This is a genomic window from Streptococcus infantis (assembly GCF_019929665.1).
GTDB lineage: Bacteria > Bacillota > Bacilli > Lactobacillales > Streptococcaceae > Streptococcus > Streptococcus infantis_H.
In genome coordinates, this window is the sequence record NZ_JAHZPZ010000002.1 from 1 (window position 1) to 57,671 (window position 57,671).

The 57,671-nt window shown below is 38.3% G+C and carries 44 protein-coding genes and 1 tRNA gene (1 of these 45 running past the window's edge); 12 read left to right on the forward strand and 33 right to left on the reverse strand.

Going from position 1 to position 57,671, the window contains the following annotated elements; genetic code table 11:
• The 7 genes from K1I61_RS03410 to K1I61_RS03440 form a co-directional block, all read right to left on the reverse strand.
• Positions 1 to 4,727 (reverse strand): Spy0128 family protein (locus K1I61_RS03410; RefSeq protein ID WP_223335804.1); only part of this gene is annotated, 4,727 nt, incomplete at its 3' end.
• A 389-nt stretch (positions 4,728 to 5,116) separates the two neighbouring features.
• Positions 5,117 to 8,293 (reverse strand): carbamoyl-phosphate synthase large subunit, encoded by a 3,177-nt coding sequence (gene carB / locus K1I61_RS03415; RefSeq protein WP_223333191.1) that lies wholly within the window; start codon positions 8,291 to 8,293, stop codon positions 5,117 to 5,119.
• 337 nt (positions 8,294 to 8,630) lie between these two features.
• Positions 8,631 to 9,710, reverse strand: coding sequence for a carbamoyl phosphate synthase small subunit (locus tag K1I61_RS03420; protein WP_223333194.1), 1,080 nt, complete (start codon positions 9,708 to 9,710; stop codon positions 8,631 to 8,633).
• Positions 9,711 to 9,759: 49 nt separating this feature from the next.
• Complete coding sequence (locus K1I61_RS03425; protein ID WP_223333196.1) at positions 9,760 to 10,683, reverse strand: aspartate carbamoyltransferase catalytic subunit; 924 nt, start codon at positions 10,681 to 10,683, stop codon at positions 9,760 to 9,762.
• A 17-nt stretch (positions 10,684 to 10,700) separates the two neighbouring features.
• Positions 10,701 to 11,222 carry a bifunctional pyr operon transcriptional regulator/uracil phosphoribosyltransferase PyrR gene (gene pyrR, locus K1I61_RS03430; RefSeq protein ID WP_214262110.1) on the reverse strand — a complete coding sequence of 174 codons (522 nt, stop codon included), beginning with the start codon at positions 11,220 to 11,222 and terminating at the stop codon, positions 10,701 to 10,703.
• A gap of 209 nt (positions 11,223 to 11,431) precedes the next feature.
• Entirely contained in the window at positions 11,432 to 12,061 is a 630-nt protein-coding gene (gene nth / locus K1I61_RS03435; protein WP_223333199.1) for an endonuclease III, read from the reverse strand.
• Positions 12,061 to 12,603, reverse strand: a complete 543-nt coding sequence (locus K1I61_RS03440; protein ID WP_223333201.1) for a YceD family protein — start codon at positions 12,601 to 12,603, stop codon at positions 12,061 to 12,063. The genes nth and K1I61_RS03440 overlap by 1 nt, the downstream gene beginning before the upstream one ends.
• A gap of 168 nt (positions 12,604 to 12,771) precedes the next feature.
• Here K1I61_RS03440 and K1I61_RS03445 point away from each other — a divergent pair, with 168 nt between their 5' ends.
• Both K1I61_RS03445 and K1I61_RS03450 read left to right on the forward strand, forming a co-directional pair.
• On the forward strand, positions 12,772 to 13,101 hold the full coding sequence (locus K1I61_RS03445; protein WP_223333203.1) for a helicase BlpT: 330 nt from the start codon (positions 12,772 to 12,774) through the stop codon (positions 13,099 to 13,101).
• Between the two features lie 276 nt (positions 13,102 to 13,377).
• Complete coding sequence (locus tag K1I61_RS03450) at positions 13,378 to 14,904, forward strand: ATP-binding cassette domain-containing protein (RefSeq protein WP_223333205.1); 1,527 nt, start codon at positions 13,378 to 13,380, stop codon at positions 14,902 to 14,904.
• 43 nt (positions 14,905 to 14,947) lie between these two features.
• Here the strand turns inward: K1I61_RS03450 and htpX are convergent, their stop codons facing one another.
• Entirely contained in the window at positions 14,948 to 15,847 is a 900-nt protein-coding gene (gene htpX / locus K1I61_RS03455; RefSeq protein WP_223333207.1) for a zinc metalloprotease HtpX, read from the reverse strand.
• Between the two features lies 1 nt (position 15,848).
• A complete protein-coding gene (locus K1I61_RS03460; RefSeq protein WP_223333208.1) occupies positions 15,849 to 16,409 on the reverse strand; it encodes a LemA family protein in 561 nt (186 codons plus the stop codon).
• 94 nt (positions 16,410 to 16,503) lie between these two features.
• Here K1I61_RS03460 and rsmG point away from each other — a divergent pair, with 94 nt between their 5' ends.
• Both rsmG and K1I61_RS03470 read left to right on the forward strand, forming a co-directional pair.
• Positions 16,504 to 17,217: a 16S rRNA (guanine(527)-N(7))-methyltransferase RsmG gene (gene rsmG / locus K1I61_RS03465; protein ID WP_223333209.1), complete on the forward strand. Its 714-nt coding sequence runs from the start codon at positions 16,504 to 16,506 to the stop codon at positions 17,215 to 17,217.
• A gap of 361 nt (positions 17,218 to 17,578) precedes the next feature.
• Positions 17,579 to 18,862, forward strand: a complete 1,284-nt coding sequence (locus tag K1I61_RS03470; protein WP_195183643.1) for a uracil-xanthine permease family protein — start codon at positions 17,579 to 17,581, stop codon at positions 18,860 to 18,862.
• A gap of 43 nt (positions 18,863 to 18,905) precedes the next feature.
• Here K1I61_RS03470 and K1I61_RS03475 read toward each other — a convergent pair whose 3' ends face one another.
• The 6 genes from K1I61_RS03475 to K1I61_RS03500 all read right to left on the reverse strand — a co-directional run bounded on the left by K1I61_RS03475 (position 18,906) and on the right by K1I61_RS03500 (position 25,560).
• Positions 18,906 to 19,664 (reverse strand): CPBP family intramembrane glutamic endopeptidase, encoded by a 759-nt coding sequence (locus K1I61_RS03475; protein ID WP_223333210.1) that lies wholly within the window; start codon positions 19,662 to 19,664, stop codon positions 18,906 to 18,908.
• A 113-nt stretch (positions 19,665 to 19,777) separates the two neighbouring features.
• On the reverse strand, positions 19,778 to 20,689 hold the full coding sequence (locus K1I61_RS03480; protein WP_223333211.1) for a DMT family transporter: 912 nt from the start codon (positions 20,687 to 20,689) through the stop codon (positions 19,778 to 19,780).
• 9 nt (positions 20,690 to 20,698) lie between these two features.
• Positions 20,699 to 21,631 (reverse strand): serine hydrolase domain-containing protein, encoded by a 933-nt coding sequence (locus K1I61_RS03485; RefSeq protein ID WP_223333212.1) that lies wholly within the window; start codon positions 21,629 to 21,631, stop codon positions 20,699 to 20,701.
• Positions 21,628 to 22,353, reverse strand: coding sequence for a CppA family protein (locus K1I61_RS03490; protein ID WP_223333214.1), 726 nt, complete (start codon positions 22,351 to 22,353; stop codon positions 21,628 to 21,630). The genes K1I61_RS03485 and K1I61_RS03490 overlap by 4 nt, the downstream gene beginning before the upstream one ends.
• Before the next feature lie 148 nt (positions 22,354 to 22,501).
• A complete protein-coding gene (locus K1I61_RS03495; RefSeq protein WP_006152055.1) occupies positions 22,502 to 23,320 on the reverse strand; it encodes an endonuclease/exonuclease/phosphatase family protein in 819 nt (272 codons plus the stop codon).
• Positions 23,321 to 23,373: 53 nt separating this feature from the next.
• Positions 23,374 to 25,560: a PTS transporter subunit IIBC gene (locus tag K1I61_RS03500; protein ID WP_223333216.1), complete on the reverse strand. Its 2,187-nt coding sequence runs from the start codon at positions 25,558 to 25,560 to the stop codon at positions 23,374 to 23,376.
• A gap of 193 nt (positions 25,561 to 25,753) precedes the next feature.
• Between K1I61_RS03500 and mnmL the strand changes: the two genes are divergently transcribed.
• From mnmL to K1I61_RS03525, 5 genes are read left to right on the forward strand one after another with little or no spacing between them, the layout of a single operon-like run.
• On the forward strand, positions 25,754 to 26,701 hold the full coding sequence (gene mnmL / locus K1I61_RS03505; protein ID WP_263284872.1) for a tRNA modification radical SAM protein MnmL/YtqA: 948 nt from the start codon (positions 25,754 to 25,756) through the stop codon (positions 26,699 to 26,701).
• The gene (gene mnmM / locus K1I61_RS03510) at positions 26,685 to 27,242 is read left to right on the forward strand and encodes a tRNA 5-(aminomethyl)-2-thiouridylate-methyltransferase MnmM (protein WP_223333218.1); all 558 of its coding nucleotides are present in this window, start codon (positions 26,685 to 26,687) and stop codon (positions 27,240 to 27,242) included. The genes mnmL and mnmM overlap by 17 nt, the downstream gene beginning before the upstream one ends.
• Positions 27,235 to 27,489, forward strand: a complete 255-nt coding sequence (locus K1I61_RS03515) for a hypothetical protein (RefSeq protein ID WP_006148185.1) — start codon at positions 27,235 to 27,237, stop codon at positions 27,487 to 27,489. Before mnmM ends, K1I61_RS03515 begins: the two co-directional genes overlap by 8 nt.
• An 11-nt stretch (positions 27,490 to 27,500) precedes the next feature.
• Positions 27,501 to 29,555 (forward strand): cation:proton antiporter, encoded by a 2,055-nt coding sequence (locus K1I61_RS03520; RefSeq protein WP_223333222.1) that lies wholly within the window; start codon positions 27,501 to 27,503, stop codon positions 29,553 to 29,555.
• Positions 29,556 to 29,594: 39 nt separating this feature from the next.
• On the forward strand, positions 29,595 to 30,458 hold the full coding sequence (locus K1I61_RS03525; RefSeq protein ID WP_223333224.1) for a YihY/virulence factor BrkB family protein: 864 nt from the start codon (positions 29,595 to 29,597) through the stop codon (positions 30,456 to 30,458).
• Positions 30,459 to 30,525: 67 nt separating this feature from the next.
• On the opposite strand, the gene K1I61_RS03530 is transcribed toward K1I61_RS03525, so the two are convergent.
• Complete coding sequence (locus tag K1I61_RS03530) at positions 30,526 to 31,467, reverse strand: ATP-grasp domain-containing protein (protein WP_223333226.1); 942 nt, start codon at positions 31,465 to 31,467, stop codon at positions 30,526 to 30,528.
• Between the two features lie 13 nt (positions 31,468 to 31,480).
• Entirely contained in the window at positions 31,481 to 32,731 is a 1,251-nt protein-coding gene (locus K1I61_RS03535) for a dicarboxylate/amino acid:cation symporter (RefSeq protein WP_006151450.1), read from the reverse strand.
• 245 nt (positions 32,732 to 32,976) lie between these two features.
• Here K1I61_RS03535 and K1I61_RS03540 point away from each other — a divergent pair, with 245 nt between their 5' ends.
• Together K1I61_RS03540 and K1I61_RS03545 are read left to right on the forward strand one after the other, a co-directional pair.
• Entirely contained in the window at positions 32,977 to 33,336 is a 360-nt protein-coding gene (locus K1I61_RS03540) for a DUF3397 domain-containing protein (protein ID WP_025170335.1), read from the forward strand.
• 108 nt (positions 33,337 to 33,444) lie between these two features.
• Positions 33,445 to 35,142 carry an N-acetylmuramoyl-L-alanine amidase gene (locus K1I61_RS03545; protein WP_223335805.1) on the forward strand — a complete coding sequence of 566 codons (1,698 nt, stop codon included), beginning with the start codon at positions 33,445 to 33,447 and terminating at the stop codon, positions 35,140 to 35,142.
• Positions 35,143 to 35,178: 36 nt separating this feature from the next.
• On the opposite strand, the gene K1I61_RS03550 is transcribed toward K1I61_RS03545, so the two are convergent.
• From K1I61_RS03550 to cshA, 16 genes are all read right to left on the reverse strand, one after another.
• Positions 35,179 to 35,493 carry a hypothetical protein gene (locus K1I61_RS03550; protein ID WP_223333230.1) on the reverse strand — a complete coding sequence of 105 codons (315 nt, stop codon included), beginning with the start codon at positions 35,491 to 35,493 and terminating at the stop codon, positions 35,179 to 35,181.
• A gap of 440 nt (positions 35,494 to 35,933) precedes the next feature.
• Entirely contained in the window at positions 35,934 to 42,365 is a 6,432-nt protein-coding gene (locus K1I61_RS03555) for a S8 family serine peptidase (RefSeq protein WP_223333235.1), read from the reverse strand.
• A gap of 429 nt (positions 42,366 to 42,794) precedes the next feature.
• A complete protein-coding gene (locus K1I61_RS03560) occupies positions 42,795 to 43,580 on the reverse strand; it encodes an ABC transporter permease (protein WP_223333237.1) in 786 nt (261 codons plus the stop codon).
• A 1-nt stretch (position 43,581) separates the two neighbouring features.
• A complete protein-coding gene (locus tag K1I61_RS03565; protein ID WP_223333240.1) occupies positions 43,582 to 44,400 on the reverse strand; it encodes an ABC transporter permease in 819 nt (272 codons plus the stop codon).
• 1 nt (position 44,401) lies between these two features.
• Positions 44,402 to 45,394 carry an ABC transporter ATP-binding protein gene (locus K1I61_RS03570; RefSeq protein ID WP_223333243.1) on the reverse strand — a complete coding sequence of 331 codons (993 nt, stop codon included), beginning with the start codon at positions 45,392 to 45,394 and terminating at the stop codon, positions 44,402 to 44,404.
• A gap of 347 nt (positions 45,395 to 45,741) precedes the next feature.
• Positions 45,742 to 46,674 (reverse strand): alpha/beta fold hydrolase, encoded by a 933-nt coding sequence (locus K1I61_RS03575; protein ID WP_223333244.1) that lies wholly within the window; start codon positions 46,672 to 46,674, stop codon positions 45,742 to 45,744.
• 130 nt (positions 46,675 to 46,804) lie between these two features.
• A complete protein-coding gene (locus K1I61_RS03580) occupies positions 46,805 to 47,686 on the reverse strand; it encodes a class II fructose-bisphosphate aldolase (RefSeq protein ID WP_033688381.1) in 882 nt (293 codons plus the stop codon).
• A gap of 147 nt (positions 47,687 to 47,833) precedes the next feature.
• A complete protein-coding gene (gene vncS, locus K1I61_RS03585) occupies positions 47,834 to 49,153 on the reverse strand; it encodes a sensor histidine kinase VncS (protein ID WP_223333245.1) in 1,320 nt (439 codons plus the stop codon).
• Positions 49,150 to 49,806 carry a response regulator transcription factor VncR gene (gene vncR / locus K1I61_RS03590; RefSeq protein WP_223333246.1) on the reverse strand — a complete coding sequence of 219 codons (657 nt, stop codon included), beginning with the start codon at positions 49,804 to 49,806 and terminating at the stop codon, positions 49,150 to 49,152. The genes vncS and vncR overlap by 4 nt, the downstream gene beginning before the upstream one ends.
• A 70-nt stretch (positions 49,807 to 49,876) precedes the next feature.
• On the reverse strand, positions 49,877 to 51,256 hold the full coding sequence (vex3, locus tag K1I61_RS03595) for an ABC transporter permease subunit Vex3 (RefSeq protein WP_223333247.1): 1,380 nt from the start codon (positions 51,254 to 51,256) through the stop codon (positions 49,877 to 49,879).
• 47 nt (positions 51,257 to 51,303) lie between these two features.
• A complete protein-coding gene (vex2, locus tag K1I61_RS03600) occupies positions 51,304 to 51,951 on the reverse strand; it encodes an ABC transporter ATP-binding subunit Vex2 (RefSeq protein WP_223333250.1) in 648 nt (215 codons plus the stop codon).
• 13 nt (positions 51,952 to 51,964) lie between these two features.
• Positions 51,965 to 53,242: an ABC transporter permease gene (locus K1I61_RS03605; protein ID WP_223333252.1), complete on the reverse strand. Its 1,278-nt coding sequence runs from the start codon at positions 53,240 to 53,242 to the stop codon at positions 51,965 to 51,967.
• Positions 53,243 to 53,376: 134 nt separating this feature from the next.
• Positions 53,377 to 53,462, reverse strand: a tRNA-Leu gene (locus tag K1I61_RS03610).
• 77 nt (positions 53,463 to 53,539) lie between these two features.
• A complete protein-coding gene (locus K1I61_RS03615; RefSeq protein ID WP_223333254.1) occupies positions 53,540 to 54,115 on the reverse strand; it encodes a cysteine hydrolase family protein in 576 nt (191 codons plus the stop codon).
• Positions 54,115 to 54,903 carry a GTP-sensing pleiotropic transcriptional regulator CodY gene (gene codY / locus K1I61_RS03620; protein WP_016466100.1) on the reverse strand — a complete coding sequence of 263 codons (789 nt, stop codon included), beginning with the start codon at positions 54,901 to 54,903 and terminating at the stop codon, positions 54,115 to 54,117. Before codY ends, K1I61_RS03615 begins: the two co-directional genes overlap by 1 nt.
• 272 nt (positions 54,904 to 55,175) lie before the next feature.
• Positions 55,176 to 56,750, reverse strand: a complete 1,575-nt coding sequence (gene cshA, locus K1I61_RS03625) for a degradosome RNA helicase CshA (RefSeq protein WP_223333256.1) — start codon at positions 56,748 to 56,750, stop codon at positions 55,176 to 55,178.
• A 342-nt stretch (positions 56,751 to 57,092) separates the two neighbouring features.
• On the opposite strand from cshA, the gene K1I61_RS03630 reads away from it, so the two are divergent.
• A protein-coding gene (locus tag K1I61_RS03630) for an FAD-containing oxidoreductase (RefSeq protein WP_223333258.1) crosses the window boundary here: on the forward strand, positions 57,093 to 57,671 show its beginning. Its footprint extends 738 nt past the window's final position; 579 of the gene's 1,317 nt are visible here — the first part of the coding sequence; the start codon lies at positions 57,093 to 57,095; its stop codon lies off the right edge, out of view.

Genomic DNA, 57,671 nt, shown 5'->3' on the forward strand with positions numbered 1-57,671 from the left:
GCGCCACGTTTAACAGTCTTAGTATTCAAGTTTTCTGCTTCGTTGTTGTCAGTCTTATCTACGTATGGATCTTTATTGGTATCTCCGTACTTGTCTGTCAACTCTGCATCATCATCAAGAAGTTTGTTATCAGTAATTGAGAACTTAGCTGTATCCAATACATACTTCTCTGGTTGGAACTTAGGTTCAGTTGGTGGTGTTACCACGTTGTTAAACTCTTTATCAGCGATATCGCCAAGTTTAGCTACTAAAGCTTTAGCTGTTCCGTCGTGTTTAACTGTGATGGTTACAGTTGCTTTCATTGTGTCGTATGTCACAGTAGCATCTGTACCTGCAACCTCTTCAACAGTGTAGTTGTGTACGCCTTCTTGACCCTTCTTGAATGTAAGAGCTGAGAATTTCACATTACCATCTTTGTCGTTGGTTACAGTTTCAACTTCTTTACCATTTGAATCTTTCAATACAAAGCTAAATTCGTTCTCTTTCAATTCACGTCCTTCTAGACGTTTAGTGAAGTTGAATTCAATAGAGATTGGTACTGAGTTTACACGTTTTTCAGTTGGTTTGCTTGGTTTTTCAACTTTCTTCGTAGATGGGTTGTAGTAGTTCACTACTTGAGCCGCAGTATTTTCGATGTCTACTCCACCTGCAACGTCTGCTTTAACAGTTGCTGGGATATCAAATTTGTAGTAACGTTCAAATGCAAATTTTGTTGTGTCAATGATTTGAGTATTTTCTGCATCACCCAATGACTTCGTGAAGCCAGCTTTAAGAGTTGCAGTCATCACACCATTTTCAACCTTAATGTCGAACTTGTCTGTCACATCAGCGCCAGTTACTGAGTCGTAAGCTTTGATCTTAGTAGAATCTACATCAACCTTCGTTTCATCGAAGTCATCAGAAATACTTACTGATTGGATGTTATCCTTGTTGTTAGCGTCGAACTTAGTTGTATCAAGCCATACTTGGTAAACCAATTTAGCGCCACGTTTAACAGTCTTAGTATTCAAGTTTTCTGCTTCGTTGTTGTCAGTCTTATCTGCGTATGGATCTTTATTGGTATCTCCGTACTTGTCTGTCAACTCAGAATCATCATCGAGAAGCTTGTTATCAGTAATTGAGTATTTCTCTTCAGTTACAACGTATTTCTCTGGTTGGAACTTAGGCTCTTCTGGAGGAGTCACAGTGTTATTGAACTCTTTATCTGGAGCGTCAGTCACAGTTGCTACAATTGCCTTAGCAGTACCATCATGGGCTACCTTCACTGTAACTGTTGCAACCATATCGTCGTAAGTTACTGTTGTATCAGTACCTGCAACCTCTGAAACAGTATATGTGTAGGTCTTGCCAAGATCATCTTTACCAAACTTAAGTGTCTTAAAGGTAATCTTACCATCTTTATCATTCTTAACAGTTTCGACTGCAACATTGTCTTTCTTAAGAACAAAGCTAAATTCACCAGCTGCTAGAGTACGGCCTTCCAACTTCTTAGTGAACTTGAGATCAACTGTAATTGGTACAGAGTTCACACGTTTTTGAGTTGGTTTTTCAGGTGTTTCTACAGATTTGCTTACTGGGTTGTAGACATGAACGATTTGGTTGGCCTTATTTTCAATATCTACTCCACCTTTAACATCTGATTTAACAGTAGCTGGAATATCAAATTTATAGTAGCGACCAAATTCGAATTTAGTTGTGTCGATAACTTGAGTATTATCCGCATCACCTAAAGACTTGTTCATAGAAGCTTTAGAAGTTGCTGTAATAACACCATTTTCAACTTTAATGTCAAACTTAGCAGTTACATCTTGCCCAGTTACACTGTCATATGCCTTAATATCAGCAGCATTAACTGTTACTTTTTCAGCGTCATAAGTATCAGAGATACCAACAGATTGGATGTTATTCTTATCTGAGAAGTTTCTAGTATCTAACCATACTTGGTAAACTAATTTCTCACCACGTTCAACGGTCTTAGTATTGATGTTTTCCGCTTCATTGTTCGTAGTTTTATCAGCATACGGATCTGCATTGGTTTCTGTATACTCATTAGTCAACTCGTTGTCATCATCGACTAATTTTGTTCCAGTGATGTCATACTTTTCTTTGTTAAGTACAAATTTTTCTGGTTGGAATTCAGGTGTTGCTGGAGGAGTGATTTTGTTGTTGAATACTTTATCTTCCTTACCATCAGTTGATGTTCCGTTATCATCTACACCACCAGTTGATGATACGCTTGTTACTGTAGTAAGTGTATGACCGTTCTTAGCAACCTTAACTGTAATAGTTGCCTTCATCGTATCGTAAGTCATACCAACTTCTTTCGTTGTTGGAATAACTTCTTCTACAGTATAGGTATGTGTACCAATTTTCGTATTGTCAAATGACAATTCAGTAAATGTCACTGTACCATCTTTTTTGTTGGCAACAGTTTCAACTTCTTGACCTCTTGAATCTTTAAGAACAAAGTTGAATTCTCCGTCTTTAAGTTCACGTCCAGCCAATTTCTTCGTGAAGTCAAATTTAACTTTTACTGGTGCTACTACATAGTTGTTGAAAATCTTATCATCATCACTTGATTTGAAACCACCTTCAGCACTGTATTTAACAGTTGCTTGCAATTCACCTTTAGAATTTTCAGTTACAGTAACTGTCATGGTAACAGTCATTGCGTCGTAGTCAACGTCTGTATCAGAACCCTTTTGTTCAGTGATCTTGTATTTATAAGTACCAGCTTTGTTAAAAGTAAGCTTGCTGAATGTAGCTTTTCCATCCTTGTTGGTAACAGTTTCTTCGTGCTTATCAGGAGTACTTTTCTCTTCTGTTAATTTGAAAGTAAACTCGCCGTCTGTCAAGACACGTCCCTCTAATTGTTTTTCAACTTCTGGAATGACTTCAACTGGCTTTTGTTTGACATAGTAATAAATTGGTTGCTTGTATGGTGTCAATGAGTTGAGCAAGTCAACGTTTGTACCGATACCACCAACTCCTCGAATCAATTGTTCGTTTGGAGAAAGGTGACCAATGTTATCTCCCAGGAATGGAACGAATACAGTCTTCTTAGGCGTGTAACCAGCAGCTTTTTGGAAATCAAATGTGACTTCTTTACCGTTTGGATAATTTACACCTTTTGAATCAGTGAAAGAAATAGTATAAAGTGGTGATTTCTTAACTACCAAATCTTCGGTATTTACTTTTCCTGGTTTAATCGGTTTGGTTTCTGCAAGCAACATGTAACCGTCAGTACTTAGTGAACCATCTGAACGTTTGCTTTGTTGTTTTGGATCAAGAAGATAAACACGAACAACTACAGATCCGTCTTCCCCTACAATTTCTTTAATCCGTTTAATTCCTGCACGCTCAGCATCCATGAATTTCATACCAACTTTGTAAGGACGACTTACATAACCAGATGTTGAATCTGGGTCAGCTTTTTGATACAATTTGTAGCCATCAAATTGACGCTCACCAGATGCTGTGAAATTTTGCCCTTCCATAGCTTTAGTTGTATATTTAGCTAAATCAACTTCACTACCATTTGGCTCATAATCTTGCACTGTTGCATCAGATTTACTAGCATTGAAAGTAGGGTTGTTTTTATCAACTACTCTGTAGTAAGTTGTTTTCTCAACAAATCGTGGAATTTTACTGTTAGTATCAGTAATGGAACGACCGTTATAAGCTGGTTCTACAACGTTAATAATATCTGTTGATGTACGAGCAGCATAAACAGCATCGTATAATTTTTGTTCTTCAGTAGTGAGGTTATGTCCTGGAGCTACCAAAGCTTGAATACTTGCTCCAACTTCGTATCCATATTGTAAGAATGGTTGAGCAGGTTCAGCCTTACTAGCAGGTGTCCCTTTATCGTAATCAACTTGATACGTTAACTCTCCTCTAGATGCAGTAGCTGTCGTAGTGAATTTTTGAATTCCACTTGTCGCTGTAATTGTTCTAGCTTCTACTACATTACCAGTGTTTTTATCAATTAATTCAACAACTGTATCTGTAGAATCATCAAATCTCTTATACGCACGAGAGTAGTAATTTGTATTATAACGTTGGTTAAAGCGAGTAAGATCTACGATACTGTAAGTATACCAATCTCCCTCTTTAGCAGAGTAGCCAGCTGGTACAGTTTGAGAACGAACAGTTGCACCGTTAGGATCTTTAATTTCTGGAGTTACTTTTTCCCCATCTTTTAAGTAAGTGCTTACGGCTACAGGCTTAGAGTTGTGATCTCCAGAAACTGCATCTTCAGTTGTAGCACGACGATTACGAACTTTAGGTTTATCACCTTCTGAAACAGCTGGCTTAGTTTCTTCAGCTTTTTCAACCGGCTTAGCAGTTTCCTTATTAGCAACCTCAGTCTCAGTTGAAGCAGGCTTTACTTCTTCTGCTTTTCCTGAAGACACTGGTTCAGATTTAGCTTCTTCTGTTTTAACCTCAGAAGCTGGTTTTACTTCTTCAACCTTATTTGTCTCAGCAAGCACAGTTGTTGCAGCATTTTCTACAACATTCTGTTCCTTTTTAGAGGAATCCTCGCTGACACTATCCTTTTTCACCAACTCTGTTTTTTCTTCAGAACTTGGTTGCGTAGGAAGTTCAGAAGCTTTTACCGCACCACCATTTGCTAACATAAAGCTAAGGGTTGTTCCCAAAAATACGGATGCAACACCTACCTTATATTTCCGCAAAGAGAAGCGTTGTTGTTCTTTTCTTATCATTTGGATAAGTTCTCCTTTTTTATATTTTTACTATTAGTCAGAAACAATTTGATGTTTTAATATTTTTGGTTATTAAATACACATTTTTTCCAACTTGTTTAGCATCTTCATCTTATCATAAGAATTTAAATAGTTCAAAGAATTATGTGCTCAAGAAAACGTTTTCTTTATTGGTTTTTAGGTTTTTTTAAAAACAAAAATATTCATTATATATATTTATATGCATAGGGATTTAGTTCCCATTATTTATGGTTTTTTAGTCAACTCTCTCATTATTTATTATAATTTTATTACTTAGCATTTCATTTTGATTACATTTTAATGATTGTGAAAATATTATCATTTTCATAAAATAAAAAATGATTCCCTTACGAGAATCATTTTTTTATTTAGATAGCTTCTGTAACAAAACTTCTACTTTCTAATACTTTTAGCATGGCATCTGCTGTATCCAAAGCTGTAAAGAGAGGAACTCCATGTTCGATAGCTGAACGTCTGATTTGCTCTCCGTCCTCATCGGCTGTCCGTTTGGTACCAACAGTGTTGATGATAGCTTGAATTTTTCCTTTGCGGACGTAGCTTGGGATATCGTGTTCATCATCACCAATCTTACCAACGAGTTGGGCTTGCAATCCATGACTTGCAAAGAACTCCGCTGTTCCTGCAGTTGCAAGAATTCCGTAACCAATATTTTGGAAACGACGAGCCAAATCCAAAGCTTCCTCTTTTGCATCATCAGCAATGGTAAAGACAACATTCCCAAAGGTTGGCAAGTGGAGATATGAAGCTTCAAAAGCTTTATAGAGAGCTTTTTCAAGAGTCGTATCTGATCCCATAACTTCTCCTGTTGACTTCATTTCAGGACCAAGAAGGCTGTCTACCTTAGCTAGTTTGGTAAAGGAGAAGACTGGTGCCTTGATATGAACTCGTGTGCTTTCAGGGTAAAGTCCATCTTGGTAACCAAGTTCTTCGAGACTTTGACCAAGAATCAACTTAGTCGCTACCTGTGCCATAGGGATATTGGTTACTTTTGAAAGGAATGGTACGGTACGGCTAGCACGCGGATTTACTTCAATAACGAAGACTTTCTCATCCTTGATAACAAACTGGATGTTCATCATCCCAAGACAGTTGAGGCCAACTGCCAGACGCTTAGTGTAATCTGCAATCGTGTCTTGCACCTTTTGAGACAAGGTTTGTGGAGGGTAAACAGCCATGGAGTCACCTGAGTGGACACCAGCACGTTCGATATGCTCCATGATACCTGGAATGAGAACATTTTGTCCATCTGAGATGGCATCAACTTCACATTCTTGTCCAACGATATAAGAGTCAACAAGAACTGGATGGTCTGGACTTGCCTTAACCGCAGTACGCATGTAAGAACGAAGATCATCTTCATTTTCAACGATTTCCATAGCGCGTCCACCCAAAACATATGAAGGACGAACGAGAACTGGGAAACCAATCTTACGCGCTGCAAGCACCGCTTCTTCTTCATTAGTTGCAGTCTGGCCTGGTGGCTGTGGAATATCCAAGTCTTTGAGGGCTTGCTCAAAGAGGTCACGGTCTTCGGCACGGTCTAGGTCAGCAACTTGAGTACCAAGAATAGTCACACCTGCTTTTGCTAATGGCTCAGCAAGGTTGATAGCTGTTTGACCACCAAACTGAACGATAACACCTTTTGGTTGCTCTAAATCGATAACATTCATGACATCTTCAAATGTCAATGGTTCAAAGTAAAGTTTGTCTGATACAGAGAAGTCTGTTGAAACTGTCTCTGGGTTTGAGTTCATGATAATAGCTTCGTAGCCTGCAGCTTGGATTGCCTTAACTGAGTGAACAGTTGCGTAGTCAAACTCCACCCCTTGACCGATACGGATTGGACCAGAACCTAGGACTAGAACGGATTCCTTATCAGATTTGATAGATTCATTTTCCCAACCATAGGTTGAATAGAAGTACGGAGTTTCTGATTCAAACTCTGCTGCACAAGTATCCACCATCTTGTAAACTGGGACAATCTTGTTTTCCAAACGTAGTTGGCGCACTTGGTCAGCTGTAGTATTCCAGAGTTCAGCAATCTTACGATCTGAGAAACCATTGAGTTTTGCTGTTTTTAAGACGTCTACATCTTGTGGATGTGAACCTAATTCTTGCTCAATTTCAAAGATATGCAAGAGTTTATCAAGATAGAAGATATCAATCTTAGTCAAATCTGCAATCTCTTCTGGTGTATAACCACGACGAATAGCTTCTGATACATAGAAGAGACGGTCATCTTGTGCTTTGACAACTTTTTCAATCAAGGCATCATCTGAAACTTCTGCAAGTTCAGGCATTTCATTGTGGTGAACTCCAATTTCAAGCGAGCGACAAGCTTTAAGGAGAGATTCCTCAATGTTACGACCGATGGCCATGACTTCTCCAGTTGCCTTCATCTGGGTACCGAGACGACGTTCACCCTTTTCAAATTTATCAAATGGGAAACGTGGAATCTTGGCAACCACATAGTCAAGCGCTGGTTCAAACATAGCATAAGTTGAACCTGTAACTGGGTTAATGACCTCATCCAAAGTCAATCCTACAGCAATCTTAGCAGCCAATTTAGCGATTGGATAACCAGTCGCCTTAGAAGCAAGGGCTGATGAACGAGATACACGAGGGTTTACTTCGATGACATAATACTTAAAGCTATGAGGATCAAGGGCCAACTGAACGTTACATCCACCTTCAATCTTGAGAGCGCGGATAATGCTCAAGCTGGCGTCACGAAGCATTTGGTTTTCATAGTCTGACATGGTTTGTGCTGGTGCAAATACGATGGAGTCTCCTGTGTGAATCCCAACTGGGTCAAAGTTTTCCATATTACACACAACAAGGGCATTGTCAGCTGAGTCACGCATGACTTCGTACTCGATTTCCTTGAAACCGGCAATAGAACGTTCAATCAAACATTGGGTAACAGGTGACAACTTCAAACCATTTTCAGCAATTTCACGTAGTTCTTCCTCGTTAGCACACATACCACCACCAGTACCACCAAGTGTGAAGGCAGGACGGACGATAACTGGGTAACCAATAGTTGCAGCAAAGGCAACTGCTTCTTCAACCGTATTTACAATTTCAGATTCTGGAATCGGTTGTTTCAGCTCTTCCATCAATTGTTTAAAGAGATCACGGTCCTCAGCTTGGTCAATGGCAGACAATTTAGTACCGAGAAGTTCTACTCCAAGCTCATCTAAGATTCCGTTTTTAGACAATTCCATGGCCATATTAAGCCCTGTTTGCCCCCCAAGAGTTGGAAGCAAAGCATCTGGACGTTCCTTACGGAGAATACGAGTCACAAACTCAAGTGTGATTGGCTCGATGTAGACCTTGTCTGCAATTTCCTTATCAGTCATGATGGTTGCAGGGTTTGAGTTTACCAAGACAACCTCGTAACCTTCCTCTTTCAAAGACAAGCAAGCCTGGGTTCCAGCATAGTCAAACTCAGCAGCCTGACCAATAATAATCGGACCAGAACCAATCACCATAATTTTTTGAATATCAGTACGTTTAGGCATTTATAAGATATTAAGGGCGTCAAGCGGACAAAGCTAAAATAGGAGTTATGACGAAGAACTGTTAGTTCTAGGAATAACTATCTTTTTAGCACCGTCCGTAGCCCGTATTCAGTTCAGCAAATACGAACTACCCTTCTCCTTTCTATTCGGCAACTCTCTGATTGCCATTAAATAAATTCTCCGACGATTTTTTAGCGAAACGATCATTTTCGGTAAAAAATCTAGTGCAGGGAGTTTTTAGTTCGCCATATAGCGACTAAAAGAAACGACCTGCCTTTCTATTCGTCGCCTCACAGAGCGACATTAAATAAATTCTCCGACGATTTCTCACTCGTCTTTAGTTTGCTTGTTTGAAAGCTTCCATCATCTCGATGAATTCATCAAATAGATAACTTGCATCATGTGGTCCAGGAGCTGCGTCTGGGTGGAATTGTACAGAGAAACCTGGTTGGTATCTGTGACGTACACCTTCGACTGACTTATCATTGATTTCTTCATGGGTAATAATCAAGTGATCTGGTAAATCTTCACGACTAACGGCATAACCATGGTTTTGACTAGTAAAGTCCACTCGCCCTGTAGCAATTTCACGCACTGCGTGGTTAAAACCACGGTGGCCAAATTTCATCTTGTAAGTCTTAGCACCATTTGCCATAGCAAAGAGTTGGTGTCCCATACAAATACCAAAGATTGGAATCTTGCCAAGAATACCACGAATCATATCAAGTGCTTCTGGTACATCTTCTGGATTTCCCGGACCATTTGATAACATGACACCATCTGGGTTCAAATGTAGGATTTCTTCAGCCGTAGTTGTATATGGAACGACAGTTACGTTACAATCACGTTTTGAAAGTTCTCGTAAAATAGAATGTTTAAGGCCAAAGTCTACTAAAACAACGCTTAAACCAACTCCTGGAGCTGGATAAGAAGTCTTGGTAGAAACTTGTCTGATATTGTCAGTTGGTAAGACCGTTGCTTGAAGTTGATCCGTAATGTGGTCCATACTATCGCCAGCGTGTGTTAGAGTTGCTCGCATGGTTCCATGTTTACGGATAATCTTTGTGAGAGCACGCGTATCAATCCCTGAAATACCAGGAATTTTCTTAGCCTTCAAGAATTCATCCAGCGTCATTTGATTACGCCAGTTGCTAGCTTTACGTGTCTCTTCGAAAACCACAACTCCTTTACAAGTAGGACTGATAGACTCGTAGTCGTCACGGTTAACTCCATAATTCCCTACTAGTGGATATGTGAAGGTCAAGATTTGTCCATTATAAGATTGGTCTGTAATGGATTCTTGATATCCTGTCATCCCTGTGTTAAAGACTATTTCCCCTGTTACATCAATATCTGCACCGAAGGCCTTACCTTCAAAAACTGTGCCATCTTCTAAAACTAGAAGTCTTTTTGTCATATTTTCACCTCTCGTGGACGCTCACTGGCGTCTTTTAACGTTTTGTGTCTTATTTGGCTTTTCTACTTGCCAATACGGATTCTAAGATTGCCATTCGAACAAATACTCCATTGGTCATTTGTTGGACAATGCGTGATTTTGGTGCTTCAACAAGATGATCGGCAATTTCCACATCCCGATTCACAGGAGCCGGATGCATAATGATTGCTTCTTCTTTTAAGCGATTATAGCGTTCTTGGTTCAAGCCGTGTTGAGCATGATACTCTTCTTTTGAGAAGACTGCTCCACTTTCGTGGCGTTCATGTTGAACTCGAAGCAACATCAGAACATCTACCTGGTCAACAATCTCGTCAATAGTTACAAACTGACCATAATCTGCAAACTCTTGACTTCTCCATTCCTCAGGTCCTGCAAAGTAAAGTTCAGCACCTAAACGTTTCAAAATCTGCATATTGGACTTGGCAACACGTGAATGGTCCAAGTCACCAGCAATGGCAACCTTAAGTCCTTCAAAACGGCCAAATTCTTCGTAAATTGTCATCAAATCAAGCAGACTCTGACTAGGATGTTGCCCTGAGCCATCACCACCATTGATAATCGATGTCGTAATGGTTGGGCTCGCAATCAATTCCCTGTAGTAATCAACCTCTGGGTGCCGAATAACACAGATATCTACACCAAGCGCAGACAAGGTCAGGATTGTATCATAGAGTGTCTCACCCTTGTTTACCGAGCTTGTATTCACATCAAAGTCAAGTCGTTCCAGTCCCAGTTTAATCTCTGCAACTTCGAAGGATTTATGCGTTCTTGTCGAATTTTCAAAGAAAAGGTTGGAAACAATGGGATGGTCTTCGTAGGGCAACTGGGCTCCATTTTTAAACTCGATCCCTCGTTTAATCAATTTTATAACCTGATCTACAGTGAGATCTTCCATGGACACCACATGTTTGAGTGCTTGTTGATTTTCTGACATGGCTACTCCTTTAGCTTTTAAGCTTCTTCAGTAATCAAAACTCTATCTTGGCCATCAAGTTCTGTCATCTCAACGATGATTTCTTCAGAACGACTAGTTGGAATATTTTTCCCAACGTAATCTGGACGAATTGGCAATTCTCTATGTCCACGGTCAACTAGTACTGCTAAACTCACGCGCGCTGGACGACCATGTCCGACAATGTTATCAATAGCAGCACGGATTGTACGACCTGTGTAAAGAACATCATCCACCAAAATAACTTCACGATCTGTCACATCGACAGAAACTAATGAAGTATCCTCCCCACTTTTGACATCGTCACGGAAAGGTTTTGTATCTAGTTCAACAACAGGAACAGAGATATTTTCCAATTGTTCCAAGCGTTCTTGGATACGGTGAGCAATAAAGACACCACGTGTTTTAATTCCCGCTAAAATGATTTTATTTAAATCTTTGTTGCGTTCGATAATTTCATAAGTGATACGCGTAATTGCTCGCTTGACGGTTAATTCGTCTACAACTTCTTTTGTCTTCATGACAAACCTCCAAAAAGAAAAGTCTCCTTTTTCAAGGAGACTTGAGAATGTATAACTAAGCGAGCCTTACTGTAAACAGTATAGACTTACCCTTCTACTTTATCGAGCTCCTTGCCTGCCTCACGGGACAGGTTTAAAGGAATATTTTATTGTCCTTACTATATCACAAAGCCCAGTGCAAAGCAAGTAAAAACATTCAATGCTTTGCCTTATAATGAACTAAAATCGTACAATTGTGGATAGTGTTCGCATTCTGGATTTTTCGGATGACAAATAGCACGACCAAAGTAAATCATAGCCTGATGGGCTGCCAACCACTTTTCAGGAGGCAAAATATCCATTACTCGCTTTTCGACTTCAAGTGGTGTTGCTGATTTTTTTACAATATCATGGTGTTTACAGATACGCTCCACATGAGTATCCACTGCAAAAGCTGGAATTCCAAATCCCACGCTCAAAACTACGTTAGCTGTTTTACGACCAACTCCTGCTAAACTCTCTAATTCTTCTCTAGTCTGAGGGACTTGACCATCAAAATCATCCAGTAGTTGCTGGGCACATTTTTTGAGGAATTTTGCTTTGTTTCGATAAAGACCTAGACGAGAAATATGTTTAGAAATTTCACTCTCACTGGCATCTGCCATGGCTTGAGGCGTAGGGAAGGCTTCAAAAAGAGCTGGAGTCGCTTTGTTTACTGCCGCATCTGTCGTTTGAGCAGACAACATGACTGCACCTAGCAATTCAAAATGATTGCGAAAATCTAGACTTGGTTTCGCATCGGGAAAAAGAGCTATGATTTCTTCTAGCACCTTGCGTGCTCGTTTTTTGGACAAGACCATTATTCATCTCCGTCAAACAATCCTTGCAAGCCAGCAAAAGGACTACTTTCTTCTTTCTTAACCGCTTGTTGAGCTTGATATTCTTCCTCAGTCATGATTTGCCAGTCATTTCCAGACACAAAACCTTGACCAGCTTCTTCTTCTGCTGTTAAAACCTTAATTGGAATGTTTAGCAAGATATTATCCGAAACACTTTCAGCCAGGTCGATTTCCCCATTTTCAATAGGCAAGACTAAGTCATCATCTAAAACTTCTTGATCCAGTTGATTGGTAGCACCTTCCATAAAGACTTCTGTCACTGGATATGATTCTTGCAATTCTACCGGTTCCATACTACGGCTAGAAGCTAAAACGATTGTATAAGACAAGAGATAGTCTAGGAAAAACATACGGTCCTCGTACTGAACTTTTCCTACTGCGACAATATCTTTGACATCTAAAATTTCTTGATTGCGCTCACGTAAGTCAGTTGCCAAGTCCAGAGTTTGCTCAAAATGCAAACCTTCAGGTTGCTTACGGATTTCTTGAATATTTAATTTCATACTTCCTCCATTAAGGTTTACTCCCTTGATTATACCATGAAAGGAGGTCAAGTAAAGCCTCTAAACTTTTAAAACATCTTTCAGTATTTTTTGATATATTTATTATGACAAATTTATTTTTTGTGCTATACTATAGGCATCAATACATGAGCAAAGGAGGACGCTCATATGGAAGACAAAGCCCTTTTAACAGAAGCCTATCAACTCGTTACAGAATTAAACCAAACAATACAAAGCTGTAAACAGGGACTACCAGATGACCTACGCTTACAGCAAAATATAGACGAAATTCTCAGAGCACTTAAAAAAACTGAGAAACTAGATAACGCCATCTTAATTGAACTGGAATCTTTTTACCAACGTACTAGTCTTTTGATTGGACTTGGTTCACTGAAATTAAATGACCAAGCCCGCACTGCTTGGAGAAACTATGACAAGTTCCACTACGATCACGTTAAACATACGCTGACACTCTATGGACCTGTTTTTGGGTTTTAAAAATAGAGGATTTTCTGGCTTAATCTTGACAAATTTTCTCAAAAAGAGTATGATGATTGCAACAATACTCGGAGGTAAGGGAGACATGAACAACTAAGTCTATCAAATAAAGAACCTTTATTTAGTAGATCTTGTTTCTGTCTCTTTTTTGTGTACTCTTTTTCTGCTGGAGTTTCAGCCCTTTTAAAAGAGTTTTTTTGACATAGACGATTAGCTCTACTAGGTAAAGTAGAGCTTTTTGTTATGTAATATGAACATTCTAGAAAGGGCAATAATATGATAAAAATCAATCATCTGACCATTACACAAAACAAAGATTTAAGAGATCTTGTTTCCGATTTAAACATTACCATCCAAGACGGAGAAAAGGTCGCTATTATAGGCGAAGAAGGAAATGGCAAATCAACCTTACTTCGAACTTTAATGGGAGAAAAATTAGCTGATTTCTCTATCAGGGGAGAAATCCAGTGTGACCTTCAGTCCCTGGCCTACATTCCCCAACATCTCCCTGAAGAACTGAAGAAAAAATCTCTACAGGACTACTTCTTTTTGGATTCTGCTGATTTAGACTACAGTATTCTTTATCGTTTGGCGGAGGAGTTGCACTTTGATAGCGACCGTTTTGCTAGCGACCAAGAAATTGGCAGTCTATCAGGTGGCGAAGCTTTGAAAGTTCAACTCATCCATGAGTTAGCAAAACCTTTTGCGCTTCTATTTTTAGATGAACCTTCAAATGACCTGGATATAGAGATGGTTGATTGGCTAAAAAAACAGATTCAAAAGATGAGGCAAACCGTTATTTTCATTTCTCATGATGAAGATTTTCTCTCTCTAACGGCAGACACCATTATCCACTTGCGACTAATCAAGCACCGGAAAGAAGCGGAAACGCTAGTCGAGCATTTAGACTATGATCGCTATAGTGAGCAGAGAAAGGCTAATTTTGTCAGACAAAGTCAGCAAGCTGCTAACGACCAGAGAGCCTATGACAAAACCATGGAAAAGCATCGCCGAGTCAAGCAAAATGTAGAAACTGCACTTCGAGCTACCAAAGACAGTACTGCCGGTCGCCTATTAGCTAAAAAGATGAAAAATGTTCTTTCTCAAGAAAAACGCTACGAAAAAGCAGCTCAGTCCATGACCCAAAAGCCACTTGAAGTGGAACAAATTCAACTTTTCTTTTCAGATATAGAGCCATTAGCGGCTTCAAAAGTCTTAATTCGACTAGAAAATGAGACTTTATCCATTGGCCAACGAATTCTGTCTCAAGGGCTACAACTAACTATCCGTGGTCAAGATAAAATCGGCATTATCGGTCCCAATGGCGTTGGCAAATCCACTCTTTTAGCAAAGATACATCAACTACTAAGCGGCAAAAGAGAGATTTCGCTTGGATTTATGCCACAAGATTACCAAGAAACACTGCAATTGGATCTATCCCCAGTAGAATTTCTCAGCCAAACTGGACACAAGGAGGAAATACAGAAAATCCAATCTCACTTAGCCAGTCTTAATTTCAGCTATCCAGAGATGCACCACCAAATCCACTCCTTATCTGGAGGTCAACAAGGGAAACTCCTTCTTTTGAATTTAGTTCTACGAAAACCAAACTTTCTCCTTCTGGATGAGCCCACACGAAACTTTTCTCCAACATCTCAACCAGAAATTAGAAAACTCTTTGCCAATTATCCTGGTGGTCTCGTCACTGTTTCGCATGATCGACGTTTCTTAAAAGAAGTCTGTACGAGTATCTATAGTCTGACAGAGCATGGTTTAGAAGTAGTCGATTTACAAGATCTTTAACTTTTGGAAATAAAACATCCAGAGGTTTTCCTCTGGATATTTTTTACATATGTTTCAAACGCTCAATTCGTTCTGAAATAGGTGGATGCGTATAAAATAGTTTTTTCAAAAAACCTGGTTTTTGAGGATCATTGATATAAAGTGCACTACTAGCATCATCCACATGATGACTCATGGGTTGACTATTGTCTAATTTTTGTAAAGCATTGATCATCCCTTGCGGATTACGAGTTAATTCTACGCTCGAAGCATCTGCTAAAAATTCTCGTTGGCGAGAAATAGCTAATTGTACTAAAGTCGCTGCAAGAGGCGCCAGAACTATGGCTAAGAGAGAAATAACTAACATAATCACTTCAAGTCCTCCACTGTCACGGTCACTATTTCTTCTACTACGTGATGCTCCACCCCACCACATCATACGACCAGCCATACTCGATAAAAGGGTAATAGCACTGGCAAGAGCAACAGCAATCGTAGAGATTCGAATATCCAAGTTGCGTATGTGACTAACTTCATGCCCAATTACCGCTTCTAACTCCTCACGATTCATGATCTCTAGAAGTCCTGATGTCGCTGCAACAGCAGCATTTTGAGGATTCGAACCTGTGGCGAAAGCATTTAAACCTGGGTCATCAATGACATAAACACGTGGCATAGGAATTTGCGCCACCATAGCCATATCCTCAACAACATGATAGAGAACAGGTTCTTCATTCCTATCAACTTCACGCGCACCATTCATACTCATGACAATCTCTGTAGATTGAAAAATCATAGTCAAGGCATAAATGAAACCGATAATCATAGCTACGGTCACGCCCCAGATACCTGAGTTCATGAAAAAATATCCAACTGCATAACCTACAATAGCTAACAAAAGAAAGAAAACAATTAATAAAACCCAAGTTTTACGTTTATTACTTGCAATTTGTTGATACAGCATCTTAGTCACCTAAACCACTAAAATCAACTCTAGGAACAGCTTTTTCTTCTTCAGGTGTTTGAAGAAAGTCAGAAGCTTTAAACCCAAAAATCAGAGCAACCAAATTACTTGGGAAGGTTTCTAATTTAACATTGTAGTTGCTAACGACACTGTTATAAAGTTGGCGAGAATATGATATTTTGTTTTCTGTGTTAGTCAGTTCTTCTTGTAAGTGAGCAAAGTTGCCACTAGCCTTCAAGTCAGGATAGTTCTCTGCAACCGCAAAGATACCAGATATCTGACGAGTCAGTGCATCACTAGCTTTCATGGCTTCTGCAGGTGTAGTTGCTGCAGCTACTTGTCTACGGAGTTCAGTCACCTTTTCAAGAGTAGAACTTTCGTATTTAGCATAACCTTTAACTGTTTCAATCAAGTTTGGTAAGAGATCATTTCGACGCTTCAACTGAACATCAATCTGACTCCAAGCCTCCTTGGTCTGCATACGATTTTTCACCAAACCGTTATAGCTAACAATCACAAAAATAACAATCAGAGCCAAAACTCCAAGAATGATCCAAGTCATAATCTTATTCCTTTCTGCTTTTAGATTAGTACAAGTATATCAAATTTCCATGTTTTTGTGGTAAAATAAGATGATATACAAGAAGGATATAACTATGAAACCAGAAACTTTTTACTCACTACTTGACCAACAGAATATTAATCTTACTGACCAGCAAAAAACACAATTTGAGCGCTATTTCGAACTCTTAGTCGAGTGGAACCAAAAAATCAACCTGACTGCCATTACTGAAAAGGGAGAGGTTTACCTTAAACACTTTTATGATTCCATCGCTCCTATCCTACAAGGGTTGATTGCAAACCAAGAAATTAAGTTACTTGATATTGGCGCTGGTGCAGGATTCCCAAGTCTCCCTATGAAGATTCTATATCCTCAGCTAGATGTGACCATCATTGATTCTCTGAACAAGCGCATTAACTTCCTTCAGCTTCTGGCTGAGGAGCTTAATTTAGAAGGGGTTCATTTCTACCATGGACGTGCAGAAGACTTTGCCCAAGACAAGCATTTCCGTGCCCAATTCGACATTGTGACAGCTCGTGCAGTTGCACGCATGCAAGTTCTCTCAGAGTTAACCATTCCCTACCTTAAAGTTGGTGGAAAACTTTTAGCTCTTAAGGCCAGTAATGCTCCTGAGGAATTGACAGAAGCCAAAAATGCTCTCAACCTTCTCTTTAGCAAGGTTGAAGATAACATCAGCTACACACTTCCTAATGGAGACCCTCGCTACATCACCATTGTAGAAAAGAAAAAAGAAACTCCAAACAAATATCCACGTAAGGCCGGTATGCCAAATAAACGACCACTTTAAACATTTTTAAAAAGATACCTAAAAAATCAGCCTCACTTTTTTGTTTCTTTGCTCGGGAAAAAATGATTTACAAAATCATGCCTCGCTTTTTTGTTTCTTGGCTCGGGAAAAAATGATTTACAAAATCAAACCTCGCTCTCTTGTTTCAAGGCTCGGGAAAAAACGATTTACAAAATCATTTTTTTCTGCTATACTATCACAAGCAAAGGTTTTTAATGTCATCCTGTGAGGTGACGAAGACGCAGATATATATGAAATTCTTTAAATATTGGGATAACCATGTTTTAAAGATGTCTTACTCTGAGAGCCTATTGCTGTAAAATAATGGGCTCTTTTTTGATGCCCAAAAAGTGAGGTATTTATGAAACAAGAATCAACTGTTGATTTGTTACTAGACGTTGACCAACGTCCTTCTTTTGGTAAGGGAATTCTACTCAGCTTCCAGCACGTGTTTGCCATGTTTGGTGCTACCATCTTGGTGCCACTAATTTTGGGAATGCCTGTATCTGTTGCCCTTTTTGCATCAGGTGTCGGAACACTGATTTACATGGTATGTACTGGCTTTAAAGTTCCGGTCTATCTCGGTTCTTCTTTTGCCTTCATCACTGCAATGTCACTTGCTATGAAGGAAATGGGTGGCGATGTTTCTGCTGCTCAAACAGGGGTTATCTTAACTGGTTTAATCTACGTTCTTGTTTCAACTAGCATCCGCTTTGCTGGTACAAAATGGATTGACAAACTTTTACCACCAATCGTTATCGGACCTATGATTATCGTAATTGGTCTAGGTCTTGCAGGTTCAGCTGTAACAAATGCTGGTCTTGTTGCTGATGGCAACTGGAAAAATGCTCTTGTAGCTGTGGTTACCTTCCTCATCGCTGCCTTTATCAATACAAAAGGAAAAGGATTCCTTCGTATCATTCCTTTCTTGTTTGCCATTATCGGTGGATATATCTTTGCAGTCTTTCTTGGTCTAGTAGACTTCACACCTGTTCTTCAAGCTAACTGGTTCGAAATTCCAGGCTTCTACCTACCATTTAGCACAGGTGGTACCTTCAAAGAATACAACCTTTACTTCGGTCCAGAGACGATTGCAATCTTACCAATCGCGATCGTAACAATCTCAGAACACATTGGAGACCACACGGTCTTGAGCCAAATCTGTGGCCGTCAATTCTTGAAAGAACCAGGTCTTCACCGTACCCTTCTTGGTGACGGTATCGCAACATCTGTATCTGCCTTCCTTGGTGGTCCTGCTAATACTACCTACGGTGAAAATACAGGGGTGATCGGTATGACTCGTATCGCTTCTGTCTCAGTTATCCGTAACGCAGCCTTTATCGCAATTGCCCTAAGTTTCCTTGGAAAATTCACTGCTTTGATTTCTACAATCCCTAGCGCCGTACTTGGTGGTATGTCAATCCTTCTTTACGGGGTTATCGCCAGCAACGGTTTGAAAGTCTTGATCAAAGAGCGCGTTGACTTTGGACAAATGCGTAACCTTATCATTGCAAGTGCAATGTTGGTACTTGGACTTGGTGGAGCAATCCTTAAACTTGGTCCAGTTACACTTTCAGGTACTGCCCTATCAGCAATGACAGGTATCCTTTTGAACTTGATCTTGCCATACGAAAATAAAGACTAAAAGCATTAAGAAAAAAATCCACTCAAATGAGTGGATTTTTTTCTTAAGTTCTCCAAGTAATCAAGAGGTACAAGAGACTTGAACCAAACATATCTGCAAGAGCATGCATAAGAAAGAATGTCAGTAAATTCTTGACTACATACTTGTACAAGAAATAATAGAATAATCCGTAAACAAGCCCAATAACCAAGGCCCAGAGTAATCCTTGGTAGGTATGGAAAGAAATCCGTATGATTACCGAGTATACTAGAACCAGCCACTGATGCTTTTCTTTTACTGAAGTCAGTAATCCCAAGAAGAAAAATTCTTCGTAAAACCCATTTAAAAGCGCATAGCCAATAGCCATTGGCGTTAAGGCCATGAATTTTCTAATGATTTCCATAGGATCTATAAAAGGGAGCAGTTGAGGATTAAAATAATTGTACTCGCCACTGAGGGTTGTTACAATATCACCAAAAATACCAACAATAGCAAAGATAAGGGGAACCCAGATGAAAACAGACCAGGAAAAACGTATAGGAAGTTGTTTAAAATCATAATTTCGAATCAAGAGATAAAGGAAAGTAATCCCTAACATCATCAATTGAAAAGTAAAATTACTAGAATAAGCTGCCCCATCACTTGCTACATTTGTTGTAGTTTCCGCAACACTAGCAAGAGTTGAAGGTGATAGACTCTCCATAAATTGTTGAGTAGAACGGATGATAAACTCTCCAAACATTAAAACAGTGATGATGAAGATGTCGAACCATTTTAAGTATCTTAAAGGTTTAGCAGGATGAATACTTTGTATAAAATTCATATTTCCTCCGTTTAGCTTATTTTTGTACCTTTATTATAAACTTTCAATCTTAAAATTAATTAAATTGATACTAGAGCATAAAAAAACAACCTCTTTATAAGGTTGTTCTGTTCTTAAATGGACTTGTGTTTCTTTTCTAGCATTAAATCCTTTAAAGAAATAATAGTCACAGCCAATAAAATCATTGCCATGCCAAGAAAATCTACAGGATAAAAGATATCTCCCATAATCATGAAGGCAAAAAATACCGCAGAGATTGGTTCAATAGAGGCCAAGAGACTAGATTTGACTGGCCCAACCAGACTTGCCCCCTTAAGAAAAGCCGTGTAGGCAAAAACAGTCCCGATGAGAATAATTCCAGCAAATGCTAAGAAAATATCAAAAGACATAGGTAGACTAGCACCGATAATCCCTGTAAATGGCACTGCTACAAAACCTGAAATGGTCATACCGACACCAATAACCAGAATGCTCCCCCATTTTTGAATGAGTTTAATGGGTAAAATGATATAAAGTGCATAGGTTAAAGCAGAGAACAAGCCCCAAAAGAGACCTGCTGGTGTCATAGAGAGCTGATCCATTTGACCGTGAGTCGCAATTAAAAAGGTTCCACCTATTGCTAAAATCATAGAAAGTATTTCGGCTATAGTAGGTGCTACCTTATCCTTTATACATGTGTAAGCCAAGATTCCAACAGGACAGACATACTGAAGCACCGTCGCTGTACCTGCATTTGTCTCGTGAATAGCCGTTAAATAAGCCAATTGATTCAGAAAGAGACCAAATAATGAAAATAGTAAGAGAGAAAACAGACTTGATTTATCTTTTAGAAAAGCCAAAAATTGTTCCTTAGACTTTATATAGGACAAGAGAACTAAGAGCAAACCTGCAACAATTAAACGAATATTTGTTAGGACTAGAGCCGATATCCCATGAACCATTAGGTACTGACCGCTGGTCCCAGACAAGCCCCAAGCAATACCAGCAATCACTGTAAAAAGAGTTCCTTTAAGAGCTTTTGACATACTTCCTCCCTAGTCTGCTTCACGAATTAGGTCCATGACTTGATTACGGTCCAATATCCACTGGGCACGCTCGTCTTTTTCGTAGGTTCTATTGGACAAGAAAATCGCAGCTTCCTGCTTCTTACGATTCCACATGATAAAGGTTCCAGTATAGCCTGTATGGTCTAGCCAATCGCCTTCAAGATTCCAGGCCAAGGAGCGTTCCTTATCACTCAAATCTGAAAAATTCTGGCTTAATCCGTCAGCAAAATCATCCTGTAAATAATGCTCAAGGAAGATTTTTAAATCCTTCACAGTTGAAAACAAGCCTGCACTTCCAGCATGTTTACCTAGTAAACGTGCCTTAGGATCATGCACCACTCCTGCCTTCTGTCCTCGAACGGTTGGGACAGCACTGCTAACTGGTCCAAACTGAGTTTCCTTCATCTTCCATGGATCGAAAACTTGCTCTTGTAGAATCTGGTCTAAGTCTTTTTCAAAGTAGTTCTCTAGGAGAAAACCGAGTAAGAGAAAGTGCACATCCGAGTAGAGAAAGGCTCTCTTCTCTCGGCGATTCAAATGAAACATAGCTTCTTTTAATTCTTCTGCACTCAACTGGTCTCTATTGATAATAAACGGGTCCAAGTCCGTAGAATGTGTGAGGAGTTGACGAATGGTGATATCTGGATAATCCATCTCTGGAAGATAGGTCTTTATGGATTGATCGAGCTCAATCTTGCCTTGTTTCCACAAGAAGGTTAAGACAGTTCCAACTCCGACGACCTTGCTCACACTTGCCAAATCATAGACTAAACCTTGACAAGTCTGCTCTCCAATTTCTGGATTTGCTTCTCCGAGGTAGCAATCAGACCATTCACCATCCCGATAATACGCAAAAGAGGCACCAGGATAAATCCCTGCCTCAATTTGTTGCTCTATTTTTTGAATGATTTCTTGTTTCATACTTCCTCAAACCACAATTCGATATTGTTGGCATCCTTGGTTAGGAAAAACTTCTCAGACTTAGGAATAAAGTAACCTGCAGTTTCAAAACGTTGACGGAGACTAGCCAATTCAAGTTCTTTTACCTGGAATTTCAACATAGACAAATCCCAAGTTACATTATTTTCAACAAGCAAATCACTACCTTGAGCTTGTTTAAAAGTTATGCTAGTTTCGATTTCCTCTTTTTCAAGCAGGCTCGCCGTTTCAGCAGGCAAGTTAATTTCTGCTGAAATATCAAATGCTGTCAAATATTGCACTTTCTCATCTTTTGTGAAAGTAACAGTTTCATCAAACTTTCTCAAATCTTTGATGTCATCTTCCGCATGGATTAGGACAAGATCCCCTTCTGGTGAAAGGATTTCAAAAGCATATCCCTTATTTCCTTTATAGAGTTGAGGAAGTTTTTCCATTCTAGCTAGCAGTGCTTCAACCTCGGATGGATTCGCTACTTTTACAATCAATCTAGCTAATTTTTTGATCCCTTCAACCTTACGGCTTCTCATACTTGGTGATTCTTCTAAAACCAATTTTTCAATGCCTGACTGGTCTCCTAGCGATAAGAAAGCCGACTCTTCAAGCAAGGGTTTCATACCCAAGGTTTGGATATAAAACAATTCATTTAATCTTCTATTATTTATCTTTAGCGTCGGGATCATACGCACAATTTGATTTACATTCATAAATTCCTCCAACACATTTTATTTTAAAGGATTTTATTTCATTTTACAAGTTATTCAACTAAAAACTTTAACTATATTAACCCCTTGAATAAGGAACCCCCTTCGCATATCCGAAGGGGGACTCGTTTTATTTTAGTAAAATTCTTTGTTAGTTCTTCCAAGAAAGTTCTGCTTGAAGACCGTAGTGATCACTGACCTGCGGACTTGCTTGGCCATCAAAAACTACCTGTAACTTTTCTACCTGAAGATCTTTTGTCGTAAAGACGTAATCAATTCGAAGAGGTTCTGTATTTCCCTTCCAACCATCAATTTCTGGAGGAACAGTGTAGCTTCCACTTCTCTCTTTTGCAACTTCATAGGCATCCTGTAAGCCTAGCGGACTAGTTAGGATAGCTTGATATCCTTCCTGACCTGCAGGGTTGTTGAAATCTCCTGCTAGTAATAGAGGTTTATTCAACTCTTTTAGAACTGCTTCAAATCTTGCCCATTCCTCTTGGAATCCTTTATCCCACCAAGAGAGATGCACACTCGCAACTGCAAGCTCTTTACCTTCTACTACTGTTTCTACTAGTGCAACTCGACGAGTGTGATAATCAGTTGGATCATCTACATCTGAAACCAAAATCTCACGCGCCTCAATCGGTGTTTTAGATAGAATTGAAACTCCCTCATGATAACGGTCATATCCGATATGATTATAAGCCCATGTCCAATAATAGTCCAGTCCTTTTTCAGACAACTTCTCTACCAAAAGACGAACATAGTGGTCTTGGTGAATGGGTTCTGCTGAAGGTAACGGATTGTAAAGTGGTCCAGACTCTACTTGAGTTGATGTAATTTCTTGGTTGATTTCTTGAAAACAAATCAAATCATAACTGTTTTCAAGTATATCTTGAAACAAGAGCTGAAATTTTTCTTCAGGATTTTTTTCCATCCAACTATGAGTATTGAGTGTTAAAAACTTCATGTTTTTCTCCTATAAACAAGAGGTTGGAAAACAGCTTCCAACCCCTTAGTGTATTACAATTCTACTTTTGCAACTGCTGTTTTAGCTGCAAGAGAACCGGTTTTTTCTAATTTAACTGACTTGATGGCATCTCCATTTGTAAAGACTACTACAGTTGTAGTTTCACGCTCAGCAGCCTGAATAGCTCCGAGGTCAGCTTTGACCAAGAGATCACCAGCAGCTACTGTTTGACCTTCTGAAACCACCACTTCAAATGGTTTTCCTTCAAGACTTACAGTATCAAGACCAATGTGAACAAGAACTTCAAGACCTGCTTCAGTTACAAGACCAAGAGCATGTTTAGTTGGGAAGACGCTTGATACAGTACCAGAAACTGGAGATACAATGTTTCCGTTTGCTGGTTCTACTGCAAATCCATCACCCATCATTTTTTGTGAAAAGACTGGATCCTTAACTTGTTCCAATTCAATGACTTGACCGTCAGCAACTGAATAAACTTCTTCAGTTACACCTTTGTAGACAACAGTATCTTTTTGAGCTGCTGCCATTTGACTTGGAAGAGTTTCAGGAATCACTTCTCCAGAATCAAGAATATCTTGGATATCAGATTTCAATACGTCAGCTTTAGGTCCGTAGATAGCTTGGACACCTTGTCCTTTCATGACAAGTCCCATAGCTCCTTCAGATTTCCATTGTTCTTCTGTTCCAACTTTTTCTGCATCTTTTACAGTAACGCGAAGACGAGTCATACATGCGTCAACATCAACGATATTTGCACGTCCACCGAGAAGGTTGATGATGTTAACTGCTTGAGAAGCTTCTGCAACTTTAGTTTCGCCGGCAACTGAAGATTCAGAAGAACCATCTGCATTTTCGTAGTTACCGTTACGTCCTGGAGTTGCATAGTTGAATTTCTTAATCATGAAGTTAGCGATAAAGTACATGATAAATCCAAAGAGCACTGTCACCCAGATAAAGTTAACAATATCCATACCAATACCAGCGTTGATAGCTAGCGGAGTACGAGTCAAGAATTCGATTGAACCGAATGAGTGCACACGAAGGTTCACAATATCAGCCATTGCAAAGGCAGCACCTTGAACAAGAGCGTAAACAAGGTAAAGAGGTGTTGCGATGAACATGAACATGTACTCAATTGGTTCAGTTACCCCTGTCAAGAATGTTGCAAGAGCAGTTGCGATCATCATACCTTTGTATTGGTGTTTCTTATCTGGATCAACGTTACGGTAGATAGCCACAATTACACCCATCAAGATACCAAACGAACCAATCATTTGTCCAACTTTGAAACGAGCTGGATGTACTGTATCTAACAAGTGTTGGTATTGAGCTGCGTCAGTACCTTTAAGGTTTACAAGGTCAGTTACCCATGCAAGCCAAAGTGGATCTTGACCAAATACTTGAGTACCTTTTGCTGCACCAGTCATGACATCATAAGTACCACCAAGAGCTGTATAGTTCATTGGGATAGTCAACATGTGGTGGAGACCAAAAGGTAATAGCAAACGTTCCAAAGTACCATACAAGAATGGTGCTAGGACTGGAGCTGTTTCTTGAGAGTTAGCGATCCAGATACCAAAGCTATTAATACCTGTTTGAACAAGTGGCCAGAAAATTGAAAGCAAGATTGCCGCAATTACTGAACGAAGAATAACTACAAACGGTACAAAACGTTTTCCGTTAAAGAATGAAAGTGCATCAGGAAGCTTACGGAAATTGTAGTATTTGTTAAAGGCAGTCGCCCCAATAAAACCAGAAATAATCCCTACGAAGACACCCATGTTAAGCGCTGGAGCTTCAAACACACTGATGAAGTAATCAGAAACTTTGATAGAGTTACCAAAGATTGTTGAAACCATTGCATTAGGATCTTTCAACATATCACCACTAACACTAAAAATAGCACCAGTGATACGGTTGATCAAGATAAAGGCAAGTCCTGCTGCAAAGGCACCACCTGCACGTTCTTTAGCCCAGCTTCCTCCGATAGCTAGAGCAAATAAAATGTGAAGGTTAACGATAACTCCCCAACCGATTTGCTCAAGAATTCCACCTGTAATAACAAGTGGAGCAAAGTTAGGATTAATCATTGCAAGCGTCTTACCGATTGAAATCATCAAACCAGCAGCCGGCATAACAGCGATAACCACCATTAGAGCCTTACCGAATTTTTGCCAAAACTCGAAAGACAAAACATTTTTGAATGTATCTTTCATCATTCAAATCTCCTTAATTTATATTTTAATGCAAACGATTTACGAAAACGTTTGCACCATTAACACCTCTATTATACCACTTTAATTTTTTTTGTAAAGGATTTATATAAAATTTTTTGATTTTAAAAATTTCTTACTTCTCTTCAATTGTTTACTAACTTTGAGTTTACTGGGGTTTTCTGATATAATATTAGCTATGAAATCCTATAATACCTTGAATGATTATTATCGAAATTTATTCGGAGAAAAAACTTTCAAAGTTCCTATCGATGCCGGATTTGATTGTCCCAATCGTGATGGTACAGTAGCTCATGGAGGTTGTACTTTCTGTACGGTTTCTGGATCTGGTGATGCTATTGTTGCGCCTGATGCTCCTATTCGTGAGCAATTTTATAAAGAAATTGACTTTATGCACCGCAAATGGCCAGATGTAAAAAAATATCTAGTCTATTTCCAAAACTTTACTAATACTCATGAAAAGCTCGAAGTCATTCGCGAACGCTATGAACAAGCTATTAATGAACCCGGTGTTGTTGGAATCAATATTGGGACACGACCAGATTGCCTGCCCGATGAGACTATCGAATACTTGGCAGAACTGTCAGAACGAATGCATGTTACTGTAGAGTTAGGTTTACAAACAACCTATGAGGAAACTTCTGAATTGATTAACCGTGCCCACTCCTATGAACTCTACGTGGAAACGGTTAAGCGCTTGAGAAAATATCCAAAGATTGAGATTGTTGCCCATTTGATTAACGGCTTGCCAGGTGAAACTCATGAGATGATGGTGGAAAATGTTCGCCGTTGTGTGACTGACAATGATATTCAAGGGATTAAACTTCACCTACTTCACCTTATGACAAATACTCGAATGCAACGTGATTATCACGAGGGTAGACTGCAGCTTATGAGTCAAGATGACTATGTGAAAGTTATCTGTGACCAACTAGAAATTATTCCCAAACATATAGTCATCCATAGGATTACGGGTGATGCGCCTAGAGATATGCTAATAGGTCCTATGTGGAGTCTCAATAAATGGGAAGTTCTAAATAGCATTGAAGCTGAAATGAGACGTCGAGGTAGTGTTCAAGGATGCAAGGCTGTTAAACAGGAGTTTATGAATGAAAAGACCACTTGAAATGGCGCATGATTTTCTGGCCCAAGTCATCACAAAAGATGATGTTGTTGTAGATGCGACCATGGGAAATGGCTATGATACACTTTTTCTCGCTAGATTAGCTAAACAAGTCTATGCTTTTGACATACAGGAACAAGCTCTGGAAAAGACTAGTCAACGTCTACAAGAAGTCGGTTTGACCAATGTCGAGTTACTTCTACAAGGTCATGAAACAGTGGATCAGTTTGTAACAGAAGCTAAGGCAGGTATTTTTAATCTCGGTTATTTACCATCTGCTGATAAGTCTATCATTACTAAACCTCACACAACCATTGAGGCACTTGAAAAACTTTGTCAGTTACTTGTCAAGGGGGGACGAATAGCCATCATGATTTATTACGGGCATGAAGGTGGAGATATAGAACGAGATGCAGTCCTGGATTATGTCAGTCAGTTACCGCAACAAGAATATACTGCTACTATCTATCGCACCCTCAACCAAATTAACAATCCACCATTTTTAGTTATGATTGAAAAATTAGAAAGGTATCGCCATGGATAAACAATACCTAAAAGATAAAATCGAAGCTCTTCGTCACAACTTTGTCGAGTCAACCCAACATGAACGTGCAGTTGGTATTTTGGATGAAGCACATATGAGTAAAAAAATGCTGAAAATCAAGAAGAAAATGATTTCACTTGAAATGGAGCGTTGTCAGAAGAAAATCGAGCATAAGGACTGCTCAAAGATTGATCAAAAAATCCAAGAACAAAAGGAACTTTTTGAAAATTGTCGTAAACAAAAATAGGGAGGTGGAAAATGAATTTACTTTTTTATCTCTTGGTATTTTTACTAGTTCTTATTGTTTCTAGTACGACCAATAAGCTTCTGCCCTTTTTACCCATGCCTCTGATTCAAATTTTGTTAGGGATTGGAATTGGGCTTTGCTTACCCAACAACCAATATCATTTAGATACTGAGTTATTCCTAGCTTTAGTCATTGGACCGCTACTATTCCGAGAGGCTCAAGAAGCAGACATTACTTCTATCCTAAAACACTGGCGGATTGTCCTCTACTTGATTTTCCCAGTTATCTTTATATCAGCGCTGAGCATGGGAGGAGTCGCTCATGTCCTTTGGGCTAGCCTTCCATTGGCCACCTGCGTAGCAGTTGGTGCTGCTTTAGGGCCTACTGACCTAGTAGCCTTCGCATCCCTTTCTCAACGCTTTTCCTTCCCAAAGCGGGTCTCTAATATCCTAAAAGGGGAAGGTCTTCTGAATGATGCTTCTGGACTAGTAGCCTTTCGAATGGCTCTCATCGCTTGGACAACAGGAACATTCTCCCTTACCCAAGCCGGAAGTTCATTAGCCATTTCCATCGTTGGAGGTTTTGCAGTCGGCTTGATAACAGCCCTAATCAATCGCTTCCTTCATACCTTTCTACTCAGTGTCCGTGCAACAGATATCGCAAGCGAGCTCTTATTGGAACTTAGTTTACCTCTCTTGACTTTTTTCATAGCCGAAGAAATTCATGTTTCAGGCATCATCGCCGTTGTTGTTGCTGGTATTCTGAAAGCCAGTCGTTTCAAGAAAATAAATCTCCTTGAAGCGCAAGTTGATACAGTTACTGAGACTGTTTGGCAGACTGTAACCTTTATGCTCAATGGTTCAGTTTTTGTCATTCTTGGGATGGAACTGGAAATGATTGCAGAACCAATTCTTAAGAGTGCATTTTACAACAAAGTACTTCTCTTACTCAGTGTTTTTCTCTTGACCTTCCTGCTTTTTGCTATCCGCTTTGTCATGATCTATGGATTTTACGCATTTCGGATTAAGAAGCTTCATAAAAGTTTAGACAAATATGTCAAAGACATGCTCCTCCTTACCTTTTCTGGTGTTAAGGGAACTGTATCCATTGCCACTATCCTTTTGATACCGTCTAATCTGGAACAAGAATACCCTCTTCTTCTCTTCCTCGTAGCTGGTGTAACCCTGGTAAGTTTCCTGACGGGATTACTAGTACTTCCACACCTTTCTGAAGAGAAAGAACCATCTAAGGATCAGCTCATGCACATCGCTATCTTAAACGATGTCGCCATGGAATTAGAGAAAGATTTAGAGAACACAAAAAACAAGGTTCCACTCTATGCGGCTATTGACAATTATCATGGACGTATTGAAAATCTTATTCTTAGTCAAGAAAACAAAGAAATTCAAGAGGACTGGGAAGCTCTTAAACTCTTGATTCTCAGTGTTGAAAGCGATGGCTTGGAACAAGCCTATGAAGAAGGAAAGATTGGAGATCGTGCTTATCGTGTCTACCAACGCTACTTGAAAAGCATGGAGAAAAATATTAAGCGGAACTTTGCTTCTCGACTAACCTACTACTTCCTTGTCTCCATACGCATTCTTCGTTTTCTACTTCATGAATTGCTCACATTTGGGAAAACATTCCGTTCGTGGAAAGACAAGGAAAAACAGAGACTTCTTGCCATTGATTATGACCAGATTGCAGAACTCTACCTAGCCAACACTGAAATTATTATCGAGAGTTTGGAAAACCTCAAAGGGATTTATAAGAGTTCTTTAATCAGCTTTATGCAGGAATCTCGTCTTCGCGAAACCAGTCATATTACGAGTGGTGCCTTTGTGGAACGGGTTATCAATCGTATCAAACCCAATAACATTGATGAAATGCTTAGAGGATACTACCTTGAACGTAAGTGTATCTTTGAATACGAAGCTCAAAAACTCATCTCAGCTCAGTATGCTAAAAAGCTACGACAAAATGTCAATAATTTAGAAACCTATTCTTTGAAAGAATCTGCTAATACCTTACCTTATGATATGATGGAATTAGTTCGAAGAAATTAAAGTCTATAGAAAACAAGAGAAAAACTGGAGGATTGTAACATGAAAAAGTTGTGGAAACAGCTGACTGATAGACCCTTATTAAAAGCTTTTTTGCACTACTATCAAGCCTCCGATAGTGAGTTAACTAGCGTTGCTGTTGCCTACTATTGGTTGATTTCAATCTTCCCTTTACTCATGATAGTGGTCAATATCTTACCCTACTTTCAAATTCCCATCTCAAACTTTCTATTAACAATCAAGGAATTTTTACCAGATACAATCTATGAAGTTGTTGCAAAAATTGTCAGAGAAGTTCTGACTCAACCATCAACAGGTTTACTAAGTTTTGCTATCTTATCAGCTCTTTGGACTTTCTCCAAATCCATGGATTTTCTTCAGAAGGCCTTTAATAAAGCCTATGGAGTTGCAAAAAATAGAGGAATTATCTCACACCAGCTGATGAGTCTCTTGGTTAGCTTTGGCCTTCAAATTCTCTTTGCCCTTGCCTTATTCCTCAGTATGTTCGGCCATATGTTATTGGACCTGCTTAAAAACTACTGGAAATCCGAGAGTGCTCTGTTTTCTTATCTACAGGATTTTACAGGACCGCTGATCTATGCCTTTCTTTTTGCTACCGTGATTATGCTCTACTATTTCCTACCAAATGTTAAAGTAAGTCGGATTCGATACGTCATACCTGGAAGTCTCTTTGTACTAGTTACCACTATTGCATTATTAAACATCTTTGCAGCTTATTTCAACAATTATGTCAATTATCTCGTTGACGTCAGATTTTTCAGTTCTATCGTCGTTGTTGTGATGATGTTCTGGTTCATTATCATTGCCAAGATATTGATCATCGGTGCTGTCATCAATGCCAGTGTTCAAAGCCTAAAAGACCCCGACTTTAAAGCAGATCAATAAGATTTCATCGATTACACAAATCAATCCCCCAGTCATTTGATACTGGGGGATTTTTGAATTTCCTACTTTATTGTCCACTAGTGAGGGCTTGCAATTCTGTTTTTAGATACTGAGCCAAATGTTGGTGAGCAAAAATAGTGGCATTTTTTTCTGCGGTCGGATTGTAGTTGGTGTTGGTATTTACATCATAGACATAAATGTCTCCACTCTCTGATTGAACCCATTCAATCGCCGCAACTTCAATCTGAGCATTTTTCAAGAAAGTCTCATAAGCTTCTCTCCGGTCATCTGGTAGAGGTTCCGTAATCTGGAATTTTTCAGACGTTTCTAGTTGCTCCGGTCTCTTACCGATTTGGCAACCATCTGCTGGACACAGTTGGAATCCATCTGAAGAATCGATCGAAACAGTATAAAGGAATTTTTGATTGATAAACTCTGAACGACGGATACGTCCATCACTTGGTTTGATGTAAGCTTGTAACAAGGTAATCCCGTCCACTGATGGTTCAAAGAGAGGACTATTGACATAAGCTGCCAGTTCCTCTTCATTTTGGAAGAGTTGAACGCCTAATCCCTTACCTGCTCGATTGTGCTTGGTAATCAAAGGATAAATGTTTAATTTTCTTGCTGCTTCAATAATGTTCTCTTGACCTAAAACCGCAACTGTTGCAGGAGTCTCGATACCAGATTCGTTTAACTTCAAATATTGTTTGATTTTACTAATTTCAAGGTTGATAGCACCGGTACCATTCACAACTTTGCGTCCGTGTGCTTCTAACCAAGTAATCACTTGCTCTGTAAATTCTGGCGCATAACGATGTCCTCTTGTGTGTGAAGAGGCAGACATACGATTGTAAAAGATACCTTGCGGCGGTGGGCTTTGCAAATCTAAAATCCCACTAGACAAATCCCATAGTTCATAAGGGACTTCTAATTCTTCCAACCATTTCACTAAATGTTGAGTCCATTCTAGATTCTCATGAATCACATAAACTTTTGCTTCACTCATTATTTATATCTCCTTAAGAAAAGCTGACTGATAATTGGCTTTCCTTTTCTTCCTCTAAAATATATCCTTCTGTTTTTTCAATAACGCTGACTGTTAAGATTTGACCCAAAACATTGATCATGGTACGGCCTGCATTGACAAAGAAATCAACTGCAAAAATCAAGGCCACTCCTTCAACTGGCAAGCCCAATTGAGGTGCTGCAGCTAATAAAACTACGATAGCTCCTGATGGTACGGTTGCTGCAGTTTTTCCAATCAAGGTCAACAATAAAACAGTAAACAAGAGACTTGATAAAGAAAATTGAATACCATAGGCGTGGGCGATAAAAATTGTCGCTACTGAGAAATAAACTGCTGCTCCTTCTAAGTTAAAAGTATATCCTAAAGGAACAACTAAATCAATTGTATGCTCGTCATGCCCCTGTTTTTTCAAATCTTTAAGTAGTGATGGCAAGACCACACTAGAACTTCCAGTAACAAAAGCCAGAGTCAAGAGACTCCAATTTTCACGAAAGGCTGATAAATACGGCACTTTAAAGAAGAAAGCAATCAAAGGAAAAATAAGGAGAACCAAAACAGCATAAGCCAGATAAGTTCCAATGACAAACTGACCAAGACCAATCAACTTGTCAACACCAGTAGTTGCAACGTCTTTGGCGATAAATCCAAAAATACCAATCGGTGATAGTTTGATAATTACTGCAACAATCTTGTAAATGGCTTCAATCCAGATTTGGAAACCTTCGATAATCTTCTGAGATTTATCAGACTTAAGATTCCCAATTCCGTAACCAAGAAAGATTGCAAAAACGATAATTGGCAATAGAGCGCCATCTGAAAGAGATTTAACGATATTTGATGGAATGAAACCAAGCAAAAATTCGCTGAACTTGACATTGTTAGCAATCCCATCAAGGTTTCCACCAGTTTGACCGATATTCACTCCTTGACCAAATCCTAAATAGTAACTAGCAAATACAAACAAAAGAGTAATGGCAGTTGTTACGGCAAAAAAGTAAACCAAACTCTTGGTCAAGATTTTTCCGAAAGATTTTTTTCCGATAACTCCAGCTACTGCAACAACGATGGTTGGGAAGATTAGCGGAATGATAACCATATTGATCAATTTGATAAAGGCTTGACCTAAAAATTGATAAAAGCCTGCAAATTGTGGCCAGATAAGGGCAGCGATAACACCCAAGACCAAAGACACCAATAATTGAATGCCTAGTGAGAGTTTTGACCATAAAGTAACTAATTTCATAAGAAACTCCTTTGTTTTATTTGCTACTCATTCTACTACTATTCTTCTCTCCTGACTAATATATATTTTTTATTGTCACCATAAAAAAGATTTATAATGAAGGTTCAAACTACTTAAACTTTACAAAGTAAATCACATTGATGTTTGATATAGTATAAAAAATCAGTTTCTAAACAAAAATTTTTAGAAAAACACTGTTAAATCAAGGAATATGCTTTTCTTTTATTCAAATTTTATGATACAATATTGTTATGATTTTAATGAAACTCGCTTCCGTCTTGCTTTTAGTACTAACCTTGGCTTTGGCTATTATCTTTAGTAGATTTTTTAAGTTAAAGAAAAAGGGGATTAACTTTGCAGATTTGGCTTTTCCTTTTCTGATTTTTGAGTACTATTTAATCAGTGCAAAGGTTTTTACCCATAATCAACTTCCCATTTTGGGGGCAGCCCTATCTTTGTTGGCAATCATTTTAACTTTTTTCTTCCTGAGCAAAAAACGTAGCTTTTATTATCCAAAATTCCTTAAATTCTTTTGGAGAGCTGGATTTCTACTCACATTGCTCATCTACATCGTTATGATTGTTCAAATCTTCATGATGAAATAAAAATAAATTATGCCAGCACCTCAATAGTTGGCGACTAGTTCTTCCACATGAGGTGCTTTTCTAATGACATTTTAAAAGAGATTATTAAAAAAATAGGAGATCAAATAAGTGAAAAAAACGCTCTTGGCAAGTGCCATCACGCTTACTTTTCTAGGATTCGCAACAAATCCAGCTTTTGCTGAAGAAAAACACCTACAAACTACTACAGCAGAAACGACACAAGAAACTACAACTACAGAAAAAGAAAAAAAGAGCACACCTTCAACCAAGGAAACTCTTCCTTCAACAGAGGCAAGTTCAAGCCTGCCTACAACATCTACTACAACTACAACTACAACTCCAAGTACAAGTTCAGACAAAAAGGAAGAGACAAAAGCTCCAGAAGTCAAGAAAAATGGTTGGGTATTTGAAGAGAATATCTGGCGCTTCTATGAAGCAAACAAACCTGCTCTCAATTGGAAAAAAATTCACGGCAAATGGTACTATTTCGATAAAAATGGAACCATGCTTGATAATACTATTTTCGATGGATACATTCTAACTTCTAGCGGTGCTATGGTTGATAGCGGCTGGGGTAAAATCAAAGACAAATGGTATTATGCTAATCCATCTGGAAGAATTGTTAAAAAAGATTGGAAAAAGGTTAGTGGGGTTTGGTACTACTTTGATAAAGACGGTATCATGCTCAGCAACACTATTTTCAATGGCTATCTCTTTACCAATAGTGGTGCTATGGCTGAGAGCGCTTGGGTTAAACAAGATGGCAAATGGTACTATGCCCAAGCTTCTGGTAGCTTAATCAAAAACAAGTGGGATAAAATCGGTGGGGTTTGGTACTACTTTAACAAAGATGCCACAATGGCAAGCAACCAATGGCAAGGTAGCTACTACCTAAAAGCTAGCGGTGCCATGGCTGAAAGAGAATGGATTTTCGATAATAACTACAATAGTTGGTTCTATTTAAAATCAGGTGGTGTCTATGCTGCGCGTGAATGGATTGGCTCCTACTACCTCAAGTCCGGTGGTTACATGGCTAAGAGTGAATGGATTGATGACAGCTATTACAATGCCCGTTACTATGTGGATGAAAATGGTGTCTATGTAACAGGAACTCGTAAAATCAACGGAAAAACACAGCAATTCCAAAGTAATGGGAAATGGATTGGCGAAATTCCTGTAAGTCGTGGATTTGAAAAAGGAAAATACACGAAGACTGTTTTCTTAGATCCAGGACACGGTGGTAGAGATCCTGGTGCTGTTTACTATAACACGAATGAAAAAGACCTCACTATGCAAGTTTACAAGAAACTTCGCAAGGAACTCGAGGGGCTTGGTTATACCGTTCTTTCTTCGAGAGATAGTGATGTCTATGTCGACTTTATCACTGAACGTTCAAAAATGGTGAATAGTACAAACTCAGATATTTTCATTAGTATCCACTTTAATGCTAGTGGCAACCCTGCTTCTAATCGTTCTGGAATTCAGACCTATTCTTACGAAGACGCTCCGGGCTATCGCGCTAAGATTAATCCTTACTGGCATAACCATCCTGATCGCATCAGTGAAAGTAATCGCCTTGCTGCTGATAACCACTCTTCACTCCTAGCTGAAACAGGTGCTAAGGATGCTGGCCTCCTCCAAAGTAGCTTTGCTGTTCTTCGAGAAACAGATAAACCAGCAGTTCTCCTAGAGCTTGGTTATATGGACAATTTCAACGAAAACCAACAAATTCGTAGTGATGCTTACCAAAATAGATTGGTGGCAGGTATTGTCAAAGGTATTCAAAAATATTACGCAGGCAAATAAAGAAAAAGCCTCGAGGAATCTCGAGGCTTTTTTGTATTATGCTTCTTTCTTATTAGCGTCAGGAAATAGAAATCCAATCCCCACACAAGCCAGAACACCAGCACCGATTACCAACCCACTTGAAAGTGGCAAAATATCAAGAATAGCATTTGCAATAATAAAAGCAATAATCAAGCACATGAGACTAGCTTTATAATCTTTTTTCACTAGATTCTCAAGAGTAAAGAATAGAAATAGACCTACTGGAAAGAGTGCCCAGATGTTAACATCCAAACTTGGCCATCCAACTAAACCAAAATACAAAACTGCTGCTGCAACGACTAAAAATCCGATACCTACTACTTTTTTCATGATATAACCTCATTTTCTATTTTGTTAGGAAGTTTAATCCCCCCTTGACAATTACTACTATAACAGAAATAAAAAAAGCAAACAATAGGTTTTGCCTATCTGGTAGTCATGATAGACTATGTGGTCAGAATTTTATAAAAGAAAAAGGAATTAAGTAACCAAACGCTACTTAATTCCTTGAAATTGTCTCATCACCTCTATTAACCTTTAAATTTTGATAGACTCTATTTTCTAATCAATATGACCAATATTGTCAAGACTAACCCTTTCAATCAATTCATTACTTACCTAAACTAAGTCCATTCATAAATCCAAAAAGGGTATCAATATCAAAGCAAACTAACTAATTGAGTTAAAAATGACTATTTTCACAAAACTGTTTCATTATCACACTAGCTAATCTCAGTACATAAACCAATTTTTTATCTATAGCTTTTGTCCTAATCTTGATCTTTTTTCTTCAATCCAAGGAGTGATCCTACTATAAACAATATTCCAGCAATGAATGGTGTAAGAACTGCTCTAACTGTTCCAGTTTTTGGCAACCTATCAGAATTGTTAGTAGTTGATTTACTATCGATATCGGTATGTTTATTAGCTATGCTCTCTTGTTCATTAAGATAAACTTCCTTCTTATTTTCAAAGTTTTTATCATTTTTACCAGAAACAATACTGTTGACATCATTAGTTGAATCAGGTTGTGTTTTTTCTTTCTTTTTCGATACATCAAAAGTAGGTTTATTTTCCTCCTCCTTTTTCTCCTCTATTTTCTTGAATACAGGTTTTATAAGGGTATCTTTTGACACATTAATAACATAACCAGCATCTTTTTTACCTTCGAAACCAGAAATTTCCCAGCCATCAAATTGATATCCTTTTTCTAATTCACCCTCATAGACAGGTAAAATGAAATCTTCTTCCGACACTATCTTAGAACTCATTTCTTTTCCATTTTGAATGGTCACAGTCACCGTATGAGGTTTTAATTCGCTTACCTCTCCCGTATCCTTGTTTAAAATGAATTCTTTTACGGTCGTATTTCTTGCGAAATCTTTTACAACAATCTTAATGTTTAGTGTCTTATCTGTTAGTTGTTTAATATCATCAAATGATTTATATTCTTTTCCATTTACATAAATATGTTTGTCTTGAATCTCACCATCGAATCCATTATTTCTTTTATCATTGATGTTAAAGACAACAGATTTTCCGTCAGCATATTCAATACTAGTATTTCCCTTAGGATCAATGTTTACTTCTGGTTTAACATTATCATATAAAAATTGATAGTGTACTCCAACCGCTTTCGCATTCAAATCGCTATAGCCAGTTTTAAGATAAACATTTCCATCCATATCTGTTACCTTATCTGGAAATCCGTTTGCTTTATAGTCTTTCATTCCCCAGTCCATGATGTCACCGTCTTTAACATTAAGCTTAATGTTAAAATCTCTAGTGTTATCAATGTGTAAATCTCCGTAGATTAAATAATTATCTACAACCGATTCATTCACTCGCAACTCCCAGTTAAAACCACCCTTATCAGAAATCTTACCTCTTAAATAAAATTCTGGATTTCGTACATAAATTTTATTAGATTTAGATGGATTAAAGTAGTTCTTGTCCATTGAAAGATTTACTGGTTTTGCATCAATAAATAACGTAGAACCATCTTCTTTTATAGCTTCTACATTGGATTTATCCTCCCCAGTGTACTCTTTACCATCCTTACCAAATAATACAAGTTTAGAAGAATCTGTTACAAGATTTCCATCTTTATCGATTGCCTCCCCTTTATCGTTCATTTTAAAGGTAAACACTTGATATTTTACAATGTTAAAGCCGTCCAAAGCCGACATTAATACGGATTGAGTACTTCTTCCATCTTCAACATTTCTACTATCAGCATAAATTATTTTTTCTGAAAGGACTCTTAGATTAGGATTGGCCTTTTGTATTTTTGCTATATCTTCCTGGCTATAGACTCCATTTCCTTCTAACATATCCGTTTTTCCAGGATTATAGGTAGTCACTTTTAGTGCATAGCCTTTTCTTAGAATGATGTTATCCTTTAACAGATATTGTTGTTTTTCTGAATCAGAATAGATTTTACCAGATTCCATTTCAGTTAAATTGTTTGGTTTGTTTTTTGAAAGATCTCCTTCTCCTAATTCTATTACATTCCCATAACTTGATGCATAGGGATATTCTGTTTTAGTTTCCTTATTTTTTTCAGGCATTCTAATTTTAGTTTCAGCTTTTATCTGATCATCATCTTTAACAAAGAATCTCATATCTCCTGCAAAAGCTAATCCATCCACAATATCATTAATATTAGCGTATAAATCAAATGTCATCGTTTTTGAGTGGGAATCATACTTGGTCGTTTTGATTTCTATAGATTTATAATTATTTCCATAATATACCTTGGCATTTTTAGAAACATTACTGATCTTTCCAAGAATTTCAAAGTGTCCATCTTTAGACGGGCTTAGAACACCATAAATTTTTGATTTTATTTCGTCAAGTTTTTCAGTTTCATATTCTAAGGCACTACCATCGTCATAAGCAATGATATTTCCCTTATCATCGTATTTATAATCGTATTCCTCTGTTCTCTTACCAGTTTCACTTGTAAAGTCATCAACTTCTCTAAATTTCTTTTTAATGAGTTTCTTTAAGTCTTTACTTTCAAACTCTCTAATTGTTGAAATCGTTTTATGAATAGTCAAGCTAGATTTTTCTTCGATAGACTCTTCATTGTCTTGATGATTTTCTTCCTCAGTTGTATCTTTTTTAAGACTATCCTCTTTTCTATTTTCTAAATTTTTAAATTTAGATTCGGCAATCTCGCCAAGCTTTTGGTATTTAGATGAATCCTGATCAGGATCTACTAGATAATAGGAAATCATCCCCTTTTCATCAGCATGATCAGCAAATTTAATTCTATGAATCTTTGTGAAATTGCTAGAGCCATCTAGTGCAATGACTTCAATGATTTTTCCTCTTAAATCTCCCGCACCATTAATTTCATAAATGGTATTTCCATCTTTGTCAAGTTTTCTGTTTCTTCCTTGACCCTCACCTGCATAAGTTACTTCAAGATTTTTCTCAACCTCTCCGTCTTCATTAACCAGAGCGGCGCCAGCATACCAAACTTCGTTTGCAATCTCGTCAAATTTTTCAGGATGTTCTTTTTGATCTCTCGCAAATAGCGTTTCATTCTTATACTGATCTTTTACCTTGTGATAAGTATCCTTTGTAATCAGCTTAATTTTTTCAGGATTTGAAAAATCAATTGAAACAATCTTAGGAGCTGTGTTATCAATTTTTACAGGAATATAGGAAACCTGCCATGGATAATCTTTAGTTAATCTATATTTAAATTTATAGAAATATTGACCTTCCGCAATCGGTTCAAATTGACCTCTTATCCTAGTAGCAGGATCTTGGTTATCCTTACTTTCAGGTGCATTTTCTTCTCTACCTCTAGGGTTATAAATGAGTCCATCCCACTTCAAGTCACCCCAAACTTTTAGCTTAGAAGATTTGATTCCCTTTGCATCATTTCTCTTAGAGTTTAAAATTCCTTTAATAAAGTGTTCTCTCGAAATGACTTTTAAGTCGATTTGATTTTCTCCCTCTTTATTTGTATTTACTATTGAAATCAATCCTTCTTCTGCACTTCTTAATACAAGTGGAGAAGGTGTTAATCCTCTCTCAAGTTGAGCATCTTGAGGATTTCCATTTGAATCTAAAGGATAAATTTTAGCAATATTAGAACCACTTGATGATGGTGCGTTGATCCCTTCGTTATTGAAAGCAAATAATTCTGGATTTTGATCTAGGGATGTTGTATTTTTATCTTTTCTATTTTGTATAACTCCTGCTGGATTAAATTTATCTATACCATGTTCTCCACCAATTCCCTTATTTAAGGTTCCTGGAATTTTTGGTTTACCATCATCATCATAACCTTCCATTGTTTTTGATTTTGATCCTTCTTCCCAAGCCCATTTATCAAGGATTGGTTCGTGGTTCCAATTCCCAGCAAATCCCATTAGAGGCATCGATAAAGAAGGTTGGAAATTTGTTTTCTTCCCGTTGGAGTTTAGAGCTTCTATTTCTTCCACTGACTCAAAATGAATAAATGATTCTACAAATTTATTTTTGTTTTTAGCCTCTCCAACATTTATAACCGCATTTAAATCAAAGCTAGAATTTGCTCCTATGGTAATAGTGTCATGCTCAAATGTAATATTTGCTCCTTTGATTTTTTCTGGATGGATTTCTGGAACAATTTGCTTCCCATCTGGAGATTTTTCGTCTTTATATGTTTCATCGAGTTTTAGTCTGTCAGTTAGAGCATCTGTAGTTATAGCAGATGCTGAAACTTTAAAGGTCAAAGGTCTGTTTGATGTATTGTGAAGCTTAATTGTAAAGTATTTTTTATCTCCTTTTATTTCTTTAAGAGAAATAGAACCATAAGAGTTTACCAAACCTTTAGAATCCGTGTTTTTGAAAGTCGCTACAACCTCATTTCTCAAAGCATTGGCAACATTAATTAGACCTGCTCCCTGTTGTCTAGGTGATGCAAAGTATTGACTTTTTTCTTTCCAAGAAGTCGCATCCATCATAGGCCGTGCAGTATTTTGTAGGGCTATTTTTGTAAGACTTGTAAGGTCTATTTTGTCATCTCCCTTAAGATTTTTCAATACAGGTCTTTCAAGCATTTCCTTTAACTTTGGTCTAATCAAAACAGTAGAAGCTGCCACGATTGGAGTTGCCATACTAGTCCCTGACATATAACCATAAGTTGATTTCCCATTAATGACATTGAGAGTGGATTTAATATTTTTACCTGGTGCTGAGACATCAGGTTTTAAAAGCAAATCTGTTCTCGGTCCCCAAGATGTGGATCCTGCTGGAACTATAACATCTTCTTTATACAATTCTTTGTCTGTGTCAGGTGCAAACTTAAAGTCAATTTCTTTTTCGTCACCTACATTCGGTTTATTAGAATTATAGCCGGCCATATCAATTGGATAGTATTGATCCAATTTATCTTTGAAATCTTCCTTACTATTTCGTTTAACCTCAGTTTTTTTATCAGGATTAATCATGTTCCATAGCTTTACACCATCATCTCCTGAAATTGAAAATACTTGACTTTTAGTCCCTTCATCCGCTTCATATCCCATGGCTGGAAGCTCTGTCCAATTATCTCTATTGTAGTAATTGACAGTATTTACAACCATAATGGCGCGTGCGCCCTTATCCGTTGCTCTTTTAAAAGCATCTTTTAAATCCTTGGTATAAATTCGATCCATTACTGCAATTTTGCCCTTAAGATCCAATCCTATCAAATCTTGGTCTTGACCTTTACCTATATATACAAATTTCAATTTACTAGGAGCTTTTGAACCGTCTTCATTTGTTGTGATTTTATTCTTATCGAAAAAGGCCCCTATATTTCTGTATTTAAAATTTTCTCCACCTATGTTGACTTTATCAAACTCAACTGTCTGATTTTTAGCAGAAGCGACCGCTATCGCATCTTCATGTGCTGCAGTTCGTGTTACATTTCCAGTGTCGGTCATTTTCAGATTATTATTTGCCACCAAATCCCATGAAGAACTTGAAGCAGAAGTTGCATAGTTACCCGTAGCTACAACCATTGGAATGCCTGCTTTTCTTAACGCCCTAATAGCTTGCCAATATTTCTCACCTACAAGGCCCGTTCCTGTAAAGCCAGATGATACTGAAACAACATCGACATTGTGTTTGATTGAATCTTCAATAGCATGAAACATTGTTTCATCCCCTGCGAACCCAGATCCTGCGTCAGAGTACATTTTATAAGAGAAGATCTGTGCATTAGGAGCAATTCCATCTATTCCGTTAAAGTTTTTAATATCTTTTTCAGTATCATTTCCCGCAAGAATCCCTGCAATATGCATCCCATGTGGATCAAAATAATCGCTTCCATCATCAGCTTTTTCTACAGTGATTTTACCACCATTATAATAATTGAAAGCATGAGGGATTTTATCACTCAACCAGAAATTTTTATCAGTACCTTTTAAGTCTTCTTTTTTGAATCTCATTGAGCCTTTAGCATCATCATCAATTCTCATGGCCTTATGCCTATAATCTGTCCCGGTATCGATATTTGAAATGACCATACCTCTACCATCAAAATTTTTACCAAATGGAGCATTGATAGACTTTAGGTAATCAATTGCCTCTTCAACTCCAATTTCCTTTCTAGCATGATTCATCATTGGCTGGACTTTTTGTGATCGTTCAACCGATGAGATACCTTCTATTAGTTTAATTTTGTCCAGATTATCTGGGGTTGTTTCAATAGCACTACCGTTAAAAATCCTATCATAAGTATATAAAACTTTTGTATCCTTAAGATTGGATAATTCCTTGATTGCTTTTTCTCCAGATGCTTTATCTTTAAATTCAGCAATATAGACAAGTTTATCCTCTTTTTTGGGACTTTCTGGGTCTTTACTTGCAGACGAGTCCGCTTTATCTCCTTGAGATTGATTGGAATCTTCTTTGATTGTTGCTTCTTCATTGCTAGTTTTATTATCTATCTCAGGATTTTTACTAACAACTTCTTTTTCCTCAATAATTGTTGTTTTCTTCTCTTCAGTATCCTTTGAAGTTTCTATAGCATTAGGAATATTTTCATGTTTTTCTTTATTTTCTGTTTCCTTCTCTACTACTACTTTTTCTTTATCAGAGATATTTAAAGCATCTTCAGAGTTAGATGTATCTGCTAAGACTACCTCATTAGGGACATATGCTGCTAAAATAACTGCAGCTGCAGTTAGTGACAATACTGTACTTTTTTTCATTTTAATTCCTTACATATTTATTTAACTTCCAATAGATAGAAAACTTTAACTTTGCTAGCCTTTGTTATAAAAAGTTTTACTAAGTATTATCTAGGAAATAGAGTAGTACATTTATATATAATTGTTAGCTCTCTGAAAAATAGTATATCAATTAAAAAAATTTAAGTCAAGAGAAATTAACGCGGGTTAATTTTTTTTTTAATCCATGTTAACAAATGATCTAATCGATAAATATTATAGTTAACTGGGTACAATATAGACTCATTCCTACCATCAAAAATATTATCAATCAACTGGAATAACTACCAAAATCGCAAAAAGTGGTATGGATAGAATTTATGTCTTCATAAACATGCAAAAACAACCGCAATAATTTTCAACGGTTGTTTGTAACATACTTAATTTTTAAATCTCATCCTATATTATCTCTTACGATCCCGCACTTTCGTAGGCATCTAAGCCCTTGTCCCATAGTTTCAAAGAAATGACAAAGAAGACAAGGGAAATCAGAATCAAACCACCAATATTAAAGAGTCCATCCTTGTCCTGCAAGAAATAGCTGGCAGGATAGTAGGCTGTAAAGGCGAAAGGTACAATAAAGCTAATTAACCAACGAAGGAGCGAATTGTAAATAGAAATCGGGTACTTGGCAAAATCATTAAACATATAGAAAATGTAAATCATGGCACCTGACTGCTTGGTCCAAAAAGCGATGCTGGCTGTCGCGATTTTTAAGGAAGTATAGATCAAGGTCGCAAAAGGAATACAAACTAGAAAAATCAGGAATTTTGGAAGAGTCCAAGCAATGCTAGTCGCCGTTGTCGCTAGTAAAATTCCACCGACCAAAAGTTCACCCAAGGCATCAATCTGAAAGGTCTCAACGAGGATGTGAAAGAGAGGATTGATAGGACGCGTCAGGTACTTGTCAAACTCTCCTTTTCGCACCAAACGTTGTCCCAGAGCCCAGAGATTGTCAAAAAAGAGATGGTCCAGTCCCTTGGGAATCAAGGAAAATCCATAGATAAAGGCGATTTCTTGAAAAGTCCAGCCTTCTAGCGAGGGGATGTGTTGAAAGAGCACATTGAGAAACAAGAGGTTCAGGCCTTGAGTCAGAAAAACTCCCAGCACACCAACCACAAAATCTACCTTGTATTCCATGATTTGTTTGATGTATTGTCTGATAAAAATGAGATGCATGCGTTGATATTTTTTCATCCTAACCTCCCTGAATGGTGATAAATGACTGGACTCGTTTCCAAATCAACTGAGACAAGCCCACCATCACTATAAGCCAGAAAAACTGAAGCAAAAGTGCTTGAAGAATCTGACTGGCATCGTATTTCCCAACAATAATCATGACCGGAGTGTAAATTAAGGATGAGAAAGGCAATAAGGACAGAATATCTGAAACGATTTTCGGAAAGAAAGCCAAGGGAATTAAACTTCCAGACATAAAGGCCACTATTGAAGTCTTGAGTAGGTTGGAACCCCATAGATTTTTAAACACAAAAGCTGAAAATCCAAAGCAGATATTAAAGAAAAAGTTAATCAGATAAGCCAGAGTTAAGCTAAAGAGATAAAGGACAGTTAATCCCAGCACTTCTACAATACCTTGCCCAGATAAGATTTTCATCAAAACAATGACACTTAAAAATGGCAGTCCAACAGAGATAAAAATCAACCACTTGGAGCCAAGTTCGGTAAAGAGGTAAGAGGCCGCAAAATGCACTGGTCGCAACAAACGCATGATAATGGAACCATCCTTGACCTCCTCCCCAATCATAAAGGAGCTATCCGACCTGGTCAACAGATTGGTCACAAAACTCATGATGATGTAGAAAGTGATATCTGCCATACTGAAGCCCTGAATCAAGGACTCTTGCGAAGAATCAAAGACAGCCTTCCAGAGATAAAAGGCCACAAAAACCCCCATGACATCACCAATCCGATAGAGAATAAAGTTGACTCGATAGGTAATCAATTCCTGAATCCCCGCATTGATAAAGGGTTTATAACGTCTCCACAATTTGACCATCCTAGAGCTCCTTTCGATAGAAGCGACGGATAATATCTTCAATATCCGTATCTACCATCTTCAAATCACGGACTTCAAAATCAGATAGGATTTGCTTGATAATATCAGCTGACTGGTAGCGGGAACTATTGAATTCAATAGTCAGGTTGTTTCCTTGTCTATCAATGGATATATCAGGCAAGCCCTCATAATGAGAGATGGGATGACTTTGACCTGGCGTCAGCTCAAAGGAAAGAGTCTTCATCTTGCCAAAGGTCTCCTTGAGCTGGCTCACCGTTCCATCAAAAATCTCTTGCCCCTTGTCAATCATAAAAATCCGATCACAGAGTTGCTCAATGTCACTCAGATCGTGAGTGGTCAAGAGAATAGTTGTTTCTTCCTCTTGATTGATTTGAGTAATAGCCCGGCGAATGTTATCCTTGACCGACACATCCAAACCAATGGTCGGCTCATCTAAAAAGAGAACTTTGGGATTGTGAAGCAAGGAAGCTGCAATATCCGCCCGCATCCGTTGTCCCAGTGAAAGAGTCCGCACAGGATCCTTGATAAATTCCTTCAAATCCAAAACTTCATTCAAAAAGTCCATGCGCTTATGGAAAAGCGAGTCTGGCACATCGTAAATCTCCTTCAAGACCGTGTAGGTCTCTTGCAGTGCCAAATCCCACCATAGCTGGGTACGTTGTCCGAAAACGACTCCAATATCCTTGACATAATCTTGGCGATTATCCTGGGGAATCTTGCCGTTAATCCGACAATAGCCAGATGTCGGCTTTAAAATCCCTGTCAGCATTTTGATGGTTGTCGACTTCCCAGCACCATTTGCTCCGATAAAGCCTAAAATTTGGCCTTTTGGAACTTCAAAGGTCAAATCCTTGACCGCTTCAAAGGTCTGCTTTTCAGGATGAATAAAGGAGCGCAAAGCCCCCTTCAAGCCTGGTTCCTTTACTGTCTTCACAAAATTTTTCTGAAGATGTTCCACTTCTATCATTGCCATAAATCTCTCCCTATAGCAAGGAATAGCAACATTGTATTTTTAACTACAAATATCTAAATCCTTACTTTCTACGCCTTCTCAATATTATTACAGAAGGCTTTATACCAACCTATTATAGTCCAATAAAAACTAGAATGCAAGCGTTTGCCTATGGATTGTAAAATTAGAGATTTTTCTCTTAAAATAATACTTTTAAACAAAAATTCTGGTTTCATCGTTTCCTTAGGACATACAAAAAAACCGCCCAATGGGCAGGTTTTTGTTAAGAAAAAATTTACTATTCTACTGTTAATCCTTCATTATTTAATTAACGTCATAAGTCTAAAATTTAAAAAATCTCTAAACCATCAATTACTCTTTAAAAAATCTTCAATCTGCGAAACTATTTCATGACTTTGATAATGATAGAGGTCGTGAGGCGCATCCATATAGACGACTTGAATATTAGACTGGTCACTAGAAAATTTCTCTGCATAATGCTGCCATTCTGATTGGCTAAAGGTCGTGCCTTCACCGTTAGAAACTAGTAATAAGGTGGGAATTTTCGGATTGATGCTAGAGGGAACTTTCTTAGCATTTTCCTTTACCAAACGGGATTCATGAAGCATGGCTTGTGACATCAACTGCTTATATGCTAGTAATTTATATTGTTGTCGTTCAGTTTCAGTCAGAGTTGGATTTTTTATATAAAAGGACTCAGGGAAATAGCGTAATAAACCAATCTTACTGCTCCAATAAGCCACAGTAAGCAAGGCCTGATTATCCTTTAAATCCTCATAACTTGCTGGTAACGCCCAATCCAGACCAACCAAGGCTTTCACCTCATCAGGATACTTTTCCTGCCAAGCCAGACTTTCAAGACTAGCCATTGAATGAGACAGAATGATAAAAGGTCCTGATATATTTGCTTGTGATAGAGCTTGACGTGTCTCAGACAAAACTTCCATCACGTCTCTGGATTGATTACTATCCTCGCTATAACCATAGCCAGCCCGCTCCACGATGACTACCTTATATTTTTTTGATAAGGAATCCGACACATTCTTAAAGTCCAAGATTGGGGAAGCAATTCCAGCACCTGATAGAACTACTATTGTCTCTGGACCATCCCCCTCAACGTAAACATTGATTTTGTGGCCATTAACGAGAACAGTTTTACCCATAGGAGTTAGAGAGGCTTGTTCCTTTTCTAAGCTGATACGATGAAAGATAAATGTCCCTACTAAAAACAAGATAAGGAAACTAAGAAGGACAAGGGCTGATTTTTTCAGTATTTTCATAGCATTATTGTACAAAAATTAGACTCTTTTAGCAACTTAAGTTAAAGAACTTTCCAGTATAATCTGTATATATCCAGAAACAAAAAACCCACCTTCACAGGCGGGTTTCGTTTTGTATTGTTCAGCTAGATTAAGCTTTACCTTCTGAACCGAATACGTCGATACGTTCTTCAACTGATGCTTGGATAGCTTTTACACCGTCAGCCAAGAATTTACGTGGGTCGAAGAGTTTCTTCTTGTCATATTCTGCTTCGTTTGCTTCGTAGTCACGAGCAAATTTACGAGTTGCGTTAGCGAATGCGATTTGGCATTCAGTGTTAACGTTAACTTTAGCAACACCAAGTTTGATAGCTGCTTGGATTTGCTCATCAGGAATACCTGATCCACCGTGCAATACGATTGGGAAGCCTGGAAGAGCTTCTGTCAATTTTTGCAAGTGGTCAAGGTCAAGACCTTCCCAGTTTGCAGGGTAAGGACCGTGGATGTTACCAATACCAGCTGCCAAGAAGTCAATACCAGTTGCAACCATTGCTTTAGCGTCTTCGATTGGAGCCAATTCACCTTTACCGATGATTCCGTCTTCTTCACCACCGATAGTACCAACTTCAGCTTCTACTGAGATACCTTTAGCGTGTGCTTTTTCAACTACGTCTTTAGCCAATTTAAGGTTTTCTTCAACTGGAAGGTGTGAACCGTCAAACATGATTGAAGTGTAACCAACTTCGATACACTCAAGTGCATCTTCGTAGTGACCGTGGTCAAGGTGGATAGCTACTGGTACAGTGATACCCATTGATTCTACAAGGTTAGCGATCAAGTTGCGAGCAACTTTGTAACCACCCATGTATTTAGCAGCACCCATTGAAGTTTGGATCAAAACTGGAGCTTTTTTAGCTTCTGCTGCGCGCAAGATAGCTTGAGTCCACTCAAGGTTGTTTGTGTTAAATCCACCAACTGCATAACCGTTGTCACGAGCTGCTTGGACAAATTTTTCTGCTGAAACGATTGCCATTTTATCAGGCCTCCTGTATATTTTTATGGGATATCCCATTTACATTGTTCATTTTATCACTTTTTGACAAAAAAATCTAGTTTTTCCTGTAGTTTAGATTTAATTTCTTCTATCTAAAAATATGGAACTCTCCTCAAAGTCCTAATCTTACAGGTCTTTAGGTAGGTTCATATAAAAGGCTAAGTGGTCTTCATAGCGTTCAAATCGATAGTCAATTTCTTCGTTTTCCAATAAACTTTTGACTACGAAGAGTCCCAAACCAGCTCCCTTACTTTGTCGACTAGAAACCGTAAAGGATTGTTCAAACTTATCTTGCTCCTCAGGAGTACAGGCGTTCTCAATGAAAACCCAGCCATCTTCTGTCCCAATTTTTAGATAACCACCTTGAACAGAGTGTTTCACAGCATTACTGATAAGATTGGAAAGAATCAGCTTTAGTACCGAAGGATTTAGATAAGTTTGTTGGTCAGTCAGTTGATTCACAACTGAGATTTCCCTCTCTTTGGCTAATAAATCATAATCCTTTAAGAGAAAATCTGTCATTTCAAGAAGGTTGATTTGTTCTTTCTTATCTCGCAATTCTTGCACTGAAGAAAGGGATAAGATTTGCTGGACATGGTGAGTCAAATCATCCACAATACCCAAAGAAACTCCCAGATAATGGTCCCGATCTTTATAGCGCCCAATATTGGCTTTCATATTCTCCAGAAGAATCTTTAGACTAGCTAGAGGCGTTTTCAGTTCGTGGGAAGCTCCTCGTAAAAACTCAACCTTCATCTTTTCCAGCTGGAGAATGGCCTCGTTTTTCTCATGCAAATCTGCAATCACAGTCAAGAGATGCTGATAAAGGCTGTTGATTTGTTCTTTAAGATCGCCAATTTCATCCTTAGAATCCACGCGCAACCTCACTTCTGCATCCAAATCCATCATCCGTCGAGTCACTCGTTTGATTTCCAAAATAGGAGCAACAATGGTTCTAGCATAGATAAAGGCGATGAGGAGCGAAATGATAAAAGACGCTAATAGCGTATAAGGCAGAAATTGAAGACTGATGTTTTCTGCTTCTTTCTGCAAATCCATAGAAGCTAAAAACTGTAAGGTCATCGTCTGACCATCCTTGGTTTGAACTTCTCTTTCCTCAATAACTAAAGAAGCCGTTTGTCGTTGTTTATCAACGGGAAGATTATCATTGACTTCCAACTTATCCTGAGTCATCTCTCCCTTAACAGCTCCCTTAATATCACTACTTTTAGAATAAAGTTCAAGGACTTCCTGAATAGCTTGACTGTCCTTTCCTTGGAGGGACTGGGAAATTTCTGTAGCCTTTTGCCCGATGCTCTCCTGACGGTGACTGAGATAGGTCGGAGGAAAGAGGAAGTAGATGGCCAAATGCAAACAAATGACCAAGGTAGAAAATACCGAGAAGGTATAGATAAAAATTTTTTTAAATAAACCTGAACGTCTCATTTTCTCTCCAATTTATAACCAACATTGCGCACGGTAAGAATACAGTCTAAATCCAATTTTTTCCGTAATTCCTTGATATAGACATCGATCACTCTGTCAAAAGGAACCTCATCTGTCATCTTCCATACAGCATCGATAATCTGCGACCGTGTTAAGGCTCGACCTTCATTTTTAACCAGATAGTCTAAAATTTCCAGTTCTTTTGCATTCACTGCAACTTCTTGACCAGCCACTTTGGCGCTATAGCTGTCAAAGTCTACCTCGGTGTCTCTATACGTAAAAATACGACCGGTATCATAATAACGTTTAAAGATGGCATCCACTCGTACTTTTAACAAAGATAGAGAAAAAGGCTTTTCCAAATAACCATCTGCTAATGCAGCAAAGGCACTCATCTTATATTCCTCGTCCTGAAAGGCTGTCAACATCAAGACCGGAACTTGGCTGCTTTTACGGATTTCTGACAAAACCTCTAAACCATTGAGTTTCGGCATTTGGATATCTAAGAGAACCAAGGCAACTTGGTGATTGGAAAATTTTTCTAAGGCCTCAAGGCCATCTGCTGCCTGAATGGTTTCATAGCCACAATCCGTCAAATAATCACTAATTCCCTCGCGAATCATGTCTTCATCTTCTACAATTAGAATTTTCATATAAATCCTTTTCTATCAAAAATGCTACCTATATTATATCTCATTTGACTGAGAATAGGTAGCAGGTTTTTTATTCACTATCTATCAAAAGTTCTTTTGGTTGTTTAAAGAGGAGATTGCTTGAAGCAAGTGCCATAACTAATACCACAAGAACCAATCCAAGTACAAAGATGATAGCAAAGTCAGAAGGTTGAATGGAAATATCCAAACTTGAAAGTGTCTTGCTAAAGCCGTCGACTTCTGCACCACCACCAAGATTAGAGGCTTGGGCTGCCTTACTAGCCTGCTTAGCCACATCTGATGTGACATTTGCAAGAACAGTATTTCCAATAGTACGAGCAGTATAGTTGGCTAGGAAATAAGCTGAAATTAGTGCTGGAATTGCAATCATAACTGCTTCTGTGATAAATTGTCCTAGAATACTTGCTTGTTTTAGACCAATTGAAAGGAGAATTCCAACCTCTTTACGACGGGCGTTAATCCATAGTGTCAGTAAGAGAGCAAGTAGAAGAACAGAGAAGCTCAAGCTACCCCAGAAGAGAAGATTAGCCATCTTGTACATGCCTGAGATAGATTGTTCAAGGGCAGGATAGTTAGATGAACTCTTAATCAAGCTATACATCTTCCAGTTGATGCCGTTGATAGACCCTAATTCTTGCATGACAGTATCTAGGTTCTTATCTCCAGCTACAAAGAAGGTAGCATCTCCATAAATAGCTGTATCTTCTGTATAACCATAGAGTTGGGCAGCTGTGTGAATATCTGTGATAGCTGTATTCTCATAAAGTTCTTGTGAATAGGTCACAGCAGATTTGTTATGTCCATCAAAAAGTCCTTTAATCGTTACTTCTACTGTTTCCTTGGCTCCTTTTTCATTATCTGCATCGTAGATATTGGAGTTCAGTTTGACCTTGTCTCCAACCTTCCAGCCGTGTTTAGCAGCCAAGTCTTTGTGCATGAGAATCTGGTATTTGTCGTCATTGGTTAAATGCTCACCTTCGACTAGTTTGTAAGAGCCTGACACAAATTTGTCTTCTTTAGAAGAGTCATTGACCCCTGTTATCATCAAGCTACTTCCAAAACGTTGAGCTCGATCTGCAGTTAGATTTTTCTTGGTTTCAGGCGTTTCAATCAGTTCATAGCCTGTCAAATCACCGATAGCATTAATCCGTTTGATGTAGGATTCAATGGCCTTATTCTCGGTAATTTTTTTGATATCTTCACCCTTGATATTCCCAGCACCACGTGGAGTTCCTTGATTGACCCTACGATTGATTTGCATGGAGAAACTATTGGTGATATTTTTAAAGGTTTCTTGAGAAGCCTTGGCTGTTGCTCCCTTGATAGACAAGCCGACCAAACTCAAACTAGCCATCAAGAGAATGATAAGAAAGATCACAATAGACTTGAAAAATTTTCTTGTGACGTAGGCAAATGCGTTGTGTAACATAAGATTCCTTTCTAGATTTACTTCCGTTTTTAATATGTTTAAAAGTTTTAGTTACTATTTTTCCTTGTTTCAGTCAATTTCTTATTCTTCAATTCAAGTGTAATATCTGACGCCTGTGCTACTTCCTTGCTGTGGGTCACAACGATCACACACTTGCCTGTTTTCTCAGCGAGAGATTTGAGCAGGTCAATAATATCTCCAGCAGTCTTAGGATCCAAGTTTCCTGTTGGTTCATCTGCTAAAATCACTGGTGCTTCCGATACAAGGCTACGAGCAATGGCAACACGTTGTTGCTGCCCTCCTGATAATTGGAGAACATTCCGCTTGATTTGACTTTCATCTAAACCAAGTTCAAGAAGGGTATCCTTGCTAGCTTTTTTATTAACCAAGCGGATATTTTCCAGTGGAGAAAGATAATCAATCAAATTATAGTTTTGGAAAACTAGAGAGATATGGTGCATACGATGATAAGAATAACCTTGTTCACGAATATCCTTGCCTTCGAATAAGATAGCTCCTTCGACTGGGCTATCAAGTCCTGCTAATAGAGATAAGAGTGTTGACTTCCCAGCTCCTGATTCTCCGATAATACTATAAAACTTGCCAGGTTCAAAATCGTAATTGATTTTATATAATACTGCTTCTGCAGTGTTCTTGTAACGATAAGTAAGATCTTGTAATTGTAGTAAAGTCATGATTTCTCCTTCATTAACTAATAGATGATAAAATTTCTTTCGGTGATTTTCTAAATAAAAATAGGAAACAAAGTGCAACTGACAAGCAGCTAATTATAAGTAGGAAAATATAAGATTCTCCAAATGATAGAAGACTTGTTGTAAGATTCGTTGTCTTTGTCAGAGTATCTTGTAGTGCAGCTTGGTCACCGCTTGCTAGTACAGTCTTCAAGAGATAGGAAGTAATGGCATTTCCAGCTACAAATGCTGGCAGAATAGATGCCAATGAAACTAGGATGACTTCCAGGCAAAATTGGCTAAAGATTGCTATTTTCCCTTTACCTAGTGCCAATAAAATACCAACCTCGTAGACTCGCTCTCGTAACCAAAGTGACAAGACCAAGATCAGCGCTCCTACACCAGCAATCATAATGCCATAGAGGAAAATCTGTAGGAAGGTTTGGAAGGTCGAAACCGAATCCTTGATTTGTTCAAAGGCCTTGTTTTCCTTTTCAACTTGGAACCCTTGGTTTTCCAGAGATAACTTTTCAATCTCTTGAATGATACTATCCATATCTTTTGGATTTTCTAGATAGAAACGAGCAGCAGTTACTTGAACTTCCTTATTTCCAAGAAGAGTTTGGCTACTTTCGAAGTCTGTATAGACCGTGTTTTCACTAAAATCTGAGCTAAGACCAGTGAATTTTTCTTGCTTCTGACCTGAGAAAATACCTACGATTTCATAGTCTAGCTTTTGTCCACTATTTCCTTCAACTTGTCCAGGATTTAAACTAATCTTATCCCCAAGTTTTAAGTTATTCTTCTTAGCTAATTCTTCATGGACTAGGATTTTCTGACTATCTCCTTTTTCTAGGTGTCTTCCTTCTTTAAGGGTAAAGGCGGAACTTGTAAAAGAAACATCCTTGGAAGAGTCTTCTAATGCAATCAAACTGATAAGATTTTTTTCAGCCTCTGTCAAATCATCCCTTTGGATACTTTGTTCTCCAGTAACGACTTCTTTGTCAGTTAACTTAGCTATTGTTTCTAGCTCAGGAGAAATCTTTTCAAGCCCCTTTATATTTTTAAGGTCATCTAGTTGAGACAGTTGAAAGGTCTGATCTGCTTCTATTCTTTTAATAGAAAAAGATGTATTCAGAGAGCGATAAAGATTATTTTCTACTGTTTTGTTAGACTTCATGAGCGTCAAACAAGCCGATATTCCAGCCAATAAGACAAATAGAATCAGGAATAATATGAGACTTCTCAGTCGTTTTCTGCTGACGTAAGCCCAAGCTCTTTGAGTGGGATTCATATAGCACCTCCATATTTGTAAAACCATTATAATATTCAAATATGAAATGTTTATGAAATACCAAAAAAAGAGCAAAAATATTTTTGCTCTTTTTGATGAAAAATAAAAAGCTAGCCAAAGCTAGCTCACTACTATGCGGAGAGAGGGACTTGAACCCTCACGACCTAAAGCGGTCACAGGATCCTTAGTCCTGCGCGTCTGCCAATTCCGCCATCCCCGCGTCGATTACTTTACTAGTATATCAACTTTGAAAAAAATTGTCAAGACTTTTTTCAGATTTTTTCATCTTGAAATGTATTATTCTGTAATTTCAAGCAAATTTTCATCAACCAATTTCGCACCAAGTGTATTCTTGAAATGTCCAAGTGCAAAGGCATGATTTTCAGGCCAAATGGAAGCTACTGCCGGTTTGACAACTTCTATCTGGTAACCAAGATTATAAGCATCAATGGCCGTATGCAAGACACAGATATCTGTAAGAACTCCCGTCAAAATGACAGTATCCACTTTACGCTCTCTGAGACGGATATCCAAATCAGTCCCAGAAAATGCTGAATAGTGACGCTTATCCATCCAGAAAACACGACTATCATCAGCATGTTCCTGATAGAATTCGGCTAGCTTGCCATACAAGTTTCGTCCACTAGTCCCAATAATATTATGAGGCGGGAATAGTTTACTTTCAGGATGAAAAACATCATTTTCTTCATGGGCATCGATGGTAAAAAAGACATAATCTCCACGTTCAAAAGCCTTTTGGGTCACCCCATATATATCATCAGATATTGCTTGAGCTGGAGCACCCGCAGTCAGTTTCCCATGATCCGCTACAAAATCTTCTGTATAGTCAATAGAAATTAAAGCCTTAGCCATTAATAGTCCCTCTTTTTCACTTCTTCAAAAATATCTGGAATTAGAACTTTGAGATAAGTTCCTTTCATACCAAGAGAACGACTCTCAATAATCCCTGCCGATTCAAGTTTACGAAGGGCATTAACAATTACAGAACGAGTGATACCGATACGGTCTGCAATGACTGAAGCTGTTAATTGACCTTCATTACCATTTAATTCAGCTAGAATAGCCGATACTGCTCTAAGTTCAGAGTAAGAAAGGGTATTAACCGCCATAGTTACAGCCGTACGACGACGAATATTTTTCTCATCTTCTTCACGTTGGAAGTTTAAGAGTTGAATTCCTACTACTGTGCTGGCAATCTCAACCAGAATCAAATCATCTTCTTCAAACTTCTTATCATTACGCCAAATAATCAATGAACCCAAGCGAATACCAGAGACATGGATTGGAGCAATCGTTGTCAAACCATCTGGGAAATCAGAACGACTCTCAGTTGGGAAAATTGTCAAATCATGCTCTACTGGAAGATTGGCCTCCGTATCGTAGATCATGTTTGCACCTTGCACATAATCTTCTGGGAAAGTCTTTGATTGGAAGAATTGCTCTACTCGGTCATTATTAGTTTTGTAGCGCATAAAGTAGCCCAACAAACGACCCTTGCTATTCACAATACAAGCATTACAGTCAATAATGTCTGCTAATTGACGTGTAATGGCATTATAAGGAAGCTCATCTTGTAATTGCTCCTCCGAACGCTTTAAAATTGATGTGATTTTTCTTGTTTTTTCTAATAAATGTGCCATTTTTTACCTCGCATATAATCGCTTTCATTATATCATAAAATTCTGACTTTTTCAACAATTATCTGAAAATTGTTTATTGAATTGCAATTCAAGTGTATTCGAAAATTTTTCCTATTTTTTATTATTTTCTTATTGACAGTATTTTATTTTTTTGATAAGATAATATTACAAGATAACAAATTTATAAATACAAACTTCTCGTATTACTTTTCATATGACTCTCGGTCTCCTTATATATAAAAGCGATCCACCTCAGTGAACCGCTTTTTTTGTTATTTATCTCCTTTGTTACGAATAACAAAGCCTGTTTTCTTCTCGCTTGAAGTATTGCGTGGTTTTTTAGTATCCTTGCGGTAACGCTTTTCTTTATCAAAGCGATCCTTTGACCGTCCACCTTTACGATAGTCATCACGACGTCCATTGCCACGGCGATCACGATCTCTACGGTCATCCCCACGACGGCCTCCTCGACCACCCTTGCCTTTGCCACCGAAGCCACCACCAGATGGTTTAAATGGTAAAGGTTTTTCACGTGCAATCTCAACCTCAGGAAGACTATCTGGGTCTTGAACAGTTAAGCTGAGGATATACATGGCCAATTCTTCAGGACTGAATTCTGATGCTAATTGACGAGCATCCTTGCCAAACTTTTCAAAATTGCTACGAATCTCCTCATTCGCAAAATCACGTTCAATTTTCTTCAGTGCAACCTGCTTCTTCGCTTGGAAGGCTTCTTCTGCACTTGCAGGCTTGAGACCTTTCATGCGTTTCTTAGTCAAGTTCTCAATGATTTGGAGATAACCCATTTCATTAGGTGAAACGAAGGTAATAGACTGACCTGACTTACCTGCACGTCCTGTACGACCAATACGGTGAACATAACTCTCAGGGTCTTGTGGGATATCGTAGTTGTAGACATGAGTCACACCTGAAATATCCAAACCACGAGCAGCTACGTCTGTTGCAACGAGGACATCAAGATTGCCATTTTTAAAATCACGAAGGACACGAAGACGTTTGTTTTGGTCCAAATCTCCATGGATACCTTCTGCACGGAAACCACGGATTTTAAGTCCACGAGTTAACTCGTCTACACGACGTTTGGTACGACCGAAGACAATAGACAACTCAGGTTGATCAACATCCATGAGACGAGTCATGGTGTCGAATTTTTCTTGTTCCTTAACGCGGATATAGTACTGGTCTACTAGTTCTGTTGTTAATTCTTTTGCAGCAATCTTTACATGCTCAGGTTCTTTCATGAACTGAACACCAATACGTTTGATAGCATCTGGCATAGTCGCTGAAAAGAGCAAGGTTTGACGATTTTCTGGTACACGAGAGATGATATCTTCAATATCTTCAAGGAATCCCATGTTCAGCATTTCATCTGCTTCATCTAAAATCAAGGTTTCAATATCATGCAATTTCAAGGCCTTGCGTTTAATCAAGTCAAGTAAACGTCCCGGTGTTCCTACAACGATGTGAGCACCTGATTTAAGAGCCTTGATTTGTTTTTCAATGCTTGAACCACCATAGACTGAACGAACTTTTACACCTTTACTACGACCAAATCGGAAAAGCTCTTCTTGACTTTGAACAGCCAGTTCACGAGTTGGGGCAATCACCAAAGCTTGGATAGTTGCTTCTTCTGTACGAATTTTTTCAAGGGTTGGCAAGCCAAAGGCTGCTGTTTTCCCTGTACCAGTCTGTGCTTGACCGATAACATCTTTTCCTTCAAGAGCCAAAGGAATGGTTTGCTCTTGGATAGGACTTGCTTCTACAAATCCTGCTTTATCAACTTCTGCTAAAAGGTCAGCAGACAAGTTAAATTCATTAAATTTCACGTTTTTCTTCTTTCTAAAGGTGGTGCGAAGCCACCCTATAGCGCTTAGTTTATACTTTTCTTTTCATGACGGTTTTCCATATCTTTATATGAAAGATCGTGTTGCTTCTTTTCCACTAAAGAAAAGTACTGCTTTCTTTGCAACCTATCTAGTATAACACAAGAGAGGGCCAAAAGATAGTCTAACCACTTGATTAAATTATGTAAACGATTTTTCTATTTTTTGAACTTGATTCTCAAAAGCTTTCGTAAGACTAATTTAGTCCAATATTTTTTCCCGTAGCAGAATTGTGAAAAAATTTTTTTCTTGTGTTAGAATGAAAACAAACAGGAGGATTTAAAAATGTTAACATACGATTTAATTGTTATTGGATTTGGTAAGGCAGGTAAAACTCTTGCTGCCAAACTAGCTTCAGCTGGTAAAAAAGTTGCCCTTATCGAACGCAACAAGGCTATGTACGGTGGAACTTGTATCAACATCGGTTGTATTCCAACTAAAACCTTGTTAGTTGCTGCAGAAAAGGACTTGTCATTTGACGAGGTCATGGCAACTAAAAACACTGTTACTACACGCCTCAATGGTAAAAACTATGCTACTATCGCTGGTACTGGAGTTGATATCATTGATGCCGAAGCCCACTTTGTTTCTAATAAGGTCATCGAAATTCAAGCTGGTGATGAAAAACAAGAACTAACTGCTGAAACAATCGTCATTAACACTGGTGCTATTTCAAACGTTTTGCCTATTCCAGGACTGTCTACTAGCAAGAATGTCTTTGATTCAACTGGTATCCAAAACTTGGAACAATTACCAGAAAAACTCGGAATTCTTGGTGGTGGAAATATCGGTCTTGAGTTTGCTGGTCTCTACAATAAACTCGGAAGCAAGGTAACAGTCTTAGACGCTCTAGATACTTTCCTA

Bases quoted from the DNA above. Each gene is read 5' to 3' on its own strand.
- K1I61_RS03520 (WP_223333222.1), top strand. From the start codon at position 27,501: ATGAATTTACTTTTTTATCTCTTGGTATTTTTACTAGTTCTTATTGTT.
- mnmM (WP_223333218.1), top strand. From the start codon at position 26,685: ATGAAAAGACCACTTGAAATGGCGCATGATTTTCTGGCCCAAGTCATC.
- mnmL (WP_263284872.1), top strand. From the start codon at position 25,754: ATGAAATCCTATAATACCTTGAATGATTATTATCGAAATTTATTCGGA.
- K1I61_RS03485 (WP_223333212.1), bottom strand. From the start codon at position 21,631: ATGAAACAAGAAATCATTCAAAAAATAGAGCAACAAATTGAGGCAGGG.
- K1I61_RS03420 (WP_223333194.1), bottom strand. From the start codon at position 9,710: ATGACAAAAAGACTTCTAGTTTTAGAAGATGGCACAGTTTTTGAAGGT.
- K1I61_RS03495 (WP_006152055.1), bottom strand. From the start codon at position 23,320: ATGAAGTTTTTAACACTCAATACTCATAGTTGGATGGAAAAAAATCCT.
- K1I61_RS03450 (WP_223333205.1), top strand. From the start codon at position 13,378: ATGATAAAAATCAATCATCTGACCATTACACAAAACAAAGATTTAAGA.
- K1I61_RS03490 (WP_223333214.1), bottom strand. From the start codon at position 22,353: ATGAATGTAAATCAAATTGTGCGTATGATCCCGACGCTAAAGATAAAT.
- K1I61_RS03500 (WP_223333216.1), bottom strand. From the start codon at position 25,560: ATGATGAAAGATACATTCAAAAATGTTTTGTCTTTCGAGTTTTGGCAA.
- vex2 (WP_223333250.1), bottom strand. From the start codon at position 51,951: ATGACTTTACTACAATTACAAGATCTTACTTATCGTTACAAGAACACT.
- K1I61_RS03565 (WP_223333240.1), bottom strand. From the start codon at position 44,400: ATGGTCAAATTGTGGAGACGTTATAAACCCTTTATCAATGCGGGGATT.
- nth (WP_223333199.1), bottom strand. From the start codon at position 12,061: ATGGTCTTGTCCAAAAAACGAGCACGCAAGGTGCTAGAAGAAATCATA.
- K1I61_RS03605 (WP_223333252.1), bottom strand. From the start codon at position 53,242: ATGAATCCCACTCAAAGAGCTTGGGCTTACGTCAGCAGAAAACGACTG.
- rsmG (WP_223333209.1), top strand. From the start codon at position 16,504: ATGAAACCAGAAACTTTTTACTCACTACTTGACCAACAGAATATTAAT.
- K1I61_RS03515 (WP_006148185.1), top strand. From the start codon at position 27,235: ATGGATAAACAATACCTAAAAGATAAAATCGAAGCTCTTCGTCACAAC.
- K1I61_RS03425 (WP_223333196.1), bottom strand. From the start codon at position 10,683: ATGTCAGAAAATCAACAAGCACTCAAACATGTGGTGTCCATGGAAGAT.
- K1I61_RS03445 (WP_223333203.1), top strand. From the start codon at position 12,772: ATGGAAGACAAAGCCCTTTTAACAGAAGCCTATCAACTCGTTACAGAA.
- htpX (WP_223333207.1), bottom strand. From the start codon at position 15,847: ATGCTGTATCAACAAATTGCAAGTAATAAACGTAAAACTTGGGTTTTA.
- K1I61_RS03525 (WP_223333224.1), top strand. From the start codon at position 29,595: ATGAAAAAGTTGTGGAAACAGCTGACTGATAGACCCTTATTAAAAGCT.
- K1I61_RS03555 (WP_223333235.1), bottom strand. From the start codon at position 42,365: ATGAAAAAAAGTACAGTATTGTCACTAACTGCAGCTGCAGTTATTTTA.
- K1I61_RS03480 (WP_223333211.1), bottom strand. From the start codon at position 20,689: ATGTCAAAAGCTCTTAAAGGAACTCTTTTTACAGTGATTGCTGGTATT.
- vncR (WP_223333246.1), bottom strand. From the start codon at position 49,806: ATGAAAATTCTAATTGTAGAAGATGAAGACATGATTCGCGAGGGAATT.
- K1I61_RS03575 (WP_223333244.1), bottom strand. From the start codon at position 46,674: ATGAAAATACTGAAAAAATCAGCCCTTGTCCTTCTTAGTTTCCTTATC.
- pyrR (WP_214262110.1), bottom strand. From the start codon at position 11,222: ATGAAGACAAAAGAAGTTGTAGACGAATTAACCGTCAAGCGAGCAATT.
- K1I61_RS03580 (WP_033688381.1), bottom strand. From the start codon at position 47,686: ATGGCAATCGTTTCAGCAGAAAAATTTGTCCAAGCAGCTCGTGACAAC.
- K1I61_RS03460 (WP_223333208.1), bottom strand. From the start codon at position 16,409: ATGACTTGGATCATTCTTGGAGTTTTGGCTCTGATTGTTATTTTTGTG.
- K1I61_RS03535 (WP_006151450.1), bottom strand. From the start codon at position 32,731: ATGAAATTAGTTACTTTATGGTCAAAACTCTCACTAGGCATTCAATTA.
- vex3 (WP_223333247.1), bottom strand. From the start codon at position 51,256: ATGTTACACAACGCATTTGCCTACGTCACAAGAAAATTTTTCAAGTCT.
- codY (WP_016466100.1), bottom strand. From the start codon at position 54,903: ATGGCACATTTATTAGAAAAAACAAGAAAAATCACATCAATTTTAAAG.
- K1I61_RS03475 (WP_223333210.1), bottom strand. From the start codon at position 19,664: ATGAATTTTATACAAAGTATTCATCCTGCTAAACCTTTAAGATACTTA.
- K1I61_RS03440 (WP_223333201.1), bottom strand. From the start codon at position 12,603: ATGAAATTAAATATTCAAGAAATCCGTAAGCAACCTGAAGGTTTGCAT.
- K1I61_RS03530 (WP_223333226.1), bottom strand. From the start codon at position 31,467: ATGAGTGAAGCAAAAGTTTATGTGATTCATGAGAATCTAGAATGGACT.
- K1I61_RS03470 (WP_195183643.1), top strand. From the start codon at position 17,579: ATGAAACAAGAATCAACTGTTGATTTGTTACTAGACGTTGACCAACGT.
- vncS (WP_223333245.1), bottom strand. From the start codon at position 49,153: ATGAGACGTTCAGGTTTATTTAAAAAAATTTTTATCTATACCTTCTCG.
- K1I61_RS03560 (WP_223333237.1), bottom strand. From the start codon at position 43,580: ATGAAAAAATATCAACGCATGCATCTCATTTTTATCAGACAATACATC.
- K1I61_RS03570 (WP_223333243.1), bottom strand. From the start codon at position 45,394: ATGGCAATGATAGAAGTGGAACATCTTCAGAAAAATTTTGTGAAGACA.
- carB (WP_223333191.1), bottom strand. From the start codon at position 8,293: ATGCCTAAACGTACTGATATTCAAAAAATTATGGTGATTGGTTCTGGT.
- K1I61_RS03615 (WP_223333254.1), bottom strand. From the start codon at position 54,115: ATGGCTAAGGCTTTAATTTCTATTGACTATACAGAAGATTTTGTAGCG.
- K1I61_RS03550 (WP_223333230.1), bottom strand. From the start codon at position 35,493: ATGAAAAAAGTAGTAGGTATCGGATTTTTAGTCGTTGCAGCAGCAGTT.